55 protein-coding genes and 3 tRNA genes (1 of these 58 cut by a window edge) are annotated in these 55,618 nt (G+C 60.3%); 42 read left to right on the forward strand and 16 right to left on the reverse strand.

The annotated features are described in order from the left end of the window. Positions 1-14 precede the first annotated feature (14 nt). Together ACUXAC_RS16235 and dkgB are read left to right on the forward strand one after the other, a co-directional pair. A tRNA-Asp gene (locus ACUXAC_RS16235) sits at positions 15-91 on the forward strand. Between the two features lie 213 nt (positions 92-304). Beyond that, positions 305-1,108: a 2,5-didehydrogluconate reductase DkgB gene (dkgB, locus tag ACUXAC_RS16240; protein WP_387443296.1), complete on the forward strand. Its 804-nt coding sequence runs from the start codon at positions 305-307 to the stop codon at positions 1,106-1,108. A 46-nt stretch (positions 1,109-1,154) separates the two neighbouring features. Here the strand turns inward: dkgB and yafC are convergent, their stop codons facing one another. Next, positions 1,155-2,039 carry a DNA-binding transcriptional regulator YafC gene (gene yafC / locus ACUXAC_RS16245; RefSeq protein WP_387443298.1) on the reverse strand — a complete coding sequence of 295 codons (885 nt, stop codon included), beginning with the start codon at positions 2,037-2,039 and terminating at the stop codon, positions 1,155-1,157. A 330-nt stretch (positions 2,040-2,369) separates the two neighbouring features. Between yafC and ACUXAC_RS16250 the strand changes: the two genes are divergently transcribed. Beyond that, positions 2,370-3,164 (forward strand): endonuclease/exonuclease/phosphatase family protein, encoded by a 795-nt coding sequence (locus ACUXAC_RS16250; RefSeq protein ID WP_025160092.1) that lies wholly within the window; start codon positions 2,370-2,372, stop codon positions 3,162-3,164. A 52-nt stretch (positions 3,165-3,216) separates the two neighbouring features. Here ACUXAC_RS16250 and mltD read toward each other — a convergent pair whose 3' ends face one another. Together mltD and gloB are read right to left on the reverse strand one after the other, a co-directional pair. After that, positions 3,217-4,599, reverse strand: coding sequence for a murein transglycosylase D (mltD, locus tag ACUXAC_RS16255; RefSeq protein WP_060440648.1), 1,383 nt, complete (start codon positions 4,597-4,599; stop codon positions 3,217-3,219). 71 nt (positions 4,600-4,670) lie between these two features. Beyond that, positions 4,671-5,426 carry a hydroxyacylglutathione hydrolase gene (gene gloB / locus ACUXAC_RS16260; RefSeq protein WP_454266783.1) on the reverse strand — a complete coding sequence of 252 codons (756 nt, stop codon included), beginning with the start codon at positions 5,424-5,426 and terminating at the stop codon, positions 4,671-4,673. Positions 5,427-5,470: 44 nt separating this feature from the next. Between gloB and ACUXAC_RS16265 the strand changes: the two genes are divergently transcribed. Further along, on the forward strand, positions 5,471-6,190 hold the full coding sequence (locus tag ACUXAC_RS16265) for a class I SAM-dependent methyltransferase (protein ID WP_387443304.1): 720 nt from the start codon (positions 5,471-5,473) through the stop codon (positions 6,188-6,190). Here ACUXAC_RS16265 and rnhA read toward each other — a convergent pair. Then, positions 6,187-6,654: a ribonuclease HI gene (gene rnhA / locus ACUXAC_RS16270; RefSeq protein WP_387443307.1), complete on the reverse strand. Its 468-nt coding sequence runs from the start codon at positions 6,652-6,654 to the stop codon at positions 6,187-6,189. The genes ACUXAC_RS16265 and rnhA overlap by 4 nt on opposite strands. A gap of 72 nt (positions 6,655-6,726) precedes the next feature. Here rnhA and dnaQ point away from each other — a divergent pair, with 72 nt between their 5' ends. Continuing rightward, the gene (gene dnaQ / locus ACUXAC_RS16275) at positions 6,727-7,470 is read left to right on the forward strand and encodes a DNA polymerase III subunit epsilon (protein ID WP_159317667.1); all 744 of its coding nucleotides are present in this window, start codon (positions 6,727-6,729) and stop codon (positions 7,468-7,470) included. Between the two features lie 144 nt (positions 7,471-7,614). After that, a tRNA-Asp gene (locus ACUXAC_RS16280) sits at positions 7,615-7,691 on the forward strand. A 105-nt stretch (positions 7,692-7,796) separates the two neighbouring features. Here ACUXAC_RS16280 and ACUXAC_RS16285 read toward each other — a convergent pair. Continuing rightward, entirely contained in the window at positions 7,797-10,037 is a 2,241-nt protein-coding gene (locus tag ACUXAC_RS16285; RefSeq protein ID WP_454266784.1) for a TonB-dependent siderophore receptor, read from the reverse strand. A 229-nt stretch (positions 10,038-10,266) separates the two neighbouring features. Between ACUXAC_RS16285 and ACUXAC_RS16290 the strand changes: the two genes are divergently transcribed. The 4 genes from ACUXAC_RS16290 (at position 10,267) to hpxK (ending at position 14,824) form a co-directional block, all read left to right on the forward strand. Next, complete coding sequence (locus ACUXAC_RS16290) at positions 10,267-11,145, forward strand: siderophore-interacting protein (protein WP_060425264.1); 879 nt, start codon at positions 10,267-10,269, stop codon at positions 11,143-11,145. Between the two features lie 136 nt (positions 11,146-11,281). After that, positions 11,282-12,121, forward strand: coding sequence for a MurR/RpiR family transcriptional regulator (locus ACUXAC_RS16295; RefSeq protein WP_060425266.1), 840 nt, complete (start codon positions 11,282-11,284; stop codon positions 12,119-12,121). A 208-nt stretch (positions 12,122-12,329) separates the two neighbouring features. Further along, complete coding sequence (locus tag ACUXAC_RS16300; RefSeq protein WP_387443313.1) at positions 12,330-13,574, forward strand: pyridoxal-phosphate-dependent aminotransferase family protein; 1,245 nt, start codon at positions 12,330-12,332, stop codon at positions 13,572-13,574. Further along, the gene (gene hpxK / locus ACUXAC_RS16305; protein WP_387443315.1) at positions 13,571-14,824 is read left to right on the forward strand and encodes an allantoate amidohydrolase; all 1,254 of its coding nucleotides are present in this window, start codon (positions 13,571-13,573) and stop codon (positions 14,822-14,824) included. The genes ACUXAC_RS16300 and hpxK overlap by 4 nt, the downstream gene beginning before the upstream one ends. On the opposite strand, the gene ACUXAC_RS16310 is transcribed toward hpxK, so the two are convergent. Beyond that, the gene (locus tag ACUXAC_RS16310; protein ID WP_049271923.1) at positions 14,816-15,589 is read right to left on the reverse strand and encodes an amidohydrolase; all 774 of its coding nucleotides are present in this window, start codon (positions 15,587-15,589) and stop codon (positions 14,816-14,818) included. The two genes, hpxK and ACUXAC_RS16310, sit on opposite strands and share 9 nt — an antisense overlap. Beyond that, positions 15,577-16,737 carry a pyridoxal phosphate-dependent aminotransferase gene (locus tag ACUXAC_RS16315; RefSeq protein WP_141958030.1) on the reverse strand — a complete coding sequence of 387 codons (1,161 nt, stop codon included), beginning with the start codon at positions 16,735-16,737 and terminating at the stop codon, positions 15,577-15,579. Before ACUXAC_RS16315 ends, ACUXAC_RS16310 begins: the two co-directional genes overlap by 13 nt. Before the next feature lie 164 nt (positions 16,738-16,901). On the opposite strand from ACUXAC_RS16315, the gene ACUXAC_RS16320 reads away from it, so the two are divergent. The 3 genes from ACUXAC_RS16320 to ACUXAC_RS16330 are packed head-to-tail and all read left to right on the forward strand — an operon-like array spanning position 16,902 to position 18,741. Further along, a complete protein-coding gene (locus ACUXAC_RS16320) occupies positions 16,902-17,516 on the forward strand; it encodes a methylthioribulose 1-phosphate dehydratase (protein ID WP_038871354.1) in 615 nt (204 codons plus the stop codon). Beyond that, the gene (mtnC, locus tag ACUXAC_RS16325) at positions 17,513-18,202 is read left to right on the forward strand and encodes an acireductone synthase (protein WP_454266785.1); all 690 of its coding nucleotides are present in this window, start codon (positions 17,513-17,515) and stop codon (positions 18,200-18,202) included. The genes ACUXAC_RS16320 and mtnC overlap by 4 nt, the downstream gene beginning before the upstream one ends. Next, a complete protein-coding gene (locus ACUXAC_RS16330; RefSeq protein ID WP_308343438.1) occupies positions 18,199-18,741 on the forward strand; it encodes a 1,2-dihydroxy-3-keto-5-methylthiopentene dioxygenase in 543 nt (180 codons plus the stop codon). Before mtnC ends, ACUXAC_RS16330 begins: the two co-directional genes overlap by 4 nt. A gap of 17 nt (positions 18,742-18,758) precedes the next feature. On the opposite strand, the gene mtnA is transcribed toward ACUXAC_RS16330, so the two are convergent. Beyond that, positions 18,759-19,787: an S-methyl-5-thioribose-1-phosphate isomerase gene (mtnA, locus tag ACUXAC_RS16335; RefSeq protein ID WP_387443322.1), complete on the reverse strand. Its 1,029-nt coding sequence runs from the start codon at positions 19,785-19,787 to the stop codon at positions 18,759-18,761. 146 nt (positions 19,788-19,933) lie between these two features. On the opposite strand from mtnA, the gene mtnK reads away from it, so the two are divergent. From mtnK to ACUXAC_RS16385, 10 genes are all read left to right on the forward strand, one after another. Next, entirely contained in the window at positions 19,934-21,133 is a 1,200-nt protein-coding gene (gene mtnK, locus ACUXAC_RS16340) for an S-methyl-5-thioribose kinase (RefSeq protein WP_387443325.1), read from the forward strand. 510 nt (positions 21,134-21,643) lie between these two features. Beyond that, the gene (locus ACUXAC_RS16345) at positions 21,644-21,946 is read left to right on the forward strand and encodes an urease subunit gamma (RefSeq protein ID WP_100397111.1); all 303 of its coding nucleotides are present in this window, start codon (positions 21,644-21,646) and stop codon (positions 21,944-21,946) included. 55 nt (positions 21,947-22,001) lie between these two features. Next, positions 22,002-22,448 carry an urease subunit beta gene (locus ACUXAC_RS16350; protein ID WP_087763216.1) on the forward strand — a complete coding sequence of 149 codons (447 nt, stop codon included), beginning with the start codon at positions 22,002-22,004 and terminating at the stop codon, positions 22,446-22,448. Between the two features lie 3 nt (positions 22,449-22,451). Further along, complete coding sequence (locus ACUXAC_RS16355; RefSeq protein ID WP_060440636.1) at positions 22,452-24,167, forward strand: urease subunit alpha; 1,716 nt, start codon at positions 22,452-22,454, stop codon at positions 24,165-24,167. A 12-nt stretch (positions 24,168-24,179) separates the two neighbouring features. After that, a complete protein-coding gene (ureE, locus tag ACUXAC_RS16360; protein ID WP_047572557.1) occupies positions 24,180-24,776 on the forward strand; it encodes an urease accessory protein UreE in 597 nt (198 codons plus the stop codon). Further along, entirely contained in the window at positions 24,773-25,459 is a 687-nt protein-coding gene (locus ACUXAC_RS16365; protein WP_049202285.1) for an urease accessory protein UreF, read from the forward strand. Before ureE ends, ACUXAC_RS16365 begins: the two co-directional genes overlap by 4 nt. 18 nt (positions 25,460-25,477) lie before the next feature. Further along, entirely contained in the window at positions 25,478-26,113 is a 636-nt protein-coding gene (gene ureG / locus ACUXAC_RS16370) for an urease accessory protein UreG (protein WP_019454316.1), read from the forward strand. Then, on the forward strand, positions 26,110-27,057 hold the full coding sequence (locus ACUXAC_RS16375; protein WP_049202286.1) for an urease accessory protein UreD: 948 nt from the start codon (positions 26,110-26,112) through the stop codon (positions 27,055-27,057). The genes ureG and ACUXAC_RS16375 overlap by 4 nt, the downstream gene beginning before the upstream one ends. Positions 27,058-27,076: 19 nt before the next feature. Beyond that, positions 27,077-28,054 carry an urea transporter gene (gene yut / locus ACUXAC_RS16380; protein ID WP_100397109.1) on the forward strand — a complete coding sequence of 326 codons (978 nt, stop codon included), beginning with the start codon at positions 27,077-27,079 and terminating at the stop codon, positions 28,052-28,054. Positions 28,055-28,094: 40 nt separating this feature from the next. Then, positions 28,095-29,138: a HoxN/HupN/NixA family nickel/cobalt transporter gene (locus ACUXAC_RS16385; protein ID WP_049271941.1), complete on the forward strand. Its 1,044-nt coding sequence runs from the start codon at positions 28,095-28,097 to the stop codon at positions 29,136-29,138. Between the two features lie 73 nt (positions 29,139-29,211). Here the strand turns inward: ACUXAC_RS16385 and ACUXAC_RS16390 are convergent, their stop codons facing one another. Beyond that, positions 29,212-29,364 carry a Hok/Gef family protein gene (locus ACUXAC_RS16390; protein WP_004930217.1) on the reverse strand — a complete coding sequence of 51 codons (153 nt, stop codon included), beginning with the start codon at positions 29,362-29,364 and terminating at the stop codon, positions 29,212-29,214. Positions 29,365-29,653: 289 nt separating this feature from the next. After that, on the reverse strand, positions 29,654-32,110 hold the full coding sequence (gene fadE, locus ACUXAC_RS16395; protein WP_038871338.1) for an acyl-CoA dehydrogenase FadE: 2,457 nt from the start codon (positions 32,108-32,110) through the stop codon (positions 29,654-29,656). Between the two features lie 246 nt (positions 32,111-32,356). On the opposite strand from fadE, the gene lpcA reads away from it, so the two are divergent. Both lpcA and ACUXAC_RS16405 read left to right on the forward strand, forming a co-directional pair. After that, a complete protein-coding gene (gene lpcA, locus ACUXAC_RS16400; protein WP_004930220.1) occupies positions 32,357-32,938 on the forward strand; it encodes a D-sedoheptulose 7-phosphate isomerase in 582 nt (193 codons plus the stop codon). 97 nt (positions 32,939-33,035) lie between these two features. After that, positions 33,036-33,839 (forward strand): class II glutamine amidotransferase, encoded by an 804-nt coding sequence (locus ACUXAC_RS16405; protein ID WP_004930222.1) that lies wholly within the window; start codon positions 33,036-33,038, stop codon positions 33,837-33,839. Here the strand turns inward: ACUXAC_RS16405 and dpaA are convergent. Beyond that, on the reverse strand, positions 33,774-34,541 hold the full coding sequence (gene dpaA / locus ACUXAC_RS16410) for a peptidoglycan meso-diaminopimelic acid protein amidase (protein WP_060425295.1): 768 nt from the start codon (positions 34,539-34,541) through the stop codon (positions 33,774-33,776). The genes ACUXAC_RS16405 and dpaA overlap by 66 nt on opposite strands. Positions 34,542-35,093: 552 nt before the next feature. Here dpaA and ACUXAC_RS16415 point away from each other — a divergent pair. The 8 genes from ACUXAC_RS16415 to nqrM are packed head-to-tail and all read left to right on the forward strand — an operon-like array spanning position 35,094 to position 42,203. Then, positions 35,094-36,443 (forward strand): Na(+)-translocating NADH-quinone reductase subunit A, encoded by a 1,350-nt coding sequence (locus tag ACUXAC_RS16415; RefSeq protein ID WP_387443340.1) that lies wholly within the window; start codon positions 35,094-35,096, stop codon positions 36,441-36,443. A gap of 3 nt (positions 36,444-36,446) precedes the next feature. After that, a complete protein-coding gene (locus tag ACUXAC_RS16420) occupies positions 36,447-37,688 on the forward strand; it encodes an NADH:ubiquinone reductase (Na(+)-transporting) subunit B (protein ID WP_033649926.1) in 1,242 nt (413 codons plus the stop codon). Then, a complete protein-coding gene (locus ACUXAC_RS16425) occupies positions 37,678-38,472 on the forward strand; it encodes a Na(+)-translocating NADH-quinone reductase subunit C (protein WP_387443343.1) in 795 nt (264 codons plus the stop codon). The genes ACUXAC_RS16420 and ACUXAC_RS16425 overlap by 11 nt, the downstream gene beginning before the upstream one ends. Next, the gene (locus ACUXAC_RS16430; RefSeq protein ID WP_004930232.1) at positions 38,465-39,094 is read left to right on the forward strand and encodes an NADH:ubiquinone reductase (Na(+)-transporting) subunit D; all 630 of its coding nucleotides are present in this window, start codon (positions 38,465-38,467) and stop codon (positions 39,092-39,094) included. The genes ACUXAC_RS16425 and ACUXAC_RS16430 overlap by 8 nt, the downstream gene beginning before the upstream one ends. 6 nt (positions 39,095-39,100) lie before the next feature. Beyond that, positions 39,101-39,697: an NADH:ubiquinone reductase (Na(+)-transporting) subunit E gene (nqrE, locus tag ACUXAC_RS16435; protein ID WP_015376732.1), complete on the forward strand. Its 597-nt coding sequence runs from the start codon at positions 39,101-39,103 to the stop codon at positions 39,695-39,697. A 15-nt stretch (positions 39,698-39,712) separates the two neighbouring features. Next, positions 39,713-40,936 carry an NADH:ubiquinone reductase (Na(+)-transporting) subunit F gene (gene nqrF / locus ACUXAC_RS16440; RefSeq protein WP_342120878.1) on the forward strand — a complete coding sequence of 408 codons (1,224 nt, stop codon included), beginning with the start codon at positions 39,713-39,715 and terminating at the stop codon, positions 40,934-40,936. Continuing rightward, a complete protein-coding gene (locus tag ACUXAC_RS16445) occupies positions 40,937-41,968 on the forward strand; it encodes an FAD:protein FMN transferase (RefSeq protein WP_342120880.1) in 1,032 nt (343 codons plus the stop codon). A 7-nt stretch (positions 41,969-41,975) separates the two neighbouring features. Next, positions 41,976-42,203 (forward strand): (Na+)-NQR maturation NqrM, encoded by a 228-nt coding sequence (gene nqrM, locus ACUXAC_RS16450; protein ID WP_004930244.1) that lies wholly within the window; start codon positions 41,976-41,978, stop codon positions 42,201-42,203. 32 nt (positions 42,204-42,235) lie between these two features. On the opposite strand, the gene ACUXAC_RS16455 is transcribed toward nqrM, so the two are convergent. Further along, entirely contained in the window at positions 42,236-43,129 is an 894-nt protein-coding gene (locus ACUXAC_RS16455; RefSeq protein WP_060440626.1) for a glycerophosphodiester phosphodiesterase family protein, read from the reverse strand. 183 nt (positions 43,130-43,312) lie between these two features. Here ACUXAC_RS16455 and dinB point away from each other — a divergent pair, with 183 nt between their 5' ends. Further along, on the forward strand, positions 43,313-44,374 hold the full coding sequence (gene dinB, locus ACUXAC_RS16460; RefSeq protein ID WP_387443349.1) for a DNA polymerase IV: 1,062 nt from the start codon (positions 43,313-43,315) through the stop codon (positions 44,372-44,374). Positions 44,375-44,415: 41 nt separating this feature from the next. On the opposite strand, the gene pepD is transcribed toward dinB, so the two are convergent. Next, a complete protein-coding gene (gene pepD, locus ACUXAC_RS16465) occupies positions 44,416-45,876 on the reverse strand; it encodes a beta-Ala-His dipeptidase (RefSeq protein ID WP_060425301.1) in 1,461 nt (486 codons plus the stop codon). A gap of 338 nt (positions 45,877-46,214) precedes the next feature. Between pepD and gpt the strand changes: the two genes are divergently transcribed. From gpt to ACUXAC_RS16500, 7 genes are all read left to right on the forward strand, one after another. Continuing rightward, entirely contained in the window at positions 46,215-46,673 is a 459-nt protein-coding gene (gpt, locus tag ACUXAC_RS16470) for a xanthine phosphoribosyltransferase (RefSeq protein ID WP_019454300.1), read from the forward strand. A gap of 141 nt (positions 46,674-46,814) precedes the next feature. Beyond that, on the forward strand, positions 46,815-48,062 hold the full coding sequence (gene frsA, locus ACUXAC_RS16475; RefSeq protein ID WP_330113300.1) for an esterase FrsA: 1,248 nt from the start codon (positions 46,815-46,817) through the stop codon (positions 48,060-48,062). A gap of 60 nt (positions 48,063-48,122) precedes the next feature. Continuing rightward, a complete protein-coding gene (crl, locus tag ACUXAC_RS16480) occupies positions 48,123-48,524 on the forward strand; it encodes a sigma factor-binding protein Crl (protein ID WP_004930258.1) in 402 nt (133 codons plus the stop codon). Positions 48,525-48,640: 116 nt separating this feature from the next. Further along, a complete protein-coding gene (gene proB / locus ACUXAC_RS16485; RefSeq protein ID WP_015376738.1) occupies positions 48,641-49,744 on the forward strand; it encodes a glutamate 5-kinase in 1,104 nt (367 codons plus the stop codon). Between the two features lie 9 nt (positions 49,745-49,753). After that, on the forward strand, positions 49,754-51,007 hold the full coding sequence (gene proA / locus ACUXAC_RS16490; protein WP_060440625.1) for a glutamate-5-semialdehyde dehydrogenase: 1,254 nt from the start codon (positions 49,754-49,756) through the stop codon (positions 51,005-51,007). Between the two features lie 187 nt (positions 51,008-51,194). Continuing rightward, positions 51,195-51,270: transfer RNA gene (locus tag ACUXAC_RS16495), tRNA-Thr, on the forward strand. 195 nt (positions 51,271-51,465) lie between these two features. Further along, positions 51,466-51,684, forward strand: a complete 219-nt coding sequence (locus ACUXAC_RS16500; RefSeq protein ID WP_342100711.1) for a TM2 domain-containing protein — start codon at positions 51,466-51,468, stop codon at positions 51,682-51,684. A 51-nt stretch (positions 51,685-51,735) separates the two neighbouring features. On the opposite strand, the gene ACUXAC_RS16505 is transcribed toward ACUXAC_RS16500, so the two are convergent. Beyond that, positions 51,736-52,269 (reverse strand): hypothetical protein, encoded by a 534-nt coding sequence (locus ACUXAC_RS16505; protein WP_387443360.1) that lies wholly within the window; start codon positions 52,267-52,269, stop codon positions 51,736-51,738. A gap of 502 nt (positions 52,270-52,771) precedes the next feature. Here ACUXAC_RS16505 and ACUXAC_RS16510 point away from each other — a divergent pair. After that, positions 52,772-53,869 (forward strand): hypothetical protein, encoded by a 1,098-nt coding sequence (locus ACUXAC_RS16510; protein WP_387443363.1) that lies wholly within the window; start codon positions 52,772-52,774, stop codon positions 53,867-53,869. Between the two features lie 3 nt (positions 53,870-53,872). On the opposite strand, the gene ACUXAC_RS16515 is transcribed toward ACUXAC_RS16510, so the two are convergent. Both ACUXAC_RS16515 and ACUXAC_RS16520 read right to left on the reverse strand, forming a co-directional pair. Beyond that, positions 53,873-54,382, reverse strand: a complete 510-nt coding sequence (locus ACUXAC_RS16515) for a hypothetical protein (RefSeq protein WP_454266786.1) — start codon at positions 54,380-54,382, stop codon at positions 53,873-53,875. Between the two features lie 211 nt (positions 54,383-54,593). Further along, positions 54,594-55,618, reverse strand: the 3' portion of a protein-coding gene (locus ACUXAC_RS16520; protein ID WP_387443365.1) for a hypothetical protein. 151 nt of this gene lie beyond the right edge of the window; 1,025 of the gene's 1,176 nt are visible here — the last part of the coding sequence; the start codon falls outside the window, past its right edge; the stop codon is at positions 54,594-54,596.

Below are 55,618 nucleotides of genomic sequence, written 5' to 3' on the forward strand. Positions count from 1 at the left end.
GTAAAAGAATCGGTGGAGCGGTAGTTCAGTTGGTTAGAATACCTGCCTGTCACGCAGGGGGTCGCGGGTTCGAGCCCCGTCCGTTCCGCCACTTAATTGATAAGCCCTGAGTCTCTGACTCAGGGCTTTTTCATATGCAAAATTCACGGAATATCGTCGAAATTGCCACCGCTCCTGCCGCTTTTCCTCAATATTGTTGCCTGTTGATCAAAAGTCTTATGCCGAACCTGGCGTTTTTGCTCACTAAAAATATTGCCATACTCTCTCGCATTGCTATTTATCCACTAATGAGAGAGTAAAAATTGTGAGCATTCCTGCATTTGGTTTAGGTACTTTCCGCCTTCAGGATCAGGTCGTTATCGACTCGGTGAGTACGGCGCTGGAACTGGGCTATCGGGCTATCGATACCGCACAGATCTATGAAAACGAAGCGGCCGTCGGCCAGGCTATCGCAGCCAGCGGTGTGCCGCGTGACGAGCTGTTCATCACGACCAAAATTTGGATCGCGAATCTGGCCAAGGGGTCATTAATTCCCAGCCTGCGAGACAGCTTGGTCAAACTGCAGACCTCGTATGTCGATCTGACATTGATTCACTGGCCATCGCCAAATGATGAAGTGTCGGTCGCCGAGTTTATGGCTGAATTGCTGGAAGCCAAGCGATTGGGGCTAACCCATCAGATAGGGGTATCCAATTTCACGGTCGATCTGATGCAGCAGGCGATTGACGCGGTCGGTGCCGATCAGATCGCAACCAACCAGATCGAACTGTCGCCGTTCTTGCAGAATGAGAAAGTGGTGGCGTTCGCACGGCAGCATGGCATTGCCATCACCTCTTATATGACGCTGGCGTATGGCAAAGCGTTGCAGGAGGAGACGATCAAGCGTATCGCGGCGCGGCACAAGGCGACGCCGGCACAGGTGGTCCTGGCCTGGGCGCTGAAGCTCGGCTACGCGGTGATCCCTTCCTCGACCAAGCGTGAAAACCTGGAAAGTAACCTGCTAGCGCAGCAGCTGCAGCTGAGTGATGAAGATATGGCACAGATTGCCGCGCTGGAAAGCAACGGCCGGTTGGTCAGCCCGGAAGGTCTGGCACCCGACTGGGACTAATCTTCAGATATGATGACCTCAGGCGCTCGAGAGAGCGCCTTTTTTATCACTTTAACCGCTCGCTGATAAAATCGATAAAGCTGCGCAGGCGGTTACTGACGGCGCTATCGCTGTAGTACACCGCGTTGATCGGCATTTCGAGTGGCAGCGTGTCCCCCACCAGAAGGGGGACCAGATCCCCGCGTTTGACGTCTTCATCACTCATAAAGTCCGACAGGCAGGCGATGCCGTTGCCGTGCAGGCACAGGTGGCGCTGGGTTTCGCCGCTGTTGGTGGTCAGCCCTGGAACGATCTCCAGTTGGCGACCATCGGCACAGGCCAGCGGCCAGCGGTTTAGGTTAGGCAGGTCGTTAAAGCCGATGCAGCAATGGTGTTCCAGATCGGCCACCGTCTTTGGCGCGCCATACTGCGCCAGGTAGGCGGGGGAGGCCAGGATGCGCCGATAGCTGGCCATTAGCTTGCGCGCTTTCAGCGTAGAGTCCGTCAGCTCGCCGACGCGGATTGCGATATCCACTTTCCGTTCGATCAAATTGATGAAGTTTTCCGAAGAGACTAACGATAGCGACATTTCCGGATAGCGTTCACGAAACTCGGCGACCAGCGGCGTCAACAGATGCAAGACGACCGGCGTTGCGGCATCGATGCGCAGCAGCCCCTGCGGGCGTTGGCGGCTTTCCAGCAACGCATTTTCCGCTGCGGCCATATCGCTCAACACCTTTTGCACCTGCCGAAAGTAGTTTTCGCCTTCCTGTGTCAGGCTGATTTGGCGTGTCGTACGGTTGAGCAGGGTCACGCCCAGCTTGCTCTCCAGTTTTTTTACCGTACGGCTAACCACGGAGTTGGCCTGCTGCAGGCGCTCTGCCGCCCGGCTGAAGCTGCCGCTCTCCACTACGGTGACGAAGGTGATAAGCTCGTCCGAATTCGCTTTCATTTTTGCTCCACGGGCAAACATCGTTTGAAATTTTGAGCGATTTCGTCATTTAATCACGTCGGAGCATCGCCGTCACCCACTTGAGCACGAACCTGTACATTCCGATATCCCGTGCGCATTTTGCTGGCCTTTTCGCATTTTTCACCTCTGATGCGTCACCTTTACACAGCTATACCCTCAGAATATTGAAATCACCGCAGACGGCCCCTATAACTGAAAAGGTTATGCCTGTAAAAGCCATGCCCTCTGTGCGGGGCAGGCGTATAATCAATTCACCGTTGGCGAAGTCTTCATCGCCAGTTTCATGCTAATGGGTAATAGGCGAATCGCGTGCCGAAACGAACTTATGCAATGAGGTATGTTGCAGGCCAGCCAGTCGAACGAATTTTTCCTGGCGCCGTTAACCAGCCGTTGCCGCCAGGGGCTGCGCTGCCGACGACCGGCGCTCTGCGCGTCATGGTATGGAATATTTTCAAACAGCAACGAGCCGACTGGCTTTCGGTGCTGAAAAATCATGGCAAAGATGCGCAGCTGGTGTTGTTGCAAGAGGCGCAAACCACGCCGGAGCTGGTGAGCTACGCTACCGCCAACTATCTGGCGGCCGATCAGGTGCCGGCCTTTGTGTTGCCGCAACATCCTTCCGGCGTGATGACGCTGGCAGCCGCTCATCCGGTTTACTGCTGCCCGCTGCGTGAGCGTGAGCCGCTGCTGCGGCTGTCCAAATCGGCCTTGATCACCGTTTACCCGCTGTACAATGGCGAGCTGTTGATGGTGGTGAATATCCATGCGGTGAACTTCAGCCTGGGAGTCGACGTCTACAGCAAGCAGCTGGGGCCGATTGGCGAGCAGATCGCCAGCCATCGGGGGCCGGTGATCATGGCGGGGGACTTCAACGCCTGGAGCCGTAAACGTATCAACGCGCTGTATGACTTTGCCGGCGAAATGGCGCTGCGCGAGGTTAGCTTCACCGACGATCATCGTCGCAAGGCCTTTGGTCGCCCGCTGGACTTCGTGTTTTACCGTAACCTGGGTGTTGTTGAGGCCTCGGTGCTGGTGACCAGCGCGTCGGATCACAATCCGTTGTTGGTGGAGTTCCACCCGGAAAAAGACTCCCCCGTCTGGTGAATCGCAGGTAATAAAAAAGCACCCCGAGGGGTGCTTTTTTTGTGCCGGAAACTTAGGTATCCGGCGTTAGCTTGTTGCCGACAAACAGGGTCAACTTCAGACCGGGTTGCAGACTGCCTTTACCGAGCGTTGAATTCCAACGCATCACGTCGTTAATATCGACGCCGTGACGACGTGCAATGCTGGCGAGCGAATCACCTTTGCGAACCTGATAGGTGATACTGCTGTTACTGCCCGTATTGCTGGCCACTTGCAGGGTTTGCCCAACTTTTAAGGCGCTCTTGGCGCGCAAGTTGTTCCAACTCTGCAAATCGCTGGTCTTAACGTTCAGCCGCTTGGCAATGCCCGATAAAGTGTCGCCGGAGCGTACTTTATACGAACTGCCACCGGACAAACCGCTGTTCTTCGCCAACTGCGTCGTTGGCTGAGTCACGGCGATCTGGCCATCGGCCAGCGAGTCTTTCAGCTGATCGGCATGCCCTTTGGGAACCATGATGTAATGGGGCCCGTTAGGTGCCGTAACGCCTTTTTTGTAGCCTGGGTTATACGCTTTCATCTTGGTGACCGAAAGCCCTGCCATCTCAGCCGCCTGAGTCAGCTGGATCTGCTGTCCGACATCGATACGCGCCAGCGCACGGGTTTCATCCGTTTTCGGGAGTTTCACGCCGTACTTCTTGCTGTTCTTGATGATGTCGCTCAGCGCCAGCATTTTCGGGACATAGATTGACGTTTCACGCGGAAGCGACAGTGCCCAGAAATTGGTTGGCTTACCCTGGCGTTTGTTTGCCTTCACCGCTTGCATCACGCGGCCTTCACCACTGTTATAGGCGGCTACGGTCAGTAACCAGTCGCCGTTAAACATGCGGTTCAAGCGTTGCATCATGTTAAGCGCAGCGGTTGTCGAGGCGACGACATCGCGTCGACCGTCATACCACTGATTGTTTTTCAAACCATAATTGCGACCCGTTTGCGGCACGATTTGCCATAGCCCTGCGGCGTTGGCACTTGACGTGGCGTGTGGGTCAAAAGCGCTCTCCACTATGGGTAGCAGTACCAGTTCCATCGGCATATTACGTTTCTTAATCTGCCCGACTATCCAGTACATGTACGGCTCTGCCCGTAATGTTACATCGTGGAGATAGCTCTTACTTTTTAAGTACTTTCTTTTCTGATCACGGATCCGGGAATTTTCCGGAACCTCCATCTTCAGCTCGTCGCTAATGAAGTTCCACAGGTCCTGTTGCGCGGCGGGACTGTTGTTATCCAACCACCGCGCCGAGCTCGCTCGGCCATTTGCTGTGTACTCTCCTGCTTCACCATCTTGACCAGCCGAAGACAAACTCTGTGCATGCTGTTCTGGCGCCGGTGCGTCCTGCCTGGACGACTGGCAACCCACTAGCAAGACTGAGGCGAGAAATATCGCTTTAGCCTTCATGTGTGTGTCAATGTAGTTGCTTAAAAGACGAGCAATAATACTTTGCTTCGCCAAATAACACAACTAAAAGCTTAGAAGTTATCTTTCCGCAGGCGTAATTCGGAAAAAACTGAATGAAGGCTTTCTGGTGGTGAATTAAAGCCTAATTTCTTTTGTAAATCAGTGTCATGGCAACGTAAAAACAGGTTAATTTTGCGCTCTAATTGCAATGTGGTCGGCACGCTGGCTTGGCCTTTTGCCCTTAACGCTTCAACATGTTGTTGATATGTTTCAATCTCTCGATCTTCCGGCAAAATAGCCCGCGCAAACTTAAGATTTGAAAGAGTATATTCATGCGCGCAGCAAATTAAGGTGTTATCGGGAAGTTGCGCGAGTTGTTGAAATGAGTCGTACATTTGTTTGGCGGTGCCTTCAAACAGCCTGCCGCAGCCGGCAGAGAACATTGTGTCGCCACAGAACAGATAAGGGGCACTATAGAATGCCACATGGCCTAACGTATGGCCGGGGACGGCGAACGTCCTGTAATGGCAGCCATCGATGTCAAAGGTGTCGCCGTCGCGGACGATGTGATTGGCGCCTTTGTCTGCGGTTTCTTGCGGCCCATAGACGGCCAGGCCGGGATACTGAGCCACGATCTGCGCCACGCCGCCGACGTGATCGTGATGATGGTGGGTCAGCAGGATCGCCGCCGGCACCAGCTGCAGGCGCTGTAGCGCTTCGAGCACCGGCTGCGCCTCACCCGGATCGACGATAATGCAGCCTCCCTGCCGGTCATCCAATAACCAAATGTAATTGTCCTGGAAGGCGGGAATGCTGATAAGATTCATGGTGTACCTCTCGTTGGCAACGGCTTGAAAGAAGATAATAAATCATGAAACCAGCCCGTACTCTACAAAAGCTCACCGGCCCGCAGTCCTGGGCGGCGCTGCCGTGGGGGGAGTACTATCGTGAAGCGCTCGAGCGACAGTTGCAACCCTGGTGGCCGAAGCTGTTCGGTTTCCATCTGCTGAAGATGGGCATGCTCAGCGCCGAGCTGGCCACGGACAAATGCGCGATTTCCCATCAGGTCAACGTAGGGCTGGAGGGCGAAGGGCTGCAGGTGATCGCCGATGCTTATCAACTGCCGTTTGCCGCCAAGTCGGTGGATGCCTGCCTGTTGGCGCATACGCTGTCCTACGCGGACGATCCGCACCGCATGTTGCGCGAGGTGGACAGGGTATTGATCGACGACGGCTGGTTGGTTATCAGCAGCTTCAATCCGTTCAGCCTGTTGGGATTGGGCAAGCTGGTGCCCGGACTGCGTCGCCGCCAGCCCTATGTCAGCCGCATGTTTACCCAGATGCGGCTGCTGGATTGGCTCAGCCTGCTGAATTATGAGGTGCTGCACCAGGCGCGTTTTCACGTGCTGCCGTGGCATCGCCAGGGTGGAAAATTTTTATGCACCCATTTGCCGGCGCTGGGCTGCATGAGCGTGATTGTGGCGCGCAAACGCACCTTGCCGCTGACGCCCACGCCGATGAAACTGGGGGCGAGAAAACCGTCTCTCAGCCGCGCGGTGGGCGCGACCAAGAGCTACCGCAAACTGCCTTAGGCTTCCGGTTGATAACCGACGTCTTCCTGCGTCGGCTTGCCGGCCGCTTCGCGCGCCAGCACGTCACAACGTTCGTTCTCCGGGTGGCCGGCGTGGCCCTTGACCCATTCCCATTTTACCTCGTGGCGCTGAATGGCCAAATCCAACCGCTGCCACAGATCGACATTCTTGACCGGCTTTTTTTCGGCGGTTTTCCAGCCGCGCTTCTTCCAGTTATGGATCCAACTGGTGATGCCCTGGCGCACATACTGGCTGTCAGTGCTGAGCGTCACGGCGCAGGGTACGGTCAGCGCTTCCAGCGCCACGATCGCCGCCATCATTTCCATGCGGTTATTGGTGGTCAGACGAAAACCCTCGCTGAAAGTTTTTTCCGTCTGCTTATAGCGTAATATCGCACCGTAACCCCCGGGGCCGGGATTGCCAAGGCAGGAGCCATCGGTGAAAATTTCTACCTGTTTGAGCATCTCTGGTAGACTCTTCCTATCAGTTTTATAAAAGCCAAGTCTGACATAAACGAGCGCTGTGAGCACTGCAATATGATCTCTACAACCACCAGACAGATTGTCCTCGATACCGAAACCACCGGTATGAACAAGCTTGGGGTGCACTACGAAGGGCACCGCATCATCGAAATCGGTGCGGTGGAGGTGATTAACCGCCGCCTGACCGGGCGTAACTTCCACGTTTACATCAAGCCGGATCGGCTGGTGGATCCGGAAGCTTACGGCGTACACGGCATCAGCGACGATTTCCTGGCCGACAAGCCGACCTTCGATCAGGTTGCCGACGAATTCCTCGACTTTATCCGCGGCGGCGAGCTGGTGATCCATAACGCGGCGTTCGACATCGGCTTTATGGATCACGAATTCCGCATGTTGCAGCAGGGTATCCCGAAGACCGAGACCTTCTGCACCATCACCGACAGCCTGCTGATGGCGCGCCGCCTGTTCCCGGGCAAGCGCAACAACCTCGATGCCTTGTGCAGCCGTTATGAGATAGACAACAGTAAGCGTACGCTGCACGGCGCATTGCTCGATGCCGAGATCTTGGCGGAAGTCTATCTGGCGATGACCGGCGGTCAGACCTCGATAGCGTTCCAGATGGAAGGTGATACCCAGCAAAACGACGCCGCGCAAGAAATTCAGCGCATTGTCCGCCCGGCGACGGCGATGAAAGTGGTCTACGCCAGCGACGAAGAAGTGAAGGCGCACGAGGCGCGTCTGGATCTGGTGGCGAAAAAGGGCGGCAGCTGCCTGTGGCGCGGTTCGCCGGCCGAGTAACGGCATTGTTGCACGAAAAAAACGCACCGGATGAACCTTCGTTGAAAAACTGTGCAAACGGTTCATTTGGTGAGAAAAAGGCGTTGACGGAACCGAGAGGCGTCCGTAATATGCGCCTCGTTCCCCCGCAAGAGGGAATGGCGCGGAGCGGTAGTTCAGTTGGTTAGAATACCTGCCTGTCACGCAGGGGGTCGCGGGTTCGAGCCCCGTCCGTTCCGCCACTATTCAGAAGCCCTGAGTTAGCGATAACTCAGGGCTTCGTCGTTTCTGCTCTCTGCAAAACGGTGCGGCCCAATAAACGGGGCCGGCAGACCGGCCCCTTATCCTCAGAACAACACCGAGTAGTTCAAGCCGAAGGTGCGTCCGCGGCCTTTATAACTGTACAGCTCAGGCGAGCCGTAGGTCGGGCTGTACAGGATCGGCGCGCGTTGGCCCCAAACGGTGGTGTATTCCTTGTCCAGCAGGTTTTCCACGCTGAAGCTGATTTTCCCTACCGGCAGGGTATAGCTGCCGAGAAAATCGAGGGTGTTGTAGCCATCGATTTTGCGGCCCTGAGTGGAGTTGGCCTTGGTGTAATCGCCATCGTCCGACACGTCGAAGGTTTGCTGCGACTGTAAACGCAGATTCCAGTCGCCCGGCGCCCAGCCGACATAAGCGGTGATTTTCGATGGGCTGGCGGTATCGACCACCAGCTTCTTCCATTCGCCGTTGACCTTGGTTTCGGAACGGATAACGTTGAAGTTGGTGCCGGCGCTCCAGTCGCTGTCTTCAAAGAAGTAGTCTACCGCGCCTTCCACCCCGTAGATGCGGCGTTTGTCCGCATTGACGTTGATGGTCATGTCGGTTTTGTTGATGGCGATGCTCTTGTCGGACAGAGAGTAGTAGGCGGCGATTTGCGTGCGCAGGTTATCGCCGGTATAGCGCCAACCCAGCTCGTAGGCATTGACCTTAATGCCTTCCTGCTTGGAATCACCGACGTTGACGCTCTTCAGCAGTCGGTAATGGCCGCCGTTCAACGCGTAGGTGCCGTTGCCGTAATATTTGCCCGGGTCCGGAATCTCGAAGCCCTGAGAGAAGTTGAACCAGGTTTGCTGGCGCTCGGTCAGGTGCGCCAACAGGCCGGCGTTGAACAGCGCGTTGTTATAGTCGGTTTTCCCGCCCGGTATCGCGTCGGCGGACGTCGCGGCGCCGGTGGCGATCGCCTGCTGTTGGTTATAGCCGACGAAGTCGTCAATCTTGTTTTCGGTGTACTGGTAACGCACGCCGCCGCTCAGGGTGAAGATCGGGTTGATGTCGTAGCTGGCCTGCAGGAATGACGCCAGGTTGCTGGTGGTATAGCTCGGGTAGCGGCCGGTATTGTAGGCGTTCTCCAGCGTCATGCCGCCGGACTGTTGCGCTTTAGCCAGGTTGAAGAACTGTTGGTTGGCGTTGAAGCTCTCATGCTCGGCGTCGATGCCGTAAGTCAGCGTCAGTGCATCGACAGGCTTGCTGTTTAACGTCAGCTTGCCGCCGTAGAAATCGGTTTTTTGCTGCGAAGCGCCAATGCTGCTGACGTAATAGTTCGGCGCTTTGCCCGCCAGCGTCGGGAACGGGTAGAAGGTCAGGGTTTCGTCGCGGTAGTAGACCTGCGCCACCAAATCCTGGCCGAGGAAATCGGTGTTGGAATACTGCAGGTTGATCAGATGGCGTTCGGTGCCGGGGATACGGTCGGAATTTAAGTTTCCGCTGTTGTATGCCTTGGCGTTACCGGTCACCGCCGCAAAGTTCTCTCCCAGGAACAGGCCGTGGTCGCCGTCGGATTGGCTTTTATAGTATTGAGTGGTCAGCTGCAGCTGTTGATGATCGTCGATGTTGAGGGTGCCGGTGCCCATGACGTCGAGGCGATCGGAATACTGCAGGCCGGTTTGGGTATTGTCGATCAGCACCTCGTTGCCTTTGCCGTCGTACCAGCCACCGTAGCGTTGGTAAGAAACGGACAGGCGCCCCGAGGCGTTGTCGTTGCCGCCGCTGACCGCCGCCGCCACGTTCTCGTCGTGATCGTTATGGCCGCCAAAGCCGGTTTTACCGCCGATCTGCAACTCGACCTGTTGTTCCGGTTGCCCCTTTTTGGTGACGATGTTGATCAGGCCGCCGGTGCTGCCGCCGCCGTACAGCGAGGTCGCGCCGGAAATCACCTCAATATGATCGATATTGAACGGATCGATCGAATCCAATTGGCGGCTGTCGCTGCGCGATGAATTCAGGCGTACGCCGTCGATCATCACCATCATCGAACGGCCGCGCATATTCATGCCATAGTTGGTGCGGCCCTGGCCGCTGACGTCCATGCCGGGGATCAGCTGCGCCAACATGTCCTTGATCTCTTTACCGCCCTGAACCTGCTGTTCGATCTCCTGGCTTTCAATGATCCAGGTCGTCTGCGCCATTTCCGCCGCGCTACGGTGCGAACGGCTGGCGGAGACCACCAACTGCTCTTCGTTGCCGGCTTTCTGATCCTCTGCCCAAGCCGCCGGCGCAAGCATTGCCAGCAGACAAGGGTTCAATACCCAAAGGTGTTTGCGTTTCATCGTTATTTCCCAGGTGATATTGTTATTACGTTATTTTTGAGAATGATTCTTTTATCAATAACGTTTCTTGTTATCAATAAAATCATGATATGATTTTTTGCGATACATTAACGTAATTAATTAGTTTTATTAACATTTTATCCGCTGCACGATCGCGCACTCCACGCCGTCAAACGGTAGCCGATCGGCCATACGTATAAGCGACAGCCGTTGCCGGAGAATCGAGAACATGTCCGCCAGCTACAGAATTTTTGATATCACCTTGAAAAGCAAAACGCTGATTTCACCTTCGCTGGTGCGCTGCGTGTTTGAAGGTGCGGATATTCATCGGATGAAGCTGGAAGCGCCGGATCAGCGCATCAAACTGTTGTTCCCGGCGGAGGACGGCAAGATCCCGCAGTTGGTCAACGGCCCGGACTGGTACGGCGATTACATGGCGATCCCCAAAGAACAGCGTCCGGTGATGCGCACCTATACGCTGCGTGCGCTGCGCTGTGAGCAGAATCAGATGGACGTCGAATTCGTGCTGCATGGCGTGAACGGCCCGGCCTCCGCCTGGGCGACCCACGCCGAGCCGGGTGACGCCCTTCAGACGGTCGCTCCCAACGCTGACTTCGACGGCGACAGCGGCGGCTACGAATGGGTGCCGCCGGCGCAGTTGCAGCAGGCGCTGTTGATCGCCGATGAGACGGCGGTGCCGGCGGCGATGGGTATTCTGGAGCAGCTGGCGCAGCAGGCCAATCCGCCGCGAGTGCAGGCATTTTTTGAGGTGCCGGTGGCGGGGGATTGCCTGGATTTGGCCCGTTTCCCGTTCGCCGAGGTTTACTGGCTGCCGCGTGACGTGGGCCACCAACTGGCGCATGGCACGCTGCTGGTGGAGGCGGTGCGCCAGCGGGTCGATATCCCCGCGTCGGCGTGTGCGCAGGCGCAGTCCCTGGCGGAAAGCAGCCTGAGCGATGAGGTGTTGTGGGAGCGTGCGGCCGGCGGTAACGCTTTTTATGCCTGGGTGGCGGCCGAGTCTTCCACGGTGAAAACGCTGCGGCGTTATCTGATCGGCGAACGCGATCTGGATCGCGCTACCGTCAACTTCATGGCCTATTGGTGCTGAACGCGCGGCCCTTTTCCGGCATTGATGCGGGAGAAGGGCATGCCGCTGCCATTCCCCACCCACGAATAATCACTTGCCAGCGGGTAGTTCGACCGTGTTATGTTCCGCTGAAACGAATGTTACAGCGAGAACGATAATGCAACGGTTCGACGAACGCCTGCGCCGCGACTACCCACAGCTGACGCCACAGGAGCAGCGGGTGGCCGACTTCATTTTCGATCACTATGACGATTTGATCGGTTACAACAGCGCCGAGCTGGCGCGTCTGAGCGGCGTTTCCAAAGCCACGGTCAGCCGCTTGTTCAAACGGCTGGGCTACCCCAACTACCGCGCCATGCGCGATGAGCTGCGCACCCTGCGCCAAAGTGGCATGCCGCTGACCGACAGCCGCGATGCGGTGCAGGGCGATACGCTGCTGGCGCGGCACTGTAAGCAGGAAATGGCCAATCTCACCCGCTGGGTAAAGCAGATCGATGCGGTGCAGTTCAGCGCGGCGATCGCCGCACTGGCGCAGGCGCGAGGCGTAATGCTGCTGGGGCTGCGCAACAGCTATCCGGTGGCGATGCACCTGCGCCAGCAGCTGATGCAGGTGCGTGAACAGGTGCTGCTGGCGCCGCAGCCGGGGCAGACGCTGGCGGAAGATCTGGCGGGGCTGACGCCGCAGGACGTGGCGGTGGTGGTGGCGTTCCGTCGCCGGCCGCGCCAGATAAAGGCAGTGCTGGCGCTGTTGCAAAGCCGCGGGGTACCGACGCTGTTGATCTGTGAACCGCAGGCGCAGGCGTTGTTCCCGTTGGCCAACTGGCATTTGACCGTGCCGCTCGACAGCGTGTCGGCCTTTGACAGCTATGCTGCCGCCATGAGCCTGGCCAGCCTGCTCAGCAATGCGTTGCTGCATGAGAGGCTGGCGCAGGGGCGGCAGCGCATTCATCACGTCGCCGAACTGTTCCAGGCGCTGGACGAACTGGAGCTGCGTTAAGCACGGCAGTTCATTTCCCTTCCTTCACCTTCCGCCGTTTAAGGCGGATCGGTCACCTCATTGTGTTACTTTGGTTTCATTAATTGATCATAAGAATCTTTTGTTTCAACTGAATCCCTATCGGGAGTAGGCTGTTGGGCAGCAAACAAACGTCATGTCGACGCTGACGGCATAACTCAATAACTTACTAAGCTGACAGGGAATGAACATGTTGGATACTTCGCAATTCGATCAGATTAACCCGCCGGCGCGCCTGCTGATGGGGCCGGGGCCGATCAACGCCGATCCGCGCGTGCTGCGCGCCATGTCGAGTCAGCTGATCGGCCAGTACGATCCGGCGATGACCGGTTACATGAATCAGGTCATGGCGCTGTACCGCGCGCTGTTCCGCACCGAAAACCGCTGGACGATGCTGGTGGACGGCACCTCGCGCGCCGGCATCGAGGCACTGCTGGTTTCCGCCATTCGGCCGGGCGATAAGGTGCTGGTGCCGGTCTTCGGCCGTTTCGGGCATCTGCTGTGCGAGATTGCCCGCCGCTGCCGTGCCGAGGTACACACGATCGAGGTACCGTGGGGCGAAGTGTTCAGCGCCGATCGCATCGAAGACGCGATTAAGCGAGTGCGCCCGCGCCTGCTGCTGACGGTGCAGGGCGACACGTCCACCACCATGCTGCAGCCGCTGTATGAGCTGGGCGATATCTGCCGCCGCCACGGCGTGCTGTTCTATACCGACGCGACGGCTTCCTTCGGCGGTAACCCGCTGGAGACCGATGCCTGGGGGCTGGATGCGGTCTCCGCCGGGCTGCAGAAGTGCCTGGGCGGCCCCTCCGGCAGCTCGCCGGTCACTCTTAGCCCGCAGTTTGAAGAGATTGTGCGCCGCCGTAAATGCGTGGAGGAGGGGATCCGCACCGCCGAGCACGCCGATGGCGACGACGAGATGATCTACTCCAACTATTTCGACATCGGCATGATCATGGATTATTGGGGGCCGGAGCGCCTCAATCACCACACCGAAGCCACCAGCATGCTGTTCGCGGCGCGGGAATGCGCGCGGGTGATCCTCGAAGAAGGGCTGGATCACGCCATCGCCCGCCACCGGCTGCACGGCGCGGCAATGCTGGCGGGCATCCGGGGCATGGGGCTGGCAGTGTTCGGCGATCTTGAGCACCGCATGAACAACGTGCTTGGCGTGATGATCCCGCCGCAAGTACAGGGTGAACAGGTGCGGCAGATGATGCTGAATGACTTTGGCATTGAAATCGGCACCTCGTTTGGCCCGCTGCAGGGCAAGATCTGGCGCATTGGCACCATGGGTTACAACGCGCGCAAAGATTGCGTGCTGCAAACCCTGGCGGCGCTGGAGGCGGTGCTGAACCGCCTCGGTTTCGCCAGCAAGCAGGGCGAGGCGTTGCAGGCCGCCTGGAACGTTTATGACACAGGCAAGCGTGGATGACGCAGCTGGAGGCACAGCAGGCCGCCGCACGGGTGATGGCGCGCTGTGACGAGCTGGCGGCGATCAGCGCAGAGCCCGATCGGCTGACGCGTCTTTATCTCTCCGCCGAACATCGGCGCGCCAATCACCGAGTCGGGGAGTGGATGCGTGAGAGCGGCATGCAGGTTTGGCAGGACAGCGTCGGCAATATCTGCGGCCGCTATGAAGGGCACACGCCCGGCGCCCCCGCGCTGCTGCTCGGTTCGCATTTGGACACGGTGCGTAACGCCGGGCGCTATGACGGCATGCTCGGCGTGCTCACGGCGCTGGAAACGGTGGCGCACTATCACCGCCAGGGGCATCGATTACCGCTGGCGCTGGAGGTGATCGGCTTTGCCGACGAGGAGGGCGCGCGCTTTGGCGTCACGCTGCTCGGCAGCCGCGGCCTGACCGGCCAGTGGCCCGCAGAGTGGCTGGCGCGCACTGATGCCGACGGCGTGAGCATAGCGCAGGCGATGCGCGACTTTGGGCTGGATCCGGCGGCGATCGCGCAGGCGCGTCGCGCACCAAACGAAATTCGCGCCTATCTCGAATTACATATCGAACAGGGCCCATGTCTGGAGGCGGCCGATTTGGCGCTGGGCGTGGTGACGGCGATCAATGGCGCGCGCCGGCTTAACTGCACTTTCAGCGGCGAGGCGGGCCACGCTGGCACGGTGCCGATGGGGCAGCGCAAAGATGCGCTGGCGGCCGCAGCAGAATGGATCACGGCGGTCGAAACGCTGACCTGCGCCGCCGATTCGCCACTGGTGGCCACCGTCGGCTGCATCGAGAGTCTGCCGGGCGCGGTCAATGTGATCCCCGGTGAGGTGAAATTGACGCTCGATGTGCGCGGCCCGCAGGATGCGCCGCTGGCGGCGCTATTGACGGCGTTGCTGGCGCAGGCGCAGGCGATCTGCGCGCGGCGTGGAATGCGCTTCGCCAGCGAGGCGTTTTATCGCATCGATGCCACCGCCTGCGACGCGGACCTGCAGCGCCGCTGGCAGGCGGCTGTCGCACAAGTGCAGGGCCGTAGCCTGGCGTTGCCGAGCGGCGCCGGGCACGACGCCATCGCCGTGGCGGCGCAATGGCCGGTCGGCATGCTGTTCGTGCGTTGCGCCGGCGGCGTCAGCCATCATCCGGACGAAGCGGTGCGGCAGGCGGACGTGGCGCTGGCGATCCAGGCCTATTGCCTGATGATCGCCGGCTGGGAGAAGGGGGAATCAGTCTAAACGCAGAAAGCTGTCGGCATCGCGCCAGGCCGGGAAGGCGCTGCGGTAACTCTGCAGGGTTTCCAGCGACAGCTCGGCGTCCAGCCGCGTGGCCGCGCCGGGCTCCGCATTCGCCAGGATCTCGCCCTGAGGGCTGATGATCAGGCTGTCTCCGCTGTAGCTCAGGCCGTTGGGATCTTCGCCCACCCGGTTGCAGCCCGCCACGTACACCTGGTTTTCAATCGCCCGCGCCGCCAGCAGCGTTTGCCAATGGCTGCTGCGCGGCGCCGGCCAGTTGGCGACGTACAGCGCCAGATCGTAATCCTGCTGATAGCGCGCCCAGACCGGGAAACGCAGGTCGTAGCAGATCTGCGGCAGGATGCGCCAGCCGCGCCATTCGAAGATTTCACGCCGGTTGCCGGCTTGGTAGTGCAGATGTTCGCCGGCCATGCGGAACAGGTGGCGTTTGTCATAGGCGTGCACCTGGCCGCCCGGCTCGACCAGCAGGAAGCGGTTGACCGCACCCTCGTCAGTTTTCAGCGCCACGCTGCCGCCGATTAACGCGTGGCTTTTCACCGCCCAACCGTGCAGCCAGTCGATCACCTGCTGTTCGGGCAGGGCGCTCTCGCCGGCATCCATGGCGAAACCGGTGGTGAACATCTCCGGCAAGACGATGAGATCTCGGCCAACGATCGGCGCCAGCAACGCATCGAAAGCCGCCAGGTTGGCGGGGCCGTCGCGCCAGACCAGCGGTTGCTGCAACAGGGTAATTTTTAAAGTCGACATAACCGCTCCGCAGCTGCATCCAGCGTGGCGTCCTGTTTAGCGAAGCACAGCCGGATCAATTTATGGGGGAAAGGATCGGCACAGAAGACCGACAGCGGAATGGCCGCCACGCCCACGTGCTCGGTTAACCAATGGCAGAATGCCACATCGTCCAGATCGGAGATGGCGCTGTAGTCCGCCAGCAAGAAGTATGTACCTGCACAGGGTAAAATTTCCAGTCGGCTGCTCGTCAGCGCCTGCACAAAGCGGTCGCGTTTGGCGCGATAGAACGCCGGCAGCTGTCGCCAGTGCTCCGGCTCGGCGCGCAGGCTATCCGCCAGCGCCAGCTGGGCCGGGGTATTGACCGAAAAGGTCAGGTATTGATGCACTTTGCGCACCTCGGCGCTCAGCGCGGCGGGTGCCACGCAATAGCCCACTTTCCAGCCGGTCATGTGGAAGGTTTTGCCGAAAGAGGACACCGCGATCGCGCGTTGGCGCAGCTGCGGGTGGGCCAGCACGCTGGCGTGCCCGCCTTTGGCGAAGCAGATGTGTTCGTAAACCTCGTCGCTGAGCACGTAGATTTCGCGTTCGGCGATAGCGTGCCACAGCTGCTGCATGTCTTCCGCCTGCCAGGCGGTGGCGGACGGGTTGTGCGGCGTGTTGACGATCACCAGGCGGGTGCGTGGCGACAGCGCGGCGGCGAACCCTGGCCAATCCACGGCAAACGCGGGCGGCTGCAGGGCGATGCGTTTGAGTATGCCGCCGGCCAACGTGACCGCCGGCGCATAGCTGTCATAGCTGGGATCGAAGCAGACCACTTCGTCGCCGGGGCGCACCAGCGCACTGATGGCGGCGAACAGCGCTTCGGTGGCGCCGGCGGTGACGGTCACTTCGGCGGTGGCGTCCGGTTGCCAGCCATACAGCTCGGCGGTTTTGTCGGCGATGGCTTCGCGCAGCGGCGCCACGCCGGTCATTGGCGCATACTGGTTGGCGCCCTGGGCGACGTGCCAGGCCAGACGTTCTTTCAGGTAGTCCGGGCCGTCGAAATCGGGGAAGCCCTGCGACAGGTTGATCGCCTGATGCTGCTGCGCCAGCGCGCTCATCTGGGTAAAGATGGTGGTGCCCAGGGCAGGCAGTTTACTTTCGGGAATCAATGCGGAAGTGCTCATAGCAGGTGAATACTCCAGGCGCTTATATTGCCGTCAATATAACACGATGCTAGTATTTGGCAATCAAGACGCTTAGATGGCTAAATGCGAAAAAGTGCTTAGCCCGCCACGCGGCAGGCAACGTTTCATCTGCCGACCGCCTTACCGAACGGGAAACGATAATAATGACGGAGAATCCGCAACTTACCGCATTGCTGGCGGCCTGCCACTGGATTGGCGACAAAGGCTGGTGCCCGGCGACCGGCGGCAACATGTCGCTGCGCCTGGACGAACGTCAGTGCCTGGTCACCGAGTCCGGCAAAGACAAGGGTAGCCTCAGCGCCACCGATTTTCTGCGGGTGGATATCGCCGACAATCATGTGCCGAGCGGCCGCACGCCATCGGCGGAGACTGGGCTGCATACGCTGCTCTACCGCCTGTCTGCGCACATCGGCGCGGTGCTGCATACCCATTCCGTCAACGCTACCGTCCTGTCGCGGGTGGAGCGCGGCGATGCGCTGGTGCTGCAGGGGTACGAAATGCAGAAGTCGCTGGCCGGCCAGCGCAGCCACCTGGACAGCGTGGCGATCCCTATTTTCGACAACGATCAGGATATCCCCCGGCTGGCGGCGCGCGTGGCGGCCTATGCCGAGGCCACGCCGCTGCAATACGGCTTTCTGGTACGCGGCCACGGCCTGTATTGCTGGGGGAGCCAGGTGGCGGAAGCCCGCCGCCATCTCGAAGGGCTGGAATTCCTGTTCCAGTGTGAACTGCAACGCCGCTTACTGGAGGCGAAATGATCCGCGCTATCGTGACCGATATTGAAGGTACCACCAGCGATATTCGCTTTGTGCATCAGGTACTGTTTCCTTACGCCCGCGAACGGCTGGCGGATTTTGTGCGCCGCCATGCCGCTGAGAGCGAAGTCGCCGCGCCGCTGGCGGCGCTGCGCGCTGAAATTGACCAGCCGCAGGCAGATCTTGACGCGCTGATCGCCGCCCTGTACCGCTTTATGGATGAAGACCGTAAATCTACCGCGCTCAAGGCGTTGCAGAGCATCATCTGGCGCAGCGGCTACCGCGAAGGGGACTTTCGCGGGCATCTGTATCCGGAGGTCGCCGGGCAGTTGGCCGCCTGGCAGCGGCAGGGGGTGAAGCTTTACGTCTATTCTTCCGGTTCGGTGGAAGCGCAGAAACTGCTGTTCGGCCACAGCGATGCGGGCGATCTGCAGCCGCTGTTCAGCGGCTATTTCGATACGCACGTCGGCGCCAAGCGTGAAACCGCGTCGTACCGCAACATCGCGCAGGCTATCGGCATCGCGCCCGACGAGCTGCTGTTTTTGTCCGACATCCACCAGGAGCTGGATGCGGCGCAGGCCGCCGGCTGGCATACCTGCCAGCTGATCCGCGATGAGGCGGACGACCAGAGCCGGCATCCGCAGGTTAACCGTTTTGATCGTATCGATTTAGGGGAGTTTGTCTCATGAGTGGATTGACCATTTTCAGCGATACAGCGCCGCAGCAGCCGCTGTGGCAGAGCCGCGATGCGCAGGAGATCAAGCGGCAGTTGGCGCAGATCGGCGTGCGCTTTGAGCGCTGGCAAGCGGATCGCGAGCTGGGCGATAACCCGCAGCCGGAGGCGGTGATCGCCGCCTACCAGCATGAGATAGACCGGCTGGTGGCGGAAAAGGGTTACCAGAGCTGGGATGTGATCAGCATGCGGCCGGACCATGAGCAGCGCCAGGCGCTGCGTGAAAAATTCCTGTCCGAACATACGCACGGCGAAGATGAAGTACGCTTTTTCGTCGAAGGCGCAGGGCTGTTTTGCCTGCATCTGGACGGCAAGATCTTCCAGATCCTGTGCGAAAAGAACGATCTGATCTCGGTGCCGGCCAACACCCGGCACTGGTTCGATATGGGATCGGCCCCGCATTTCACCGCGATCCGGGTGTTCGACAACCCGGAAGGCTGGGTGGCGCATTTCACCGGCGACAAGATCGCCGATGCCTATCCGCGTCTGGACTGAGCGTCAATCTGCGGGCGTTACCCCAGCGCCCGCCGGAAGATCCCCGCTTCAACCTGCTGCGGCGTAATCACGCCGCTGTCGAATACCCAGCCGCTGATGAGCTTGGCCGGCGTAACGTCGAACGCCGGATTGTAGACCGGTGCCTCGTTTGGCGCCCACTGACAGGCGCCGAAGCTGCCTGAAACGCCGGTGACTTCGGCCGCCGCGCGCTGCTCGATCGGAATGGCGGCGCCGTCCGGGCAGTGCGGATCGTGGGTGGTATGCGGGGCGGCCACGTAGAACGGGATGCCGTGGTAGTGCGCCAGCACCGCCAGGCTGTAGGTGCCGATTTTGTTGGCGACGTCGCCGTTGGCGGCGATGCGATCCGCGCCGACCCACACCGCATCGACCTGGCCCTGTGCCATCAGGCAGGCGGCCATCGAATCGCAGATCAGGCGATAGGGAATGCCCAGCTCGCCCAGTTCCCAGGCGGTCAGGCGGCCGCCCTGCAGCAGCGGCCGGGTTTCATCGACCCACACCTGTTGCACCTTGCCTTGCCGGTGAGCGTGCAGCAGCACGCCGATGGCGGTGCCGACGCCGGCGGTGGCCAACCCGCCGGTATTGCAGTGGGTCAGCAGGCGGCTGCCGGGCTTGACCAGCCCAGCGCCGTGATCGGCAATGCGATCGCACAATCGGCGATCTTCTTCCACCAACCGCAGCGCTTCGTTCACCATCGCCGGCACCCAATCAGGCTCCGCCAGCGCCAGCTTCATGCGATCCAGATTATTCATCAGGTTGACCGCCGTCGGGCGGGCGGCGCGCAGCGTGTGCAGCGCCTGCTCCAGCTCGGCGCGCGGCAGACCGCGTTCCGCGAGCAGCGCCAACAGCAGGCTGGCAGACAGCCCGATCAGTGGCGCGCCGCGCACCCGCAGGCTGTGAATGTGCCCGACCAATTCCTCCACGCTGTCGCAGGTGCGCCACCGCTTTTCCTGCGGCAGGGCTTGCTGATCGAGGATCCAAAGGCGGTTGTCCTGCAGGGTCAAACTGGTGGTGTTAAGCGCTTGCATCGGCGGTTAATTCCTTGTTGCGTGGTTATTGCATCTGAAACGCTATTCTGCCAACATGACTTCCAGATGTATAGACGTCCAAATGCTTTTACGTCTAAATAAACAGAATCGCTGGGATCGGTGAGAGAGAACAGAGGGGTTGGGGAATGTCGCTTTATCGTACGTTTACGGCTACCGACGCCGTTGAATACGCCCGCCAATACGGTCGGGTGTCTGAACCGCAGGCACTGGTCAGCGCTGACGAGATCGGTGACGGCAACCTGAATCTGGTGTTCAAGATCCGCGATCGCGAAGGGGTGAGCCGGGTGATCGTCAAACAGGCGCTGCCTTACGTACGTTGCGTGGGCGAATCCTGGCCGTTGACGCTGGATCGGGCGCGCATCGAAGCGGAAACGCTGCTGGTCCACGGCGGCTTCTGCCCGCGGCATACGGTAAAAGTCTTGCATCACGATCCCGAATTGGCGGTGATGGTGCAGGAAGACCTTTCCGACCATCGCATCTGGCGCAGCGAGCTGGTGCAGGGCAACTATCACCCGCTGGCGGCCGGGCAACTGGCGGAATACCTGGCGCAGACGCTGTTCCACACCTCCGATTTTTATCAGTCGGCGCAGCAGAAGAAGGCGGAAGTCAGCCGTTTCACCAACCCCGAGCTGTGCCAGATCACCGAAGATCTGTTCTTTACCGATCCTTATATCGATCATGAGCGCAATCGCTTCGAGGCGGCGCTGTTGCCGCAGGTGCAGGCGCTGCGTGAGGATACGCCGCTGAAGCTGGCCGTCGCCGGCCTGAAACATCGCTTTCTCAGCAAGGCGGAGGCGCTGCTGCACGGCGATATTCACAGCGGTTCAATTTTCGTGGCGGAAGGGCGATTGAAAGCGATCGACGCTGAATTCGGTTTCTACGGCCCGATCGGTTTCGATGTCGGCACGGCGTTAGGCAACCTGCTGCTCAACTATTGCGGCCAGCCGGGGCTGTTCGGGCCGCGCGACGCCGCCGCCGGGCGCGAGCAGCGCTTGCAGGATGTGCGCGAGCTGTGGCTGATCTTTGCCGATCGCTTCCTGGCGCTGTGCCATCAGCAAAGCCGGGATGCGGCACTGGCGACGCCGGGTTACGCCGAGCAGTTCCTGCAACAGGTCTGGGCCGATGCGGTCGGGTACTGCGGTACCGAACTGATTCGGCGCACCATCGGCCTGGCGCACGTCGCCGATCTGGACAGCATCGCCGACGCCGACATGCGCCTCGACTGCCAGCGTCATGCGCTGGGACTGGGGCGCACGCTGATCGTCAATGCGCCGCAGATCGAGCATATTGACGCGCTGTTGGCGCGCATTCGTCAACAAGGCTGAATAACTCGGCAATGAGGCAAACCCGGCTGCGGCCGGGTTTTTTATTTTTAAGAACTTATTGGTATCAGCAATAGAATAGATAAATTGTTTTTAACTAAAAATGTATTTTTGTTCGTGCCCTATTTGTAAATTTAATTATATTTTCTGACCGTTGGTTACATGTCTTTAATATTGATGGTTTGGTGCCTGAGGAGGGTATTTTTCTGGGTTTTATTGAGGTGGTGAAAACAAAGCAGGGTGGGCTGTGCTTTTTTTGATCGTTTTATTGTGGAAACAGAAAGAGAAAAAAAGAAATTTTATCGATAAAAACTATCATGTCACCGTTACTTTTTTATGGCGTGGGATAACTCATGCTCTAACGTGAATAAAGTTGTGGGTTGATCATCTCAATATTACCTCCTAGATTGTTCGAGGGTCAGATAAACGCAAATAAATAACGCAAGGTTATTAACTATTAATCACATTTGGCCTCGTTTTGTCTGATTATTCCTATCGAGATCGGAGTGCCCCATGCAATTAACGCCAAGAGAAATTGAAAAGTTGATGGTCTATACCCTGGCCGACGTCGCATTAAAGCGAAAGTCCAGAGGGATAAAGCTGAATTACCCCGAGGCGGTGGCGATTATTACCACCGCAGCGCTGGAAGGCGCCCGCGAGGGAAAAACGCTGGAAGAAGTCATGAACGACACGCGGCAGGTATTGAGCCGCGATGACGTGATGGACGGCGTGGCGGAGCTGATCCCGCACGTGCAGGTCGAAGCGATATTCAGCGACGGCAGCCGCCTGGTGACGGTGCACGATCCGATTCAGTAAGTGCGGTTTGCGTTCCTGATTGCCATGGATAAACCTTATCAGCACAGGTATTTCGATGAAAAAGCATGACCCAGAAAAGCACGTGCCGCCCGGCGGCTATATCCTGTCCGAAACCCCCATTACCTTCAATGAAGATCGCGAAAGCCTTATTTTAACGGTGCGTAACACCGGCGACAGACCTATTCAGGTCGGTTCGCATTTTCATTTCTTTGAGGCCAACAAAGCCTTGCAATTCGATCGCGCTGCCGCCTTTGGCAAGCGTTTGAATATCACTGCCACGACGGCGATCCGTTTTGAACCCGGTGACGAGATTGAGGTGGCGCTTATTGCCATCGGCGGCAAACAAACGGTCTACGGATTTAATAATCTGGTGGACGGTTGGGCGGGGGACAGCCCGGTTGCGGCCGGTGAAAGAGTAAAGAAAACGATAGATGTAAAGCGAGCTATTGAGCTGGGTTATAAAAACCTCGATCAGGCGCCGACGAAAACGAGCGAGGAATAACGCATGCCAACTCTCTCCAGGCAAGAATATGCCGGGCTGTTCGGCCCAACCACCGGCGATAAAATTCGTTTGGGCGATACGCAACTGTTTATTGAAATAGAGAAAGACCTGCGCGGCTACGGCGAGGAATCGGTCTACGGCGGCGGCAAGTCGCTGCGTGACGGCATGGGCGCCGACAACCGATTAACCAGCGATAACGTGCTGGATCTGGTGATTACCAACGTAACGATTTTGGACGCCCGGCAAGGGGTGATCAAGGCGGACGTCGGCATCAAAAACGGCCTGATCGCCGGCATCGGCAAAAGCGGCAACCCGGCGATGATGAACGGCGTCACGCCCGGGATGGTGGTGGGCGTCAGCACCGACGCTATCTCGGGCGAGCACCTGATCCTGACCGCCGCCGGCATCGATACGCATATCCACTTCATTTCGCCGCAGCAGGCGGCGCATGCGCTCTCCAACGGCGTGACAACGTTCTTCGGCGGCGGCGTCGGGCCGACCGACGGCTCCAACGGCACCACCGTGACCGCCGGGCCCTGGCATATCCACCGCATGCTGCGCGCCTTCGAGACTATGCCGGTCAACGTGGGGATGCTCGGCAAGGGGCACGCTTCGCACGCTGCGCCGCTGGTCGAACAAATCGCCGCCGGCGTGGCGGGGCTGAAAGTGCATGAGGACTGGGGCGCCACCAATTCCGCGCTGCGCCACGCGTTGCGCGTGGCCGACGACATGGATATTCAGGTGGCGGTGCATACCGACAGCCTGAATGAAGGCGGCTACGTCGAAGACACCATCGACGCCTTTGAAGGGCGCACCATCCACACCTTCCACACCGAAGGCGCCGGCGGCGGGCACTCGCCGGATATCATCAAGGTTGCCGCGCAGATGAACGTGTTGCCGAGCTCCACCAACCCCACGCTGCCGTTCGGCATCAACAGCCAGGCTGAATTGTTCGACATGATCATGGTGTGCCACAACCTCAATCCCAATGTGCCGGCCGACGTGGCGTTCTCTGAAAGCCGGGTGCGGCCGGAAACCATCGCGGCGGAAAACGTGCTGCACGACATGGGCGTGCTGTCGATGTTTTCCAGCGATTCCCAGGCGATGGGGCGGGTCGGCGAAAACTGGTTGCGGGTGATGCAGACGGCACATGCGATGAAAGTCGCGCGCGGCAAGCTGCCGGAAGACGCGGCGGAGCACGACAACTTCCGCGTGTTGCGCTACGTGGCGAAGATCACCATCAACCCGGCGATTGCGCAGGGCATCAGCCACGTGCTGGGTTCGGTCGAGGTCGGCAAGATGGCCGATCTGGTGCTGTGGGAGCCGCGCTTCTTCGGCGCCAAGCCGAAGCTGGTGATCAAGGGCGGGATGATCAACTGGGCGGTGATGGGCGATCCCAACGCGTCGTTGCCGACGCCGCAGCCCACGTTCTACCGCCCGATGTTCGGTGCCATGGGCAAATCGCTGCAGGAAACCTGCGTCACCTTCGTCTCCGGCGCCGCGTTGCATGACGGCATCAAAGAGAAACTGGGGCTGGAGCGGCAGGTGATGGCGGTGCATAACTGCCGGGCGATCTCCAAGCAGGACATGGTGCGCAATGCGGAAACGCCGAACATCGAGGTGGATCCCGAAACCTTCGCGGTCAAGGTCAACGGCGAACACGCCACGGTGAAGCCCATCTCCACCGCCGTGCTTAATCAACGCTATTTCTTCAGCTAGGAACCGCCGCTCATGATCGTGATTGAAAAGATACTCGGCAATATCAAACGGGATGCCGACTGGCGCGAACGCTTGCAACACGCCTCGCTGGACGTGCTGGCGCTTTCGCAGTGGGAGGCGCAGAAAAGCCGCTGCCGCAAGACGACCCGCGACGGCCAGGATCTCGGCATCTCCCTCGATCGTCATCAGGTGCTGGCCGACGGCGACGTGTTGCTTTGGGACGAAGCGAACCGCAGCGCGGTGGTGGTGCAGATGAACCTGCGCGACGTGATGGTCATCCATCTTGAGTCGTTGCTGGCGACCGATATGGCGACGGTGCTGAAGACCGCGTTCGAACTGGGGCATGCGCTGGGCAATCAGCACTGGAAATCGGTCATCAAAGGGAATCGCATCTTTATTCCGCTGACGGTGGCGACCAAGGTGATGGATTCGGTGATGAAAACCCACGGTTTCCACGCGTTGCCTTATTCGTTCGTGAAGGGCGAAAGCATTTTGCCGCATTTGACCCAGCCCGAAGCGCGCTTGCTGTTCGGCGGCGCGGAGGATTCCGCCACCCATGTGCATGTCGACAGCCCCTTCCTCGGCCAGCATGTGATCAAACTGAAATGAACGCCGTCCAGTTGATTCGCATTCTGCAGTTTGCCGACTCGGTGCTGCCGGTGGGGGCGTTCGCCTTTTCCAACGGCGTCGAGTCGGCGATCCAGGCCGGCATCGTGCGCGATGCCGACACGCTGCAGTCGTTCACCCGCACCGCCTTGCAACAGGCGGCGGGCGGCGACGGCCGAGCGGTGACGGCGGCCTGCCGGGCGCTGCAGGCCGGCGATCGCGAGGCGGCGATGGGGCACGACTGGGCACTGTTCAACCGCAAGCTGAACGAAGAGGGCCGCAACATGGTGGTGCGGATGGGAAAAAAGCTGGCGGAAATGGCGGCGGCCATCTGCGACGAACCTCAGGTGGTCTGGTGGCTTGAGCAGATCAAAACCGGCCGCGCCGCCGGCACCTATCCGGTGACGCAGGCGGTGGTGATGACGGCGCTGGGCGCCGGCCCGCGCGAGGTGGCGGTGATGCATCAGTACGGCGTGGCGATGACCATTCTCAGCGCCGCCATGCGCCTGATGCGCGTCACCCATATCGACACCCAACGCATCCTGTTTCAACTCAACCGGGACATCGACGTTTTTTGCGACGAAGCCGAACGCGGCGGCGTTGAACAAATGGCCTCTTACGCGCCGGTGACCGATGTCCTGGCCGCACTGCACGTCGGCGCATTTACCCGACTGTTCAGCAACTGATAATAAGGAACGAGCAGAGTGAAGAAAATTACCCGCATCGGTATCGGCGGCCCGGTAGGCTCGGGCAAGACCGCGATCATTGAAGTCATCACGCCGCGCTTGATCGAGCGGGGCATCAGCCCGCTGATCATCACCAACGACATCGTCACCACCGAAGACGCCAAACAGGTCAAGCGCACGCTCAAGGGGATCCTGGACGAGGAGAAAATTCTGGGCGTGGAAACCGGCGCTTGCCCGCATACCGCCGTGCGGGAGGATCCGAGCATGAATATCGCGGCGGTAGAGGAGATGGAGGCCCGCTTTCCGGAAAGCGACGTGGTGATGATCGAGAGCGGCGGCGATAATCTGACGCTGACCTTCAGCCCGGCGCTGGCGGACTTTTACATCTATGTCATCGACGTCGCCGAAGGGGAAAAGATCCCGCGTAAAAACGGGCCGGGCCTGGTGCAGGCCGACATCCTGGTGATCAACAAAATCGATCTGGCCCCCTATGTCGGCGCCAGCCTGGCGGTGATGGAACACGACACCCGCGTGGTGCGCGGCGAGCGGCCTTATATTCTCACCAACTGCAAAACCGGCGAAGGCATCGACGAGCTGGTGGACATGATCATGCGTGATTTCCTGTTCACCCATGCGCCGTCGGCGGCGGTATGACGGCGGTCAGTGAAGCCGCGAGGCGCGTCGCGCAGCTTGGCGCCGATGCGCCGGAGCTGGCCGATTATCAGGATGAGCCGCCGCAAATGGCCAGCGGCGGCGTGGGCAAAACCGGCTATCTGCGGCTGGGGTTTGCGCTAAGCGGGCATCGCAGCGTGCTGCGGCAGATGGAGCGGCGCGTACCGTTTCTGGTGCAGCGGGCGCTGTATTGGGATGAAGCGCTGCCGCAGATGCCGTGCGTGTTCGTCATCTCCACCTCGGGATGCATCTTGCAGGGCGATCGCCTGACGCTCGAGGTGCAGGTCGCTCCCCAGGCCTGCGGGCATGTCACCACCCAGTCGGCGACCAAGATCCACGCCATGGAAAATAATTACGCGGCGCAGATGCAGACGCTGACGCTCGAAGAGGGCAGCTATCTGGAGATGATGCCCGATCCGGTGATCCCCCACTGCGGTTCGCGCTTCATTACCGATACCCGCATTACGCTACACCCGACGGCGACGCTGCTCTACGGCGAGATCCTGATGTCGGGGCGCAAACACCATCAGGCGGATCGCGGGTTCAGATTCGACGTGTACTCCTCGCGCATCAGTGCCTGCCGCCCCGAGGGCAAGACGCTGTTTGTCGAACGCTATGTGCTGGAGCCGCATAAACACCCGCTGAACGGGGTCGGCGTGATGGGGCCGTTCGACGTGTTCGGCAATGTGATCCTGCTGACGCCGCCCGAGCACCATCAGCGGATCCTCGATCGCATCGCGCCCCATTATGACGAGGTTGAGGGGATCGCCAGCGGCGTCAGCCGGTTGCCCAACGAGTGTGGGCTGATCTTTAAGGCCCTGGGCAAAGAGGCGCGCCAGGTGAAGGCGGCCATTCGCGTTTTCTGGCGCGTCGCCCGGGAAGAGATCCTGGGCGTGACGCTGCCGGAGCCCTTTATCTGGCGCTAATCTGCAGCGGGAAGCGGTCATGACGACAAGGTGGAGTTGGGGCGGTCTGTGTGCCCACAGCCGGATAGCGGCGGCGGCGGATGCGGTGCTGCGCGGCTGTTCGCAGGTGATGTTTCAAAATAACCCGTTGACCGGATTACTGTTTTTTATCGCCATTTTCGTGGGCGCCTATGAGGAAGGGTTGCCGCAGGTGGCCTTCGGCTGTCTGCTGGGCACCGCGTCGGCGACGCTGAGCGCGGCGTGGCTGGTGGACGATCGCACGGCGTTGCGCTCTGGGCTGTATGGCTACAACGGCTGCCTGGTCGGCGCCGCGCTGCCGACCTTTTTACTGCCCTCGGCCTGGCTGTGGATCGGCGTGATGTTCAGCAGCACGATCTCGGTGATCGTCACCGTTGGCCTCAATCGGCTGTTGCGCACCTGGAAGATCGCGGCGCTGACGGCGCCTTTCGTGCTGACCACCTGGACGGTGCTGTTGGCCAGCTACCCGTTCAGCCATCTGCGGCATGTACGGTTGCCGGCGGCGGCCATCCCGGCCGACGGGGCGGTGTTCTACGCGCATCCCGGCGTCGCAGAGATGCTGAGCGGCGCGCTGCATGGCGTTTCTCAGGTCTTTTTGTGCAGCAGCGTGAGCGGTGGCGTACTGCTGTTGCTCGGGCTGGCGGTGTCGTCGCCGCGCGCGATGCTGCTGGGTTTTTTCGGCGCGTTGCTGGCGGTGGCCACATCGCTGGCGATCGGCGCCGATCCGCAGGCGGTTTTCGCCGGGCTGTACGCCTTCAGCGCAGTGCTGACGGCGGTGGCGCTGGGATCCGTCTTCAACCCACCCGGCCGGCGAGTGCTGATCTATACGCTGCTCGGCGTGATTTTTACGGTGCTGGTGCAGGGCGCGTTCAATACCCTGCTGGCCCCGCTGGGCATGCCGTCGTTGACCATGCCGTTCGTGATCGCGTCCTGGCTGTTTTTGAGCGCTAATCCGGCGGTGATCGCGGCGCGGCGCTAATCCATTGATTTGAACATAACGATAAAACAGGAGTGTGGGTATGGCGGTAGTTTCCGAAGGATTGCATGGCGCGGCCCGGCGACGGGCGGTATCCCTGTTGCTGGGGCTGGTGGCGGTCAACGTCATCGTCTGGCTGCTGGCGCTGGCGGTGTTCAAAGACAATGCCGCGCTGATGGGCACCGCCTTGCTGGCCTACAGTTTTGGTCTGCGCCATGCGGTGGATGCCGATCACATCGCCGCGATCGACAACGTGACCCGCAAGCTGATGCAGCAGGGCAAAACGCCGGTGGCGGTCGGTACCTTCTTCTCGCTCGGCCACTCGACCATCGTGGTGCTGGCCTCGGCCGCGATTGCCGCGACGGCGATGATGTTCAGCCGTCAGATGGGCTGGTTTCACGAGACCGGCGGCCTGATCGGCACGCTGGTGTCCTCGTTGTTTTTGCTGACGGTCGCCTTTATCAATCTGCTGGTGCTGATCTCCGTGTGGCGAGCGTTCCGGCAGGTGAAGGCGGGCGAGCTGCCAGCGCATCAATCGCTGGATCTGCTGATGAGCGGCGGCGGTGTGCTGGCGCGCTGTTTCCGCCCGCTGTTCAGGCTGGTGAACCAGAGCTGGCACATGTACCTGGTGGGTTTCTTGTTTGGCCTGGGCTTCGACACCGCCACCGAGGTCGGGCTGCTGGGGATTTCGGCCGCCGGTGCGGGCCATGGCATGAACCTGTGGAGCATCATGCTGTTCCCGGCGCTGTTCGCCGCCGGCATGGCGCTGATCGACTCCATCGACAACTTCGTGATGATTGGCGCTTACGGTTGGGCGTTCTCCAAACCGATCCGCAAACTGTACTACAACATGACCATCACGGCGGCGTCGGTGATCATCGCAGTGTTTATCGGCGGCATCGAAGCGCTCGGGCTTATCGCCGACAAGCTGGCGCTGTCCGGCCCGCTGTGGGACGCCGTCGCACGGCTCAACGATCATCTGGGGGAGATGGGCTATTGGGTGATCGCCGTGTTCATCTTCTGCTGGTTGGTGTCGGTGGTGAATTACCGCCTGCGCGGCTACGACAAACTGACGGTCAGCGGTTGAAAAGACGGGGGCTCGTGGATCCTGCCTGACATCATCGGCCAACGGGCGGGGCGAACCCCGCCGTTGGGTTGCCTTACCGTTCGGATTCGTAAGCCAAAGTGGCCGCAACCTCCGAGTCTCCCAGCCTGATGCGCAGTTCGCACAGCGAACCGCGGGTTAGCCAGATGAACGCGATCAGCGTCATACAGACGATCACCAGTTTAAGTACGACCCGTTTTTGCTGCATTTTTGACCTCCCTATCCTTGCCTTGCGGCGGGTAAGAGGCTAACCTGATGTTGCTTGGCATCAGAGTGGCCTCGGGTTGATAATATCGACTCGGGGCCTTTCTCTTTCTCTCCTTTGCCAAGGCTCCGGACAGAAAGATCCAGAGCACCCGCCGCGCAGTCTACTCGAACTTCCTTCCCGTGAAATCCGCCGTTGCGCCAACCTGCGGCGCGGTGCGCAGTTCGTGATGCAAGAAAAGAAAAAGGGGCGATGATGATCGCCCCTAGGATGAGTGGAGTGGGAATTGGCGTTAAGCCGCTTCGGTCTGCTGTTGGCGCTTAGACTGCGCCGCCGGCTTTTCCGGCTTGGCGGCCGCCAGCGCATCCGGCGCAAAGTCGTCCACGTTGATGGAGCGCAGACGGCTCTCTTCGGCTTTCACCAGAATTTTCGCTTCGTCGGCGCTGATCTTGCCTTCTTCCAGCGCGCGTTCCGCCAAACGATCCAGACGGGTGAACGGCAGGTTTTTGCCGACCGCCTTGCACAGACGTTCGTGAATCGGCTCGGCGGCCATCACGTCGGCCAGCGCCGCTTCCAGCAGGCCGATTGGGTTATGTTCGCTCGGCGTCAGGTACTGGCCGCGCCCCAGACGGCTGCGGGTGGCGGAAGGTACCTGCAGGATCTTGGCCAACTGGTGATCCAGACGATCGGACGGTGCGGTATGCACACGGCCGAGCGGGAAGACCACGAAGCGCATCGCGCCGGCGATAAAGCGGTTCGGGAAGTTACGCAGCAGGTCATCCAGCGCCTGTTCGGCTTTATGCAGGCTGTCTTGCACGCCCCAATGCACCAGCGGCAGATCTTCTTTCTGACGGCCTTCGTCGTCAAAGCGTTTCAGCACGGCGGAAGCCAAATACATCTGGCTGAGGATGTCCCCCAGGCGAGCGGAGATGCGCTCGCGGCGCTTCAGGCTACCGCCCAGCACGCCCATGGAAACGTCCGACAGCAACGCCAGGTTGGCGCTCAGGCGGTTCAATTGCTGATAGTAACGACGGGTCGCGTCCTTGGTCGGCGTGGCGCTGGTGCGGCCGTTGGTCAGGCCCAGCCAGAAGCTGCGTACCTTGTTGCTGCCGACGTGGCCCAGATGGCCGAACAGCGATTTATCGAAGGCGTTCAGATCGTTGCTCTGCGCCGCCGCCATTTCATCCAGCACATAAGGATGGCAGCGGATCGCGCCTTGACCGAAGATCATCATGGTGCGGGTCAGGATGTTCGCGCCTTCCACCGTGATGGCGATCGGTGCGCCCTGATAGGCGCGAGCCAGGAAGTTGGATTCACCGAGCATGATGCCTTTACCGCCGGCGATGTCCATGGCGTCAACGATCGACTGCTGGCCGCGGTGCGTACAGTGATATTTGACGATGGCAGACAGCACGGCCGGCTTCTCGCCCTGCACCAGCGCATAGGTGATCAGCGAAGCGGCGGCGTCCATCACATAGGTGTTGCCGGCGATGCGCGCCAACGGCTCTTCGATCCCTTCCATCTTGCCGATGGAGATCTTGAACTGACGACGAATGTGCGCGTAGGCGCCGGTCGCCAGGGCGATGGATTTCAGGCTGCCGGTAGAGTTGGACGGCAGGGTGATGCCGCGACCGACCGACAGACACTCAACCAGCATGCGCCAGCCCTGGCCGGCCATTTTCGGGCCGCCGATGATGTAATCGATCGGGACGAACACGTCGGTGCCGCGGGTCGGGCCGTTTTGGAACGGCACGTTCAGCGGGAAGTGGCGGTTGCCGATTTCCACGCCCGGCGTGCTGGTCGGGATCAGCGCACAGGTGATGCCCGGGGATTCGTTGTCGCTCAGCAGGCGGTTCGGGTCATGCAGTTTGAACGCCAGGCCCAGTACGGTGGCGACCGGCGCCAGCGTGATGTAGCGCTTGTTCCAGGTCAGGCGCATGCCCAGCACCTGCTTGCCCTGCCAGTCGCCCATGCACACGGTGCCGACGTCCGGAATGGCACCGGCATCGGAGCCCGCTTCCGGGCTGGTCAGCGCGAAGCAAGGGATCTCGTCGCCGCGCGCCAGGCCCGGCAGATAGTGGTTTTTCTGTTCTTCGGTGCCGTAGTGCTGCAGCAGTTCGCCCGGGCCGAGGGAGTTCGGCACGCCGACGGTGATCGCCAGGATGCCGGAAACGCCGGCCAGTTTTTGCAGCACCATCGCCTGAGCATAAGGAGAGAATTCCAGACCGCCGTACTCTTTCTTGATGATCATCGCGAAGAAACGGTGTTCTTTCAGGTATGCCCAGAGTTCAGGCGGCAGATCGGCCAGTTCGTGGGTGATCTGGAAGTCGTTGGCCATGCGGCAGGCTTCTTCCACCGGGCCGTCGATAAACGCCTGCTCTTCTTCCGTCAGGCGCGGTTTCGGGTAGCTGTGCAGCTTGTTCCAGTCCGGCGCGCCGCGGAACAGATCGCCTTCCCACCAGGTGGTGCCGGCGTCGATCGCTTCCTTCTCGGTGGTGGACATCGGCGGCATCACCTTGCGGAAGGCGCGCAACGCCGGTGCGGAGAGCAGGGAACGGCGCAGGGAGGAAAGGTTCAGCGGCAGCAGCACGATCGCCAGCGGCAGCAACAGCCAGAAGCTCCACAGGCCAATCGCGCCCATGGCGGCGGTGTACGCCACCAGGATCAGGCTGCTGAGGGTAAGGTTCACTCGGTGGTAGAACACCACGCCGAGGAGAGCCAGTAAAACGACAATACTAAGAACCATCATAAGAAGCTCCGAAGTAGTAAGAGGTCTGACCTGTTGTGTGTATGTAATAGGTTTTAGTACAAGGCAGAATTTTTATCAATGCGTTTACAGTTTAATTACAACTCAGGTCACAAACTGACAGCACCAATCATCAAAAACCTCTCCGCTTCCTTAACCGGCGCGCTGTTTGGCTGAGAATGCTTCTCGCTGTTTCCGCGATCCGGTACACTGCGGAGCGGAAGATTTGACGATAACAAGAGGTTCCTCATGTACCACGACCTTATTCGCAGTGAACTGAACGAAGCGGCTGATACCCTGGCGAAATTTATCAATGACGACGCCAACATCGACGCCATCCAACGTGCGGCGGTGCTGCTGGCGGATTCCTTCAAAGCCGGCGGTAAAGTGATTTCCTGCGGCAACGGCGGTTCCCATTGCGACGCGATGCACTTCGCCGAAGAGCTGACCGGCCGCTACCGTGAAAACCGCCCGGGCTACCCGGCGATTGCCATCTCGGACGTGAGCCACCTGTCCTGCGTCAGCAACGACTTCGGCTATGAGTACGTCTTCTCTCGCTATGTGGAAGCGGTAGGCCGCGAAGGCGACGTGCTGCTGGGCATTTCCACCTCCGGCAACTCCGGCAACATCATCAAGGCCATCGACGCGGCGCGCGCCAAGGGGATGAAAGTGATCACCCTGACCGGCAAGGACGGCGGCAAGATGGCGGGTTCCGCCGATGTGGAAATTCGCGTGCCGCACTTCGGCTACGCCGACCGCATTCAGGAAATCCACATCAAAGCGATTCACATCTTGATTCAGCTGATCGAAAAAGAGATGGTTAAGGCTTGATAGCCTGCGGGGAGCTGCGGCTCCCCAAGAATAAGACTGCGGGCGCCGCATGCTGCGCCCGCACGGCCTGTGTCAGTGTGGTTAAGGAGTGCTGGCGATGTGTGAACTGCTCGGGATGAGCGCAAACGTACCGACCGATATCTGCTTCAGCTTTACCGGCCTGGTACAGCGCGGCGGCCGCACCGGGCCGCATAAGGATGGCTGGGGCATTACCTTCTATGAAGGGAACGGCTGCCGCACATTCAAGGATCCGCAGCCGAGCTTCAACTCGCCGATCGCCCGCCTGGTGCAGGACTACCCGATCAAGTCCTGTGCGGTGGTGTCCCATATTCGCCAGGCCAACCGCGGCGAAGTGGCGCTGGAAAACACCCACCCGTTCACCCGCGAACTGTGGGGCCGCAACTGGACCTACGCGCACAACGGCCAATTGAAAGGCTACCGTCAGCTGGATACCGGCACGTTTCGCCCGGTCGGCCAGACCGACAGCGAATACGCGTTCTGCTGGCTGCTGCATCAGCTGGCGCTGAAATACCCGCGCACCCCGAGCCAGTGGCCGGCGGTTTTCCGCTACATCGGCCTGTTGGCGAGCCAGCTGCGCAAGAAAGGGGTATTCAACATGCTGTTGTCGGACGGGCGCTTCGTGATGGCCTATTGCTCTACCAACCTGTATTGGATCACGCGCCGCGCGCCGTTCGGCAAGGCGACGCTGCTCGATCAGGATGTGGAAATCGATTTTCAGCAGCAGACCACACCGAACGATGTGGTCACGGTGATCGCCACCCAACCGCTGACCGCCAACGAAACCTGGCACAAGATTGAGCCAGGCGAGTTCGCGTTATTTCACTTCGGTGAGCGGCTTGTTCTGAGCGAAGGGGTTGGTGTTGGGCGTCGGGCTGGCTGACGCGTACTGCGTCATCTGGCCGCTGCTCATCAACGGTTGACCCAGCACGTACTGGCCGTTGTCCACGGTCATCATCGGCGGCTGGTGGTTCTTCGCGAAGTAATCGTAGCCCGGCTTCAGCTGGCGCCAGAAGGCGATATAGCTGGATGACGCATGGCGCTTGAGGTTTTGCTCGGTCATGCGGAACGGGTAGATGCTGATGTCGACGCGGCTTTGGCCATAGGCGAAGGCGGCTTCGACATAGCGATAGATCTCATCCATATAGGTGTTGGTCATCGCGTAACAGCCGATCGATTTACATTCACCGTGGATCATCAGATAAGCGCCGGAATAGCCCTGCGATTTATCGTAATCATTAGGGAAACCGATATTGATCGCCCGATAATACTTGCTGTCGGGTTTCAGATGGCGCGCGTCAACGCTATAAAAGCCTTCCGGACTTTTAAAGTCGCCTTCACGACGTTTAGGACCCAGCCCACCGGAGAAATTACAGATCGGGAACGTGTTGACCAGGCGGAATTCATTGCCCATTTTGGCATACAATTCCAGCTTGCGTTCCTCTTTGAAGATCTGAATATAGACCGGCGAACCCAATAATTGCTGTTTAACTACCGGCGTTTCCGGTACCTGCTCGCTGGCGCTGCAGGCCGTGATCATCGGCATAGAAACAAGCATCGCAAACAACAGCGCGATTTTGCTCATTATTATTCCTGCTTATATTTATCTGCCAGCCAATGACGTTGGTCGGCATGCCACTGATTATTGTTTTTACTGCTGCAAAACACCGCCAGATTACCAGCGCGTTTATTTTTAGCAATACGTGATATGTATAAAAAAACGACAAAGCTCGATAAAAGTGAAATGACCGGCAGATTTTAACGATAAGTAGTGAAAAACAGGCGAAATTTAATTGTGTTTGCTTGACCCAAGTCACGACGGAACGCAGAACAATGTTGCGAACAATGTTAATATTCCCTCTTCAATTTAACGCGCTGTGGCGATTGAAGTGGCAGGGTTTATGGCATATAACCCGGCCGTTTTGATGGTTATTTGGCTACAGGCCGTTAACACATCGACTGTCGAGCAAACAACGGAAAGGGGGAATCAAGGGAATGCGCGTTACCCCGATTTTTCACTGCGAGAAAGTTCATGTTGGGCGTGCCGCCATGCGCACTGCCCGGCAATCCTGGCATCGTCAGCACCCGCCTCTGGGGCCGGGCAGACGTGTAAACCAAACTACATCGTATAAATCCTATGATTAAGATCAGAAAAGGGTTAGATCTGCCGATAGCCGGGGCTCCGGTTCAGGCGATCCAAGACGGCCCGAACATTCAGCATGTCGCCCTGCTTGGGGAAGAGTATGTCGGAATGCGTCCCTCCATGCTGGTGCAGGAAGGCGATACCGTTAAGAAAGGCCAGGCGTTGTTCGAAGATAAGAAAAACCCCGGGGTTTTCTTCACGGCTCCCGCCAGCGGCCGCATCGCCGCGATTAACCGCGGCGAACGGCGCGTATTGCAATCGGTGGTGATTGCGCTGGAAAACGGCGGTGACGATCAGCTCGAGTTTGCGCATTACCCGCTGGGTGAGCTGGCCCAGCTGCCGCGCGAACAGGTCGAGAGTGAACTGATCGCCAGCGGCCTGTGGACCGCGCTGCGCACCCGTCCGTTCAGCAAAACGCCGAGCCCCGGCAGCGAAGCACGCGCCATTTTCGTCACCGCGATGGATACCCAGCCGTTGGCCGCCGATCCGCAGGTGATCATCGCCGAACAGCAGGCGGCGTTCAACGCCGGGCTGCTGGTGTTGGCGCGCCTGACGACGGGCAAGGTACACGTATGCCACGCCGCCGGTGCCTCCGTTGGCCAGCAGAGCAGCCCGCAGATCGCCTACAGCGAATTTGCCGGCCCGCACCCCGCCGGGCTGGTGGGTACGCACATTCACTTCCTGGAACCGGTCAGCCTGAAGAAAACCGTTTGGCACATCGGCTACCAGGACGTCATCGCCATCGGCACGCTGTTCACCACCGGTAAGCTCGATACCCGCCGGGTCGTGGCGCTGGCCGGGCCGCAGGTGGCGCAGCCGGCGCTGCTGCGCACCCGCCTGGGGGCCAGCCTCGAGGAGCTGACCGCCGGCCGCCTGAAAGACAGCGAGAACCGGGTGATCTCCGGTTCGGTGCTGAACGGCATGCACGCCGCCGGCCCGAACGCCTGGCTTGGCCGTTTCCACTCGCAGGTGTCGGTGCTGGAAGAAGGGCGCGACAAAGAGCTGTTCGGTTGGATCGTGCCTTCGCCGAACAAGTTCTCCATTACCCGCACCACGCTGGGCCACTTCCTGAAGAACAAACTGTTCGCCTTCTCGACTACCACTAACGGCGGCGAGCGCGCCATGGTGCCGATCGGCAACTACGAGCGGGTGATGCCGCTGGATATTCTGCCGACGCTGCTGCTGCGCGATCTGCTGGCGGGCGACAGCGACAGCGCGCAGGCGCTGGGCTGCCTGGAGCTGGACGAGGAAGATCTGGCGCTGTGCACCTTCGTTTGCCCCGGCAAGTATGAGTACGCGCCGGTGCTGCGCGAGGTGCTGACCAAGATTGAGCAGGAAGGATAACCGATGGGCCTGAAGAATTATTTTGAGAAGATAGAGCATCACTTCACGCCGGGCGGCAAACTGGAAAAGTGGTACCCGCTGTATGAAGCGACCACCACGGTGTTTTATACCCCCGGCACGGTGACGCGCGGCGCTTCGCACGTGCGCGACGCCATCGATTTGAAACGCATGATGATCCTGGTGTGGCTGGCGGTATTCCCGGCGATGTTCTGGGGCATGTACAACGTCGGCCAGCAGGCAATCCCGGCGCTGCACCATCTGTACAGCGGCGACGAGCTGCAACAGGTGCTGGCGGGCGACTGGCATTATCGCCTGGCGCAGTGGCTCGGCGCCTCGCTGGCGGCCGACGCCGGCTGGGTCAGCAAGATGGTGCTGGGCGCCTGTTACTTCCTGCCGATCTACGCCGTGGTGTTTGTCGTCGGCGGCTTCTGGGAAGTGCTGTTTGCCATTATCCGCAAGCATGAGGTCAACGAAGGCTTCTTCGTCACCTCTATCCTGTTCGCGCTGATCGTGCCGCCGACCCTGCCGCTGTGGCAGGCCGCGCTGGGCATCACCTTCGGCGTGGTGGTGGCCAAAGAGATCTTCGGCGGCACCGGGCGCAACTTCCTCAACCCGGCGTTGGCCGGCCGCGCCTTCCTGTTCTTCGCCTATCCGGCGCAGATCTCCGGCGATCTGGTGTGGACCTCTGCGGACGGTTTCTCCGGCGCGACGCCGCTGGCGCAGTGGAGCGCTGGCGGGGCGCACAGCTTGAGCAACGTGGCCACCGGCCAGTCCATCAGCTGGATGGACGCCTTCCTCGGCAACATTCCCGGCTCCATCGGTGAAGTCTCCACGCTGATGATCCTGATCGGCGGGGCGATTATCCTGTTCGGCCGCGTGGCCTCCTGGCGCATCGTCGCCGGCGTAATGCTCGGCATGGTGGCTTCCGCCCTGTTGTTCAACGCCATCGGTTCCGATACCAACCCGATGTTCGCCATGCCGTGGTACTGGCATCTGGTGCTGGGCGGTTTCGCCTTCGGCATGATCTTTATGGCGACCGACCCGGTTTCCGCCTCCTTCACCAACAAGGGGAAATGGTGGTACGGCATTCTGATCGGCGTGATGTGCGTGCTGATCCGGGTGGTCAACCCCGCCTATCCGGAAGGCATGATGCTGGCGATCCTGTTCGCCAACCTGTTCGCACCGCTGTTCGATTATCTGGTGGTGCAGGCCAACATCAAGCGGAGAAAAGCCCGTGGCGAATGAAGCGAAAAACGACGGCATCGGTAAAACGCTGCTGGTAGTGCTGCTGCTGTGTCTGGTGTGTTCAGTGGTGGTGGCGGGCTCCGCCGTCGGCCTGAAGTCCAAACAGCAGGAGCAAAAGCTGCTCGATAAGCAGCGCAATATTCTCGACGTAGCCGGCCTGTTGCAGCCGAAAATGGAGAGCGAGCAGGTCAAGCGCCTGTACAGCGAGCGCATCGAGCCGCGCCTGGTGGATCTGAACAGCGGCGAGTTTGTCGCCGGCAAGGTGGCGGCGTTCGATCTGGGCGCCGCGCTGCGCGACGACGCCAAAAGCGTGGCGCTGGCGGCGGGCGACGATCCGGCCGGCATCAAGCGCCGCAGCAATCAGGCGGAAATCTACCTGGTGCGCGATGAAAGCGGCCAGGTGAACAAGATTGTGCTGCCGGTATACGGCACCGGCCTGTGGTCGATGATGTACGCCTTCGTGGCGCTGGATAACGACGGCAACACGGTCAAGGGCATCACTTACTACGACCAGGGGGAAACCCCGGGGCTGGGTGGCGAGGTCGAGAACCCGTCCTGGCGCCAGCAGTGGGTCGGCAAACAGCTGTTCGACGACAACGGCCAGCCGGCGATCCGCGTGGTGAAAGGCGGCGCGCGTCAGGGGGATGTGCACGGGGTGGACGGCCTGTCCGGCGCCACGCTGACCTCCAACGGCGTGCAGCATACGTTTGATTTCTGGTTGGGCGAGCACGGCTTCGGCCCGTTCCTGAAAAAAGTTCGTGAAGGAGCGCTGAAAAATGGCTGATTCCAAAGAGATAAAGCGGGTCCTGCTGGGGCCGCTGTTCGACAATAACCCGATCGCCCTGCAGGTGCTGGGCGTTTGTTCTGCGTTGGCGGTGACCACCAAGCTGGAGACGGCGGTGGTGATGACCATTGCGGTGACGCTGGTCACGGCGTTCTCCAGCTTCTTCATCTCGCTGATCCGTCACCATATTCCCAACAGCGTGCGCATCATCGTGCAGATGGCGATCATCGCCTCGCTGGTGATCGTGGTCGATCAGCTGTTGCGCGCCTACGCGTTCGAGATCTCCAAGCAGCTGTCGGTGTTCGTCGGCCTTATCATCACCAACTGTATCGTGATGGGGCGCGCCGAGGCTTACGCCATGAAGTCGCCGCCGATCGAGAGCTTTATGGACGGCATCGGCAACGGGCTGGGCTACGGGGTGATCCTGGTGCTGGTCGGTTTCCTGCGCGAGCTTATTGGCTCCGGCAAGCTGTTCGGCGTCCCGGTGCTGGAAACGGTGCAGAACGGCGGCTGGTATCAGCCGAACGGCCTGTTCCTGCTGGCGCCGAGCGCGTTCTTCATCATCGGCCTGCTGATCTGGGTGCTGCGCACCCTGAAGCCGGCGCAGATCGAAAAGGAGTAAAGGCCGATGGAACACTATATCAGCCTGTTTGTGCGCGCGGTGTTCGTTGAGAACATGGCGCTGGCGTTCTTCCTCGGGATGTGTACCTTCCTGGCGGTGTCGAAGAAGGTCTCGACCGCCTTTGGCCTGGGCATCGCGGTGACCATCGTGCTCGGCATTTCGGTGCCGGTGAACAACCTGGTCTACAACCTGATCCTGCGCGACGGCGCGCTGGTGGAAGGCGTCGATCTGAGCTTCCTCAACTTCATCACCTTCATCGGCGTGATCGCGGCGCTGGTGCAGATTTTGGAGATGATCCTCGATCGCTTCTTCCCGTCGCTGTATAACGCGCTCGGCATCTTCCTGCCGCTCATCACCGTGAACTGCGCCATCTTCGGCGGCGTGTCCTTCATGGTGCAGCGCGACTACAACTTCGCCGAATCGGTGGTGTACGGCATCGGTTCCGGCACCGGCTGGATGCTGGCGATCGTCGCCATGGCGGGGATCCGCGAAAAACTCAAGTATGCCAACGTGCCGGCAGGGCTGCGCGGCCTGGGCATTACCTTTATCACCACCGGACTGATGGCGCTGGGCTTCATGTCCTTCTCCGGTGTTCAGTTGTAAAGGCGGGAAGAATTTATGGAAATTATTTTAGGCGTAGCCATGTTCACCACCATCGTGATGGTGCTGGTGTTGCTGATCCTGTTCGCCAAATCGAAGCTGGTGAATACCGGCGACATCGCGGTGGAAATCAACGGCGATCTGGATAAGAGCTTCCATGCGCCGGCGGGCGACAAGCTGCTCAACGTGCTCTCCAGCCAGGGGATTTTCGTCTCCTCGGCCTGCGGCGGCGGCGGTTCCTGCGGCCAGTGCCGGGTGGTGATCAAAGAGGGCGGCGGCGATATCCTGCCGACCGAGCTCTCGCACATCAACAAGCGCGAAGCGAAAGAGGGTTGCCGCCTGGCGTGCCAGGTGAACGTGAAGCAGAACCTGAAGATCGAGCTGCCGGAAGAGATCTTCGGCGTGAAGAAATGGGAGTGCGAGGTTATCTCCAACGATAACAAAGCCACCTTTATCAAAGAGCTGAAGCTGAAGATCCCCGATGGCGAAGACGTACCGTTCCGCGCGGGCGGTTTCATCCAGATCGAGGCCCCGGCGCACGACATCAGCTACGCCGACTTCGACGTGCCGCAGGAGTATCGCGGCGACTGGGACAAGTTCAACCTGTTCCGCTACCGCTCGACGGTGAAGGACACCACGGTGCGCGCCTACTCGATGGCCAACTACCCGGAAGAGAAGGGCATCATCATGCTCAACGTGCGTATCGCCACGCCGCCGCCAAACAACCCGGACGTGCCGCCGGGCATCATGTCTTCCTATATCTGGTCGCTGAAAGCCGGTGACAAGGTGACGATCTCCGGGCCGTTCGGCGAGTTCTTCGCCAAGGACACCGACGCCGAAATGATCTTCATCGGCGGCGGCGCGGGCATGGCGCCGATGCGTTCGCACATCTTCGACCAGCTCAAGCGCCTGAACTCGAAGCGCAAGATCACCTTCTGGTACGGCGCGCGTTCGCTGCGCGAGATGTTCTATGAAGACGACTTCAACCAGCTGCAGGCGGAGAACGACAACTTCACCTGGCACGTGGCGCTGTCGGATCCGCAGCCGGAAGATAACTGGACCGGCTACACCGGCTTTATCCATAATGTTCTGCTGGAGAACTACCTGAGGAATCACCCGGCGCCGGAGGACTGCGAGTTTTACATGTGCGGGCCGCCGATGATGAACGCTGCGGTGATCAAGATGCTGAAAGATCTGGGCGTCGAAGACGAAAACATCATGCTGGATGACTTTGGTGGCTAAATGCGCGCATTGGCGATGAAGAACTGGCTGACGGGCGTGGCGCTGAGCGCCACCCTGCTGCTGACCGGCTGCGGGCCGGAACAGGTGGATCTGACGGGTAAAACCATGGGCACCTCGTATTCGATCCGTTACGTGACCGGTGACGATACGCCGTCGGCGCGCGAGATGCAGGCGGAGATCGACAAACGGCTGGAGCAGGTGAACGACCAGATGTCCACCTACCGGCCGGACTCTGAGCTGAGCCGCTTCAACACCAGCCGCGACATTGACCGGCCGTTCCCGGTTTCGCCGGCCACCGCTGAGGTGGTGCGCGAAGCGCTTCGCATCAACCGCGTCACCGACGGTGCGCTGGACGTGACCGTCGGGCCGCTGGTCAACCTGTGGGGCTTCGGCCCGGAAGGGCGGCCGGATAAAGTGCCGAGCGAGGCGGAGCTGGCGCACCGCCGCGCCTGGACTGGGGCCGATAAACTGTCGGTGCAGGGCAACGCGCTGGTGAAAAACATCCCCGAGCTGTATGTCGACCTGTCGTCGATCGCCAAAGGATACGGCGTGGACGTGGTGGCGGAGTACCTGCAATCGCAACACGTGCAAAACTACATGGTGGATATCGGCGGTGAAGTCCGCACTCGCGGGCGCAACGGCGAGCAAAAGCCGTGGCGCATCGCCATCGAGCGCCCGACCGCCGGCACGCAGCAGCAGGCGCAGCTGGTGATCCAGCCGGGGGAGATGTCGATCGCTACTTCGGGTGACTATCGCAACTACTTCGAGCAGGACGGGGTACGCTATTCGCACACCATCGATCCGATCACCGGCCGGCCGATCAACCACCGCCTGGTGTCGATCACCGTACTGAGCCCGACCTGCATGACCGCCGACGGCCTGTCCACCGGCCTGAACGTGATGGGGCCGGAGCGCGGCCTGGCGCTGGCCAATCTGCTCGGTATCCCGGTGTTCATGATCGTGAAAACCGCCGACGGGTTTGAGGAGCGTTATTCGGACGCGTTCAAACCCTACCTGAAAAAGCGTTCGTGAGGTTGCTATGCTGACGGTATTCGCCGCCACCTTCGTGTTGTTCCTGCTGATCGTCGGCGGGATGTCGCTGGGCTACGTGTTCAAACGCAAAAGCCTGCAGGGCAGCTGCGGCGGCATCACCGCATTGGGGATGGAGAAAGTCTGCGACTGCCCGGAACCTTGCGATGCGCGTAAAAAGCGCGAAGCCAAAGCGGCGCAGCGGCGCGAGCAGTTGGACAAGCACCGCATTCTGTAGCTGTAGCGAAAACCCGGCCAAGGCCGGGTTTTTTATTTCGCCTTACGGAAGCTTTTAGCCTCGGCCGGTGAGTTAACCATCACGCCGTCGGCGCCCAGCGCCAGCGCCTGCTGATACTCCTGTGGCGAGTTGACGCCGAACAGGATGATGTGCGCCGGGCCCTGCGAGCGGAAGCAGTCCATCGACTCTTTATCCCAGGTCAGAAACGCCTTCGAACGCCCTTCGCCGAGGGTATATTTCTCCACCACTTCCACCTCGCGCTTCAGCTCCAGCCCGTACCAGCGCGGCTGCCGGTTATCCGGTTTGACGTCGCACTGGTGCGCCATGGTGACGTTGGCCAGCAGCGTGCGGGTCTCGTCGCGGCTTTCGAAGCGCGGGATGGCTGGCGGCAGCGCCTGCAGGTATTTGGCGTCGGTGGAGTAGACGCGGATGCGGTTCAGGCTGTCGGTGCTCTCCAGCGTCGCCAGCAGCGCCTGGCCAAACTGCGCCGGATCGGCGTCCGGGGATTTGATGTCCAGATAGAAGGTGACGTGCGGAAACGCTTTAAGCACGTCGTCCAGCCGCGGAATGCCGATGCCCTGGCCGCGGAACGGGTGCGCATCTCCCCTGGCGAAGGCCCAGCCGGCGTCGGTCTCGGCCAGCTGCGCGGCGGTATAGGCAGAGACCGGGCCCTGCCGGTTGGTCAACGCTTTCAGATCCGAAGGGCGATACAGCACGATGACGCCGTCTTTGGATTCTTGCAGGGTGATCCAGATGGCGTCGGCGCCGTTTTTCAGCGCGGTTTCGATGGCGATGCGGGTGTTCTCCGGCGCATCGGCGGTGCCGCCGCGGTGGGCGACGATCGCCGGCGCGTGACCGGCAGCGCTGGCCGCCAGCGCGCTCAGCGACAGCGCGGAAGCCAGCAGCAAATAAGAAAATCTGATCATGTAGGGTACCTTGTCGTTATCGTTGTGGTGAGCCGCACGGGATGGCGGAAATCATACTATTGAAAAATTAAGCTTTTTTAACAACGCGGAAATATCTGGCGGAAACGGTGCTTTCGTCGAATCCTGCGGCCTTGAGCTTTCGGTATCTGACTGTATACTTATACAGTGTTACTGGAGGGTGCGATGCGTAAAATCATTCATGTCGATATGGACTGCTTCTTCGCGGCAGTGGAAATGCGCGACGATCCCAGCCTGCGCGATATCCCGCTGGCGATTGGCGGCAGCGCCGATCGCCGCGGGGTGATCAGCACCGCCAACTACCCGGCGCGGCGCTACGGCGTACACAGCGCCATGTCCACGGCAATGGCGCTCAAGCTGTGCCCGCACCTCACCCTGTTGCCGGGGCGCATGGCGGCCTACAAAGAGGCCTCGCTGCATATCCGCGAAATCTTCGCCCGGTATACTCCGCTGATCGAGCCGCTGTCGCTCGATGAAGCCTACCTCGACGTGACCGACAGCCCGCAATGCAATGGCTCGGCAACGCTGATCGCCCAGGAGATCCGCCAGGCGATCGCCGACGAACTGAACCTCACCGCCTCGGCCGGCGTTGCGCCGATCAAGTTTCTCGCCAAAATCGCCTCCGAGATAAACAAGCCGAACGGGCAATACGTGATCACGCCGGCGCAGGTGCCGGCGTTTTTGCAACAGCTGCCGCTCAGCAAGATCCCCGGCGTCGGCAAGGTGACCGCCAAGCGGCTGGAAGAGGTGGGGCTTATCACCTGCGCCGACGTGCAGCAATACGATTTGGCGCAGCTGCTCAAGCGCTTCGGCAAATTCGGCCGGGTGCTGTGGGAGCGGTGCCAGGGCATCGATCGGCGCGAAATCTCGGCGGAGCGGCTGCGCAAATCGGTGGGGGTGGAGCGCACGCTGGCGGAGGATATTCACGACTGGGAAGACTGCGAAACGCTGATTATCGACAAACTCTATCCCGAGCTGGAGATGCGGCTGCGCAAGGTGAAGCCGGATCTGCAGATCGCCCGGCAGGGCGTGAAGCTGAAGTTTCAGGATTTTCAGCAAACCACCCAGGAGCACGTGTTCCCGGTGCTGAACCGGCAGGATTTGCTGGAGGTGGCGCGGCAGGCGTGGCGCGAGCGGCGTGAAGGGCGCGGCGTGCGGCTGGTGGGGCTGCATGTGACGCTGCTCGATCCGCAGCTGGAGCGGCAGCTGGCACTGCCTTGGGAATAAAAAAGCCGGCGGTCGCCGGCTTTTTGCGTTAAGCGCGCAGCTTACGCGCGCTCAGGGATCGCTTTCAGCAGCGAGGTCAGCAGCTTCCAGTACAGACCGACGCTTTCGATATGCACCTGTTCATCCGGCGAGTGCGGGCCGGTGATGGTTGGCCCGATCGATACCATGTCCATGTTTGGATACGGCTTTTTGAACAGACCGCATTCCAGACCGGCGTGGATCACCATGATGTTCGGCGTCTTGTTGAACAGCTCCTGATACAGCTCGCGCACCAGGTGCATCACCGGCGAGTCGGCGTCCGGCTGCCAGCCCGGGTAGCCGCCCTTCGGCGCCACCTTGGCACCGGCCAGCTGGCCCAACGCGGTCAGCATCTCGACCACATAGTCTTTGCCGCTGTCGATCAGGGAGCGGATCAGGCAGATGATTTCCGCTTCGTTTTCGCTGGTGGTGACCACGCCGACGTTCAGTGAGGTTTCCACCACGCCTTTTACCGCGTCGCTCATGCGGATCACGCCGTTCGGCGTGCCGTTCAGCAGCGCCAGGAAGCGCTGCTGGCTGTCGGCGCTCAGCGCCTGCGAAGCGCTGGTGGTCGGCTCCAACAGTACGGTGATGTTCTTCTCTTTGGCGGAGAGTTCGTTCTGCAGCACCGCCAGGAACTCCTGGCTCAGGGCTTTCAGCGCGTCGGCCTTGTCCGCCGGCACCGCAACCACCGCGGAGGCTTCACGCGGGATGGCGTTGCGCAGGGTGCCGCCGTTCAGATCCAGCACGCGCAGGTTCAGCGCCGCCGCATGGGCGAACAGGAAGCGCGCCAGCAGCTTGTTGGCGTTGCCCAGCCCGACGTGGATCTCGGCGCCGGAGTGGCCGCCTTTCAGGCCCTTGAGCGTCAGCTTCAGGGTTTGGTAACCGGCCGGTACCGCTTCGCGCTGCAGCGGCAGGGTAGTGATGAAGTCGATACCGCCGGCGCAACCCATATAGATTTCGCCTTCCTCTTCGGAATCGGTATTGATCAGGATGTCCGCCTGCAGCCAGTTCGGCTGCAGCCCGAAGGCGCCGTCCATACCCGCTTCTTCGGTCATGGTCAGCAGCACTTCCAGCGGGCCGTGCTCTACGCTGTCGTCGGCCAGCACCGCCAGGGCGGAGGCCATGCCGATGCCGTTGTCGGCGCCCAGCGTGGTGCCGCGCGCTTTCACCCACTCGCCGGCGATATAAGGCTGGATCGGATCCTTGGCAAAGTCGTGCACGGTGTCGTTATTCTTTTGCGGCACCATGTCCAGGTGCGCCTGCAGCGCGACCGGCTTGCGGTTTTCCATGCCTTTGGTGGCCGGCTTGCGCAGCAGGATATTGCCGACCCGATCGCGCTCGGCGTGCAGGTTCTTTTCTTTGGCCCAGGTGAGGATGTGCTGCGCCAGCGCTTCTTCATGATAAGAAGGGTGTGGGATAGAACAGATCTTGGCGAAAATATCCCACAGCGGCTGTGGCGAAAGCTGAGACAATTCAGACACTATAAGTCTCCTGTGACGGCAGGCTCCGACAGGACGGGCGTGCCGCGCGGTTAAGGTGAGTGGGCATCTGTGCGTCGTGGCACGATCATCAGAGAATATCACTTTATTTCCGGCGGTGCGCGCCCCGTATTGTGCGGTTTAAGCGCTTGATCACACGGCTTCGCTGCGGGAACGTTCGTTTTTTCAGCATCAATCACCGGAAAGCCGCGCGGCGGAAATCGCGAGGTTTTCCTCGGTACAGCTGGAATTCAATGCGGCCAGTCTCTATAATCTCGCGCAACCTTTTTTCCCCTGAACTATAAAATAAGCCGCTTCACCGCCGGCTGGGACACGATTCTATGAGCGAAAAATACGTTGTTACCTGGGATATGCTGCAAATACACGCACGCAAGCTGGCGCACCGCCTGCTGCCTGCCGACAAATGGACAGGCATCATTGCCGTAAGCCGCGGCGGTCTGGTACCGGCGGGCCTGCTGGCGCGCGAACTGGGCATCCGCTATGTGGATACCGTCTGCATTTCCAGCTATGACCATGACAACCAACGCGAAATGAAAGTGCTCAAGCGCGCCGAAGGCGACGGTGAAGGCTTCATCGTGGTGGACGATCTGGTGGATACCGGCGGCACCGCGAAAGCGATCCGCGACATGTACCCGAAAGCGCATTTCGTCACCATCTTCGCCAAACCGGCGGGCCGCCCGCTGGTGGACGACTACGTGGTCGACATCCCGCAGGATACCTGGATCGAACAGCCGTGGGACATGGGCGTCAGCTTCGTTCCCCCTATCGGCGGCCGCTAAGCCCAGCCCGTTCCAGCCAAACGCCCGGTTATGCCGGGCGTTTGCGTTATCTTGGTTTATCCCGCCAGAGTTAGGTACACTACCTCCAGTTAAGTAGGCCTTTTGCGGCCTATCGCCAGATTTACGGAGGCTGTTGTTACCATGGCACAGGCCAACCTTTCTGAAATTCTTTTCAAGCCCAAATTCAAACACCCTGAAACCTCGACGCTGGTGCTGCGCGCGCGCAACAAAGTGAGCGCCGCCATGCATTCCGCGTTGGAAGGCGACACCACCGGCAACTGGTACCGCATGCTGAATCCGCTGCTGTGGGCCTGGCGCGGCGTCAGCCCGATCGAAATCCACGAAGTGCTGGCGCGCATCGCCGCCTCGGACGCCGAGCGCAGCAATCCGCAGCGGCTGGATACCGTGGTGGGTTACCGCAACGGCAACTGGATCTACGAGTGGATCCATCAGGGCATGCGGTGGCAGCAGCGGGCAACGGAGCAGCAGGATCCGCTGCTCGGCGGCGAATACTGGCTGAAGGCCGCGAGCCTGTACAGCATCGCCGGTTACCCGCACCTGAAGGGCGACGAGCTGGCCGAACAGGCGGAGATGCTCGCCAACCGCGCTTACGAAGAGGCAGCGCTGCTGCTGCCGTATCAGCTGAAAGAGCTGGAGTTTCGCATCGAGGGCGGCGGCAGCGTCACCGGTTTCCTGCACATGCCGGAGAAGGGCGAAGCGCCGTTCCCGACGGTGCTGATGTGCGGCAGCCTCGACACGCTGCAGACCGACTACCACCGCCTGTTCCGCGATTACCTGGCGCCGCACGGCATCGCCATGCTGACGCTCGACATGCCGTCGATCGGCTCCTCCTGCAAATGGAAGCTGACGCAGGACTCCAGCTACCTGCACCAACAGGTGCTGATCCAGCTGGCCTCGGTGCCGTGGGTGGACCATCAGCGGGTGAGCGCCTTTGGCTTCCGCTTCGGCGCCAACGTGGCGGTGCGATTGGCCTACCTGGAGCCGCAGCGGCTGCGCGGCGTGGCCTGCCTGGGGCCGGTGGTGCATCGCCTGCTGTGCGACAGCAGCACCCAGCTGAACGTGCCGGACATGTATATGGATGTGCTGGCCAGTCGCATGGGCATGGCCAACGCTTCCGACAACGTGCTGAAGGTGGAGCTGAACAGCTACTCGCTGAAAATGCAGGGGCTGCTGGGGCGCCGCTGCCCAACGCCGATGATCTCCGGCTACTGGGAGCGCGATACGCTCAGCCCGAAAGAGGAGTCGCAGCTGATCGTCACCTCCTCGGTGAGCGGCAAGCTGGTCGCCATCCCGCGCACCCCGGTTTACGACAGCTTCCACCGGGCGTTGCTGCAGATGTCCGGTTGGCTGAGGGACAAAATGCGTTAATTAGTTGCTAAATTTTAACAGTTTGTTAAAAAGAGTGGTCTACATTGAGGAGGTTAGAGAATGACGTTACCGAGTGGTCACCCTAAAAGCCGACTAATGAAACGTTTTGCCAGCTTGGGGCCGTACCTGCGTGAAGGGCAATGTGAGAACGACCGGTTTTTCTTTGATTGTTTGGCCGTCTGCGTCAATGTAAAGCCCGCTCCGGAAAAGCGTGAGTTCTGGGGCTGGTGGATGGAGCTGCAGGCGGAAGAGGCGCGCTTCACCTATTCGTACCAATTCGGCCTGTTCGACAAGGAAGGCGACTGGACGGCGCAAAACATTAAGGATGATGAAGTGAACGCCAAGCTGGAAGACACCCTGCGCGACTTCCATCGCCGCCTGGGCGAACTGCTGGCGACCATGGAACTGGGGCTGGAACCCGCCGACGATTTCAAAGAAAAACTGATCAAACTCTCCGCCTGACCCCGTTTGACCACGTATTGTGCTGATTTCGCGTTGTGCCTGTTGGCATAACGCGTCTCTCCTGTTACAAAGACCTTTGCACTCTTCTTCTCATCATTACACACGGCAGAAATACTATGAACGGCAGCCAGACATTGGTTGTGAAATTGGGCACCAGCGTGTTGACCGGCGGATCGCTGCGTCTGAACCGCGCCCACATTGTCGAATTGGTGCGCCAATGTGCGCAGCAACACGCCGCGGGCCACCGCATCGTCATCGTCACCTCCGGCGCCATCGCCGCCGGGCGCGAACACCTGGGCTACCCCGAGCTGCCCGCCACTATCGCTTCCAAGCAGCTGCTGGCAGCGGTGGGGCAGAGCCGGCTGATCCAGCTGTGGGAACAGCTGTTCTCCATTTACGGCATCCACGTCGGGCAGATGCTGCTGACGCGCGCCGATCTGGAAGACCGCGAGCGCTTCCTCAATGCGCGCGATACCATGACGGCGCTGCTGGACAACCGCATCGTGCCGGTAATCAATGAGAACGACGCCGTCGCCACCGCCGAAATCAAGGTGGGCGACAACGATAACCTGTCGGCGCTGGCGGCCATTCTGGCCGGGGCCGACAAACTGCTGCTGCTGACCGATCAGCAGGGCCTCTACACCGCCGATCCGCGCAACAACCCACAGGCCGAACTGATCCGTGAAGTGCACGGCATCGACGACGCGCTGCGCGCCATCGCTGGCGACAGCGTCTCCGGCCTGGGCACCGGCGGCATGGGCACCAAGCTGCAGGCGGCCGACGTGGCCTGCCGCGCCGGCATCGACGTGGTGATCGCCGCGGGCAGCAAGCCGGGCGTGGTGGCGGACGTGATCGAAGGCAAACCGGTGGGCACCCGTTTCCACGCGTTGGAAACCCCGCTGGAAAACCGCAAGCGTTGGATCTTCGGCGCGCCACCGGCCGGTGAGATCACCGTCGACGATGGCGCGGTGGAAGCGATGATGGCGCGCGGCAGCTCGCTGTTGCCAAAGGGCATTCGCGAAGTGAAGGGCGACTTCTCGCGCGGCGAAGTGATCCGCATCCGCAACCTGGCGGGGCGCGATCTGGCGCACGGCGTCAGCCGCTACAACAGCGACGCGATGCGCATGATCGCCGGGCACCACTCGCAGGAAATCAGCGAGATCCTCGGTTATGAATACGGTCCGGTGGCAGTGCACCGCGACGATATGATTGTCAGTTAAGGAGTGAGCATGCTGGAGCAGATGGGGAAGGCCGCCAAGCAGGCCTCCTGGCAGCTGGCGGTGCTGAGCACGGCGAAGAAGAATCAGGTGCTGTCGGTGATGGCCGACAGGCTGGAAGCCAGCAGCGAAGCGATCCTGCTGGCGAACGAACAAGACATGGCGCAAGCGCGCGCCACCGGCATGAGCGAAGCGCTGCTCGATCGCCTGCTGTTGACCCCGGCGCGGCTGGCGGCGATCGCCAACGACGTGCGCCAGGTGTGCCGCCTGAACGATCCGGTCGGCCACGTGTTGGACGGCAACCTGCTGGACAGCGGGCTGAAGCTGGAGCGCCGCCGGGTGCCGCTCGGCGTGATCGGCGTGATTTACGAGGCGCGGCCGAACGTCACCATCGACGTCGCCAGCCTGTGCCTGAAAACTGGCAACGCGGTGATCCTGCGCGGCGGGAAAGAGACGCACAACACCAACCAGGCGACGGTGAAAGTGATCCAGCAGGCGCTGGAACAGTGCGGCCTGCCGGCGGCGGCGGTGCAGGCGATCGACAGTCCGGATCGTGCGCTGGTGAACGAACTGCTGCGCCTGGATCGCTATGTCGACATGCTGATCCCGCGCGGCGGCGCCGGCCTGCACAAGCTGTGCCGCGAGCAATCGACCATCCCGGTAATCACCGGCGGCATCGGCGTGTGCCATACCTACGTGGATGCCGACGTCGATTTCGACAAGGCGCTGACGGTGATTGAAAACGCCAAGATCCAGCGCCCGAGCGCCTGTAACTCGCTGGAGACGCTGCTGGTGAACCGCAGCATCGCCACCGAGTTCCTGCCGGCGCTGAGCGCCAAAATGGCGGCGGCGGGCGTGACGCTGCACGCGGCGGAAAACGCGCTGCCGCTGCTGCAGGGCGGCCCGGCGACGGTGGTGCCAGTGAACGCGGAAGATTACGACGATGAATGGTTGTCGCTGGATCTGAACGTGTTGCTGGTGGACGATATCGATCAGGCCATCGACCACATCCGCACCCACGGCACCAACCACTCCGACGCGATCCTCACCCGCTCGCTGAGCAGCGCCGAGCACTTCGTGCGCGCGGTGGACTCCTCGGCGGTGTATGTCAACGCCAGCACCCGCTTCACCGACGGCGGCCAGTTCGGCCTGGGCGCGGAAGTGGCGGTGAGCACCCAAAAACTGCACGCCCGCGGCCCGATGGGCCTGGACGCGCTGACCACCTACAAGTGGATCGGCTACGGCGACGATCTGGTGCGCAGCTAAGGCCGGATTGCGACAGTAAAGACGTCAGGGCGCAGCGTGTTGCGCCCTGATTTTTTTGGAAGGGCCAACGCGCGGCAGTGTGGCTGCTTGCAAAACAACCAAACGCCCCGGCGGCTATTGACTCATTTCGTGCACAGGTCTACCTTGTTCAACGCACTTCCGGCTTGCCCCGCAGGCCCGGCTCGATGCCGATATAGCTCAGTTGGTAGAGCAGCGCATTCGTAATGCGAAGGTCGTAGGTTCGACTCCTATTATCGGCACCACCTCTCCTTCAGATTCCCTTTGCTTACCTTTTCGCCGGTTAAACAACCGTTTAATCATCCGCTGTTATAATTACCCCTGTTGAGTCTTGATGGATGAATGTTTTCTCCTCAAGCATTGCGATGCGGCGCTCTGTGGAGCGGCATCCGTTTTTTGGACATGCCGGTGGTTCGGTGAGAAGTTAGGAGAAGTGCACTATGAGCAGAAAAGACAAGCTCGCGGCGGCCCTGCTGGCCATCTTCCTGGGTGGGTTGGGCATTCACAAGTTTTACTTAGGGATGAAGTGGTGGGGGCTGTTCTACCTGCTGTTCTGCTGGACGGGGATCCCGGCGGTTGTCGGCTTTATCGAAGGCATTATTTATCTGTTCCAATCGGAAGAGAAGTTCAACCAGAAATACAATCCGGGTCTGATTTAACGCGTTTTCTGGCGGCGCCTCCTGTTAAGGGAAGCGCCGTTTTTCATTCCGTTACTGTTTCTTCATCATCATCTTGCCGCGCATCTCTTTGCTCATCATTTTATTCGAGCTGGAAATGACGCAGTTATATTGCTTACCTTGGTTAATGATCATAAAGGTGCTGACCGGATCTTTAAAATTCTTGTCGATGGTGAAATAAATATAGGCCTGCGGCAGTGCGGCCGGTTTAAAGGCGCCGAAGGCATACACATCCGCCAGGCCCAACGCGGAGAGATCGACCGTCAGCTCCATGGGCTTCATGGAATCCGGTGATGGGAACATCGATTTGGCCGACATCATCATGGTGCTGCTGTTAATGGTGTAATCGGTTTTAACCTTCATGCCCATATATTTCGATTCCGGCATGGAAAGTTCTTTTTTGCAGGCGGCGTCGTGCTGCGGCGCCGGGCTGCCGTTTTCCATCACGGCGTGCACGTGTTCCAGCGTCACTGCCGCGCTGCCGGTGGTAGGCTGCGCATCGGCCGCGTAAGCCGCGCCGCTGAAGGCGGCTACAGAGGTAAGGATGATGCCTGTAACGATTTTCATTGTCGCTCTCCGGAATACTAATAATGATATTAATTGCGGTGTGTAGCCTATTGGCTTGATAAAACGCAAGGTTACCCGTTCCGTGGAAATAAAATCCCATCGGAATATTGCTATAGAATGTTTTCCACCCTCGCGGTTAGCGGGGTTGATTCAACTTTGCTAAACGCCTTTCACTTTTTTATTCAGCGTTTTTACCTGCATATAAATAGTATGTCTAAACATAGTCAATGTTTAGAATATACACAAATTATTGCGGTTTTTTTCCTCTTTTATCTTTTGGCTTTTAATGGGGTTGCGAATATTGCATTGAGATACAGAGGGTTATCTTTTTACGTTGAAATCAACTCTGTGAAGCGTTATTTACGTGATCTTCATAGTCACAGAAATAACGATGAAATTATTACCTTTCTATTTAACGGCTAATTATTCATGGCATAGGCTTCAACCCCGCTAACCGCCTGAGCTAGAATCAGGCGGTTTTCTCGTTGAAAAGGATATCGCCATGGCCGCCTGGGCCCTTTTGATCGTCGGTTGGTTGTTGATTTGGCAGGATCACCCGGTTTTCGGCGTGCTGTGCATCGCGCTGTTTGCCGTGCTGCAATGGGCGAAGTACGCCGCTAAAAGCGCGCAAGACCCCGCAGAGGCGGCAGAATGGCGCAAGACCGACTGGCGCTCGCAGCCGATTGAGATGGCGCACGCCGGCGACAGCGATCGGCAGATTGGCGGCGTGGGGGAACTGGGCATGGGCGGCCCCAATTTTTGGACGCTGCTGCTGCGTGACGGGGCGATTGTGCATAGCGCCTGTGCCGCGCCGCAGGACGTGGACGGCGGCAAGCTGCGCCTGATCCCGACCCGCAGCCGCGAGGGTGAGGGGTTGACGGTGTACGAGCCTGCCGCCCGAGTGATGTACGCGCTGCCTGCATTGACCGAGCGGGAGCAGGACGCGTTGGCCGCCGGTTCCGCTGAGGCGCTGGCGCGGCTGCGGGCGAGGTGTCGGCAGGCGGAGGCTACGCCGCTGCGTCAGGTGCGCGGTCTGTGGGTGCCCCAGTGGACTGAGGATCCGGCGGATCGTCTGGCGATCGCCTTACCCAGCGGGCGGGCGCTGGCGGCGCGTTCGATGTTGCCGACGGATTTGCGCCAGGCGGACGATCCGGCCGCGTTGCTGCACGCGCCCCCTTATGAGCTGTTGCTGGATAACCGGCCGACGGATCGTTTTGTGCGCGATCTCGAACGCGTGGCGGAATCCCCGGCGGGTGACGGCTTGAGCGTCGGCGGCTGCCAGTTCCACGGCGAGCATATTGTCGATGGTCTGTACCATCTGTACTTCGCCGGCGAGTGGTTCAGCCTGCTATCTCACGCGCACAAACCGGCGGGCGGGCGCGGTTCGGACACCACTTTTTTCGTCGAGCGGGTCGAGCCGCAAGACGGCGGCGTGTTCGTGATTGAATGGGATGCCTACGGCGTGGGGCCCGACGGGCGTGCGCCGCGTGTCGCGGCGCCGCCGGTCTTGGTTATCGCGGTGAGCTGGCAGGAAGCGCCGCTGCAGCTGCCCACGGCCAATAACCGCGTGACCGTGCGCTTGCCCAACGCCACGGCGTAAGGCTTAAGGCAGCACCCTGACTTCGCCGTTGTGCAAGGTCAGTACGGCGATCGGGCTGCCGGAGAAGCACTCCCTAAAGGCCCAACTGCTGGGCCGAAACGCTGCCGCAGGCAGCCCGGCCTGCCACTCCTCCCATTGCGGAGCCGGCCGATCCGGCGGCAACAAGAAGGTGACCAGCCAACCGGCTTCGCAGCGCACCCTTTGGCCGCTCGGGCGGGTAAAGGTGTGCGCGCTCGCCAGCTCCATCACCGGCGGTAAAACCTCAAAGGCGATGATCGGCACGCCGGCCACGCTCTGTGGCTGAGGAAAACGCACGGCGGTCACGCCGTCCATCGTGATAGGGCTGTCTTCGGTGCCGGGCAGGCGTGGCTCCTGGCGATTTACCCAGCTTCCCTTCGGCAGCGTGATTTCACCAAACGGTTTTGCCTCGTCGAGCGTCAGGTAGCTGCGTTGATTCCAGCGTTCTTCCGCCCGCTGGCTCTTGATGTCCTGGATGGCCATGCCGATCAGCATCAGCGCGCACGCCACCGGGTAGACCGCCAGCGCCGAGGCCAGCAGATAGCCGCCCCAGGAGAGCGGCGGTCGCGGGCGGCCGCAGCGGGCAGAAGCGTAGCGCCAGCCTCACCAGGTGAGCAGGATACCGGTGAGCAGCAGGGCCAACAACAGCGCCAGCAATCCTGCGGCGCCGGCGCCATAACCTAACAGCATGGCAAGTTCCTTATGTTCACGGCGTGGTGGAACGATAGCGGACGAAGTAGGGCAGTGGCGGGGTCTCCCCGTCATCGCCATAGTGGCTTTCCGGTTCGATCACGGTCTGACGTGCGTCGTCGCGCCCGTTGTAGCGGTACTCCAACGGCTGCCGGTAGCGCACGTCGGATGAGCGCAGATCGAAAATCAGCGAAAGGCGCGCATCGCCGTTATCCGTTTGGGCGACCAGCTTGTCGTTGCCCGCCCACAGCTGATACAGCGATTTATCGCCGTTTTCCAACAGCACCGTCAGCTGCCCGCTAGATTGATAACGCAGGAGCTGATACAGCCCCCTGTCCAGCGTTTGCGCGATCAGGTAGATGCCGCCATCCGGGGCCTGGGCGCTTTCCTTCACGCGCACCGTTAGCCAATGCAGTTCGGCCACCTCGCCGGTTTTGCCGTTAACGGCGATGTGCAAGGCGCCGGAGCCGAGCACCGGGTTCATCCAGAACAGCACGCGTTCGCCATCAACGGCGGTAAAGATCTCGGGCATGGATTTGCGCTTTCCGGCGGCGTTAACCGTCGGTGAGTCCTCCTCGCCGCGCTCAAAGCCCAGCAGCTGCCGCGCGTCCAGCTGCGCCGGCAGATCCAGCGTTTGCCGCCAATGGGCGCCAAAGTCCGGGCTGTAGAATACGCCTTCGGTGCTGATGAAATACAGCGCGCGTTTCCCCGGCAGCGCCACCAGTTTGCCGCCGATAAAGGAAGGCAGGCTATCGTCGCCCTCGGGCCAGGGGATCAGTGGCCCGATGGTTCCCCGTTGCACATCGACCAGCCTGCGCCCCTTGGACAGAAAAAGCACGCACTCCTGCTCGACGCAAACCGCATCGTAGATCAACTCGTCGAGTTGCCCCAGCATCTGCAGCCCCTTCGGGCCGGTGAATAACACCTGGCTCAGGTAGTTGGCCGCCCAGCCGTAAAAGCTATTGTAGGCCCCGCGTTCGCTCCTTTTGCTGATGAGCAGCAGAGCGCCGTCCTGCGCCGGGTAGCTGTGGATGAGATCGT

It is taken from the genome of Serratia sp. 121840015-1, from assembly GCF_053627655.1.

Coding starts and splice junctions, on each gene's coding strand:
- ureE (WP_047572557.1), top strand. CDS start 24,180: ATGATCGTGATTGAAAAGATACTCGGCAATATCAAACGGGATGCCGAC.
- mtnK (WP_387443325.1), top strand. CDS start 19,934: ATGTCGCTTTATCGTACGTTTACGGCTACCGACGCCGTTGAATACGCC.
- mtnC (WP_454266785.1), top strand. CDS start 17,513: ATGATCCGCGCTATCGTGACCGATATTGAAGGTACCACCAGCGATATT.
- hpxK (WP_387443315.1), top strand. CDS start 13,571: ATGACGCAGCTGGAGGCACAGCAGGCCGCCGCACGGGTGATGGCGCGC.
- gloB (WP_454266783.1), bottom strand. CDS start 5,426: ATGAATCTTATCAGCATTCCCGCCTTCCAGGACAATTACATTTGGTTA.
- ACUXAC_RS16310 (WP_049271923.1), bottom strand. CDS start 15,589: ATGTCGACTTTAAAAATTACCCTGTTGCAGCAACCGCTGGTCTGGCGC.
- ACUXAC_RS16455 (WP_060440626.1), bottom strand. CDS start 43,129: ATGATCAGATTTTCTTATTTGCTGCTGGCTTCCGCGCTGTCGCTGAGC.
- ACUXAC_RS16285 (WP_454266784.1), bottom strand. CDS start 10,037: ATGAAACGCAAACACCTTTGGGTATTGAACCCTTGTCTGCTGGCAATG.
- ACUXAC_RS16515 (WP_454266786.1), bottom strand. CDS start 54,382: ATGCTGATCGGCATGGCCATCCAGGACATCAAGAGCCAGCGGGCGGAA.
- ACUXAC_RS16295 (WP_060425266.1), top strand. CDS start 11,282: ATGCAACGGTTCGACGAACGCCTGCGCCGCGACTACCCACAGCTGACG.
- ACUXAC_RS16390 (WP_004930217.1), bottom strand. CDS start 29,364: ATGCAGCAAAAACGGGTCGTACTTAAACTGGTGATCGTCTGTATGACG.
- ACUXAC_RS16420 (WP_033649926.1), top strand. CDS start 36,447: ATGGGCCTGAAGAATTATTTTGAGAAGATAGAGCATCACTTCACGCCG.
- ACUXAC_RS16445 (WP_342120880.1), top strand. CDS start 40,937: ATGCGCGCATTGGCGATGAAGAACTGGCTGACGGGCGTGGCGCTGAGC.
- mtnA (WP_387443322.1), bottom strand. CDS start 19,787: ATGCAAGCGCTTAACACCACCAGTTTGACCCTGCAGGACAACCGCCTT.
- ACUXAC_RS16415 (WP_387443340.1), top strand. CDS start 35,094: ATGATTAAGATCAGAAAAGGGTTAGATCTGCCGATAGCCGGGGCTCCG.
- gpt (WP_019454300.1), top strand. CDS start 46,215: ATGAGCGAAAAATACGTTGTTACCTGGGATATGCTGCAAATACACGCA.
- ACUXAC_RS16330 (WP_308343438.1), top strand. CDS start 18,199: ATGAGTGGATTGACCATTTTCAGCGATACAGCGCCGCAGCAGCCGCTG.
- ACUXAC_RS16430 (WP_004930232.1), top strand. CDS start 38,465: ATGGCTGATTCCAAAGAGATAAAGCGGGTCCTGCTGGGGCCGCTGTTC.
- ACUXAC_RS16365 (WP_049202285.1), top strand. CDS start 24,773: ATGAACGCCGTCCAGTTGATTCGCATTCTGCAGTTTGCCGACTCGGTG.
- ACUXAC_RS16300 (WP_387443313.1), top strand. CDS start 12,330: ATGTTGGATACTTCGCAATTCGATCAGATTAACCCGCCGGCGCGCCTG.
- rnhA (WP_387443307.1), bottom strand. CDS start 6,654: ATGCTCAAACAGGTAGAAATTTTCACCGATGGCTCCTGCCTTGGCAAT.
- fadE (WP_038871338.1), bottom strand. CDS start 32,110: ATGATGGTTCTTAGTATTGTCGTTTTACTGGCTCTCCTCGGCGTGGTG.
- yafC (WP_387443298.1), bottom strand. CDS start 2,039: ATGAAAGCGAATTCGGACGAGCTTATCACCTTCGTCACCGTAGTGGAG.
- dpaA (WP_060425295.1), bottom strand. CDS start 34,541: ATGAGCAAAATCGCGCTGTTGTTTGCGATGCTTGTTTCTATGCCGATG.
- ACUXAC_RS16315 (WP_141958030.1), bottom strand. CDS start 16,737: ATGAGCACTTCCGCATTGATTCCCGAAAGTAAACTGCCTGCCCTGGGC.
- frsA (WP_330113300.1), top strand. CDS start 46,815: ATGGCACAGGCCAACCTTTCTGAAATTCTTTTCAAGCCCAAATTCAAA.
- mltD (WP_060440648.1), bottom strand. CDS start 4,599: ATGAAGGCTAAAGCGATATTTCTCGCCTCAGTCTTGCTAGTGGGTTGC.
- ACUXAC_RS16405 (WP_004930222.1), top strand. CDS start 33,036: ATGTGTGAACTGCTCGGGATGAGCGCAAACGTACCGACCGATATCTGC.
- dnaQ (WP_159317667.1), top strand. CDS start 6,727: ATGATCTCTACAACCACCAGACAGATTGTCCTCGATACCGAAACCACC.
- yut (WP_100397109.1), top strand. CDS start 27,077: ATGACGACAAGGTGGAGTTGGGGCGGTCTGTGTGCCCACAGCCGGATA.
- proB (WP_015376738.1), top strand. CDS start 48,641: ATGAACGGCAGCCAGACATTGGTTGTGAAATTGGGCACCAGCGTGTTG.
- ACUXAC_RS16510 (WP_387443363.1), top strand. CDS start 52,772: ATGGCCGCCTGGGCCCTTTTGATCGTCGGTTGGTTGTTGATTTGGCAG.
- crl (WP_004930258.1), top strand. CDS start 48,123: ATGACGTTACCGAGTGGTCACCCTAAAAGCCGACTAATGAAACGTTTT.
- ACUXAC_RS16375 (WP_049202286.1), top strand. CDS start 26,110: ATGACGGCGGTCAGTGAAGCCGCGAGGCGCGTCGCGCAGCTTGGCGCC.
- nqrE (WP_015376732.1), top strand. CDS start 39,101: ATGGAACACTATATCAGCCTGTTTGTGCGCGCGGTGTTCGTTGAGAAC.
- ACUXAC_RS16355 (WP_060440636.1), top strand. CDS start 22,452: ATGCCAACTCTCTCCAGGCAAGAATATGCCGGGCTGTTCGGCCCAACC.
- nqrM (WP_004930244.1), top strand. CDS start 41,976: ATGCTGACGGTATTCGCCGCCACCTTCGTGTTGTTCCTGCTGATCGTC.
- nqrF (WP_342120878.1), top strand. CDS start 39,713: ATGGAAATTATTTTAGGCGTAGCCATGTTCACCACCATCGTGATGGTG.
- ACUXAC_RS16505 (WP_387443360.1), bottom strand. CDS start 52,269: ATGAAAATCGTTACAGGCATCATCCTTACCTCTGTAGCCGCCTTCAGC.
- ACUXAC_RS16320 (WP_038871354.1), top strand. CDS start 16,902: ATGACGGAGAATCCGCAACTTACCGCATTGCTGGCGGCCTGCCACTGG.
- ACUXAC_RS16350 (WP_087763216.1), top strand. CDS start 22,002: ATGAAAAAGCATGACCCAGAAAAGCACGTGCCGCCCGGCGGCTATATC.
- ACUXAC_RS16345 (WP_100397111.1), top strand. CDS start 21,644: ATGCAATTAACGCCAAGAGAAATTGAAAAGTTGATGGTCTATACCCTG.
- ACUXAC_RS16265 (WP_387443304.1), top strand. CDS start 5,471: ATGAAACCAGCCCGTACTCTACAAAAGCTCACCGGCCCGCAGTCCTGG.
- ACUXAC_RS16385 (WP_049271941.1), top strand. CDS start 28,095: ATGGCGGTAGTTTCCGAAGGATTGCATGGCGCGGCCCGGCGACGGGCG.
- proA (WP_060440625.1), top strand. CDS start 49,754: ATGCTGGAGCAGATGGGGAAGGCCGCCAAGCAGGCCTCCTGGCAGCTG.
- dinB (WP_387443349.1), top strand. CDS start 43,313: ATGCGTAAAATCATTCATGTCGATATGGACTGCTTCTTCGCGGCAGTG.
- ACUXAC_RS16500 (WP_342100711.1), top strand. CDS start 51,466: ATGAGCAGAAAAGACAAGCTCGCGGCGGCCCTGCTGGCCATCTTCCTG.
- lpcA (WP_004930220.1), top strand. CDS start 32,357: ATGTACCACGACCTTATTCGCAGTGAACTGAACGAAGCGGCTGATACC.
- ACUXAC_RS16290 (WP_060425264.1), top strand. CDS start 10,267: ATGTCCGCCAGCTACAGAATTTTTGATATCACCTTGAAAAGCAAAACG.